General features: G+C 57.3%; 48 protein-coding genes and 3 pseudogenes (1 of these 51 only partly in view). 21 read left to right on the plus strand and 30 right to left on the minus strand.

Annotated features, from left to right (window positions below):
* Positions 1 to 487 precede the first annotated feature (487 nt).
* Both opgB and ampH read left to right on the plus strand, forming a co-directional pair.
* Positions 488 to 2,776 (plus strand): phosphatidylglycerol--membrane-oligosaccharide glycerophosphotransferase, encoded by a 2,289-nt coding sequence (gene opgB / locus PGH32_RS15050; RefSeq protein ID WP_337894637.1) that lies wholly within the window; start codon positions 488 to 490, stop codon positions 2,774 to 2,776.
* 362 nt (positions 2,777 to 3,138) lie between these two features.
* Complete coding sequence (ampH, locus tag PGH32_RS15055; RefSeq protein WP_314417848.1) at positions 3,139 to 4,269, plus strand: D-alanyl-D-alanine-carboxypeptidase/endopeptidase AmpH; 1,131 nt, start codon at positions 3,139 to 3,141, stop codon at positions 4,267 to 4,269.
* A gap of 10 nt (positions 4,270 to 4,279) precedes the next feature.
* Here ampH and PGH32_RS15060 read toward each other — a convergent pair whose 3' ends face one another.
* Positions 4,280 to 4,591 (minus strand): helix-turn-helix domain-containing protein, encoded by a 312-nt coding sequence (locus tag PGH32_RS15060; protein ID WP_314417847.1) that lies wholly within the window; start codon positions 4,589 to 4,591, stop codon positions 4,280 to 4,282.
* 121 nt (positions 4,592 to 4,712) lie between these two features.
* Here PGH32_RS15060 and PGH32_RS15065 point away from each other — a divergent pair, with 121 nt between their 5' ends.
* The 10 genes and pseudogenes from PGH32_RS15065 (at position 4,713) to PGH32_RS15110 (ending at position 14,252) form a co-directional block, all read left to right on the plus strand.
* Positions 4,713 to 4,970: a helix-turn-helix domain-containing protein gene (locus PGH32_RS15065; RefSeq protein ID WP_314417845.1), complete on the plus strand. Its 258-nt coding sequence runs from the start codon at positions 4,713 to 4,715 to the stop codon at positions 4,968 to 4,970.
* A 114-nt stretch (positions 4,971 to 5,084) separates the two neighbouring features.
* Positions 5,085 to 5,345, plus strand: coding sequence for a helix-turn-helix domain-containing protein (locus tag PGH32_RS15070; RefSeq protein ID WP_314417843.1), 261 nt, complete (start codon positions 5,085 to 5,087; stop codon positions 5,343 to 5,345).
* 173 nt (positions 5,346 to 5,518) lie between these two features.
* Positions 5,519 to 6,337 (plus strand): lipoprotein NlpA, encoded by an 819-nt coding sequence (gene nlpA, locus PGH32_RS15075; protein WP_443112788.1) that lies wholly within the window; start codon positions 5,519 to 5,521, stop codon positions 6,335 to 6,337.
* A 306-nt stretch (positions 6,338 to 6,643) separates the two neighbouring features.
* Positions 6,644 to 7,441: a winged helix-turn-helix domain-containing protein gene (locus tag PGH32_RS15080; RefSeq protein ID WP_337894446.1), complete on the plus strand. Its 798-nt coding sequence runs from the start codon at positions 6,644 to 6,646 to the stop codon at positions 7,439 to 7,441.
* Entirely contained in the window at positions 7,438 to 7,956 is a 519-nt protein-coding gene (locus PGH32_RS15085) for a FidL-like protein (protein ID WP_314417838.1), read from the plus strand. Before PGH32_RS15080 ends, PGH32_RS15085 begins: the two co-directional genes overlap by 4 nt.
* Positions 7,957 to 8,457: 501 nt before the next feature.
* Positions 8,458 to 9,825: pseudogene (locus tag PGH32_RS15090) on the plus strand (acetaldehyde dehydrogenase (acetylating)); the annotation flags it as partial.
* A 251-nt stretch (positions 9,826 to 10,076) separates the two neighbouring features.
* Positions 10,077 to 12,455: pseudogene (gene cutC, locus PGH32_RS15095) on the plus strand (choline trimethylamine-lyase); the annotation flags it as partial.
* A 59-nt stretch (positions 12,456 to 12,514) separates the two neighbouring features.
* Entirely contained in the window at positions 12,515 to 13,462 is a 948-nt protein-coding gene (cutD, locus tag PGH32_RS15100; RefSeq protein ID WP_314417836.1) for a choline TMA-lyase-activating enzyme, read from the plus strand.
* 34 nt (positions 13,463 to 13,496) lie between these two features.
* The gene (locus PGH32_RS15105) at positions 13,497 to 13,910 is read left to right on the plus strand and encodes a DMT family transporter (protein ID WP_314417834.1); all 414 of its coding nucleotides are present in this window, start codon (positions 13,497 to 13,499) and stop codon (positions 13,908 to 13,910) included.
* A gap of 12 nt (positions 13,911 to 13,922) precedes the next feature.
* The gene (locus PGH32_RS15110) at positions 13,923 to 14,252 is read left to right on the plus strand and encodes a DMT family transporter (RefSeq protein ID WP_337894447.1); all 330 of its coding nucleotides are present in this window, start codon (positions 13,923 to 13,925) and stop codon (positions 14,250 to 14,252) included.
* Between the two features lie 115 nt (positions 14,253 to 14,367).
* On the opposite strand, the gene PGH32_RS15115 is transcribed toward PGH32_RS15110, so the two are convergent.
* The 5 genes from PGH32_RS15115 to PGH32_RS15135 form a co-directional block, all read right to left on the minus strand.
* Complete coding sequence (locus PGH32_RS15115; RefSeq protein ID WP_314417830.1) at positions 14,368 to 14,925, minus strand: UPF0149 family protein; 558 nt, start codon at positions 14,923 to 14,925, stop codon at positions 14,368 to 14,370.
* Positions 14,926 to 15,077: 152 nt separating this feature from the next.
* Positions 15,078 to 15,380: a DNA-binding protein gene (locus PGH32_RS15120; RefSeq protein ID WP_337894448.1), complete on the minus strand. Its 303-nt coding sequence runs from the start codon at positions 15,378 to 15,380 to the stop codon at positions 15,078 to 15,080.
* Between the two features lie 37 nt (positions 15,381 to 15,417).
* A complete protein-coding gene (locus PGH32_RS15125; RefSeq protein WP_337894449.1) occupies positions 15,418 to 15,882 on the minus strand; it encodes a PTS sugar transporter subunit IIA in 465 nt (154 codons plus the stop codon).
* Positions 15,872 to 17,254 carry a PTS galactitol transporter subunit IIC gene (locus PGH32_RS15130; protein WP_337894450.1) on the minus strand — a complete coding sequence of 461 codons (1,383 nt, stop codon included), beginning with the start codon at positions 17,252 to 17,254 and terminating at the stop codon, positions 15,872 to 15,874. Before PGH32_RS15130 ends, PGH32_RS15125 begins: the two co-directional genes overlap by 11 nt.
* A gap of 17 nt (positions 17,255 to 17,271) precedes the next feature.
* Entirely contained in the window at positions 17,272 to 17,553 is a 282-nt protein-coding gene (locus PGH32_RS15135) for a PTS galactitol transporter subunit IIB (RefSeq protein WP_337894451.1), read from the minus strand.
* Positions 17,554 to 17,787: 234 nt separating this feature from the next.
* On the opposite strand from PGH32_RS15135, the gene PGH32_RS15140 reads away from it, so the two are divergent.
* Positions 17,788 to 19,098, plus strand: a complete 1,311-nt coding sequence (locus tag PGH32_RS15140) for an MFS transporter (protein WP_337894452.1) — start codon at positions 17,788 to 17,790, stop codon at positions 19,096 to 19,098.
* A gap of 1,260 nt (positions 19,099 to 20,358) precedes the next feature.
* On the opposite strand, the gene PGH32_RS15145 is transcribed toward PGH32_RS15140, so the two are convergent.
* The 15 genes from PGH32_RS15145 to idnD all read right to left on the minus strand — a co-directional run bounded on the left by PGH32_RS15145 (position 20,359) and on the right by idnD (position 37,981).
* The gene (locus tag PGH32_RS15145) at positions 20,359 to 22,581 is read right to left on the minus strand and encodes a TonB-dependent receptor domain-containing protein (protein WP_337894453.1); all 2,223 of its coding nucleotides are present in this window, start codon (positions 22,579 to 22,581) and stop codon (positions 20,359 to 20,361) included.
* Positions 22,578 to 24,698 (minus strand): S9 family peptidase, encoded by a 2,121-nt coding sequence (locus tag PGH32_RS15150; protein WP_337894454.1) that lies wholly within the window; start codon positions 24,696 to 24,698, stop codon positions 22,578 to 22,580. The genes PGH32_RS15145 and PGH32_RS15150 overlap by 4 nt, the downstream gene beginning before the upstream one ends.
* 18 nt (positions 24,699 to 24,716) lie before the next feature.
* Positions 24,717 to 25,517 (minus strand): energy transducer TonB family protein, encoded by an 801-nt coding sequence (locus PGH32_RS15155; RefSeq protein ID WP_337894455.1) that lies wholly within the window; start codon positions 25,515 to 25,517, stop codon positions 24,717 to 24,719.
* On the minus strand, positions 25,517 to 26,392 hold the full coding sequence (locus PGH32_RS15160) for a ChaN family lipoprotein (protein WP_337894456.1): 876 nt from the start codon (positions 26,390 to 26,392) through the stop codon (positions 25,517 to 25,519). Before PGH32_RS15160 ends, PGH32_RS15155 begins: the two co-directional genes overlap by 1 nt.
* A 203-nt stretch (positions 26,393 to 26,595) precedes the next feature.
* Complete coding sequence (locus PGH32_RS15165) at positions 26,596 to 29,196, minus strand: insulinase family protein (RefSeq protein WP_337894457.1); 2,601 nt, start codon at positions 29,194 to 29,196, stop codon at positions 26,596 to 26,598.
* 3 nt (positions 29,197 to 29,199) lie between these two features.
* A complete protein-coding gene (gene pqqE, locus PGH32_RS15170; RefSeq protein WP_337894458.1) occupies positions 29,200 to 30,348 on the minus strand; it encodes a pyrroloquinoline quinone biosynthesis protein PqqE in 1,149 nt (382 codons plus the stop codon).
* The gene (gene pqqD / locus PGH32_RS15175) at positions 30,335 to 30,616 is read right to left on the minus strand and encodes a pyrroloquinoline quinone biosynthesis peptide chaperone PqqD (protein WP_314417813.1); all 282 of its coding nucleotides are present in this window, start codon (positions 30,614 to 30,616) and stop codon (positions 30,335 to 30,337) included. Before pqqD ends, pqqE begins: the two co-directional genes overlap by 14 nt.
* A complete protein-coding gene (pqqC, locus tag PGH32_RS15180; protein ID WP_314417811.1) occupies positions 30,613 to 31,368 on the minus strand; it encodes a pyrroloquinoline-quinone synthase PqqC in 756 nt (251 codons plus the stop codon). The genes pqqD and pqqC overlap by 4 nt, the downstream gene beginning before the upstream one ends.
* Entirely contained in the window at positions 31,365 to 32,276 is a 912-nt protein-coding gene (pqqB, locus tag PGH32_RS15185; protein ID WP_337894459.1) for a pyrroloquinoline quinone biosynthesis protein PqqB, read from the minus strand. The genes pqqC and pqqB overlap by 4 nt, the downstream gene beginning before the upstream one ends.
* 84 nt (positions 32,277 to 32,360) lie before the next feature.
* Positions 32,361 to 32,432: a pyrroloquinoline quinone precursor peptide PqqA gene (gene pqqA, locus PGH32_RS15190; protein ID WP_072166356.1), complete on the minus strand. Its 72-nt coding sequence runs from the start codon at positions 32,430 to 32,432 to the stop codon at positions 32,361 to 32,363.
* Positions 32,433 to 32,609: 177 nt separating this feature from the next.
* Positions 32,610 to 33,653 (minus strand): dipeptidase, encoded by a 1,044-nt coding sequence (locus PGH32_RS15195; RefSeq protein WP_337894460.1) that lies wholly within the window; start codon positions 33,651 to 33,653, stop codon positions 32,610 to 32,612.
* A 69-nt stretch (positions 33,654 to 33,722) separates the two neighbouring features.
* On the minus strand, positions 33,723 to 34,718 hold the full coding sequence (idnR, locus tag PGH32_RS15200) for a DNA-binding transcriptional regulator IdnR (RefSeq protein ID WP_337894461.1): 996 nt from the start codon (positions 34,716 to 34,718) through the stop codon (positions 33,723 to 33,725).
* 90 nt (positions 34,719 to 34,808) lie between these two features.
* A complete protein-coding gene (locus tag PGH32_RS15205) occupies positions 34,809 to 36,128 on the minus strand; it encodes a gluconate:H+ symporter (protein WP_314417804.1) in 1,320 nt (439 codons plus the stop codon).
* A 47-nt stretch (positions 36,129 to 36,175) separates the two neighbouring features.
* Positions 36,176 to 36,940, minus strand: coding sequence for a gluconate 5-dehydrogenase (gene idnO / locus PGH32_RS15210; protein WP_314417802.1), 765 nt, complete (start codon positions 36,938 to 36,940; stop codon positions 36,176 to 36,178).
* A gap of 9 nt (positions 36,941 to 36,949) precedes the next feature.
* Positions 36,950 to 37,981 (minus strand): L-idonate 5-dehydrogenase, encoded by a 1,032-nt coding sequence (idnD, locus tag PGH32_RS15215; protein ID WP_337894462.1) that lies wholly within the window; start codon positions 37,979 to 37,981, stop codon positions 36,950 to 36,952.
* Positions 37,982 to 38,218: 237 nt separating this feature from the next.
* Between idnD and PGH32_RS15220 the strand changes: the two genes are divergently transcribed.
* Positions 38,219 to 40,228 carry an NADPH-dependent 2,4-dienoyl-CoA reductase gene (locus PGH32_RS15220; protein WP_337894463.1) on the plus strand — a complete coding sequence of 670 codons (2,010 nt, stop codon included), beginning with the start codon at positions 38,219 to 38,221 and terminating at the stop codon, positions 40,226 to 40,228.
* 93 nt (positions 40,229 to 40,321) lie between these two features.
* Here PGH32_RS15220 and PGH32_RS15225 read toward each other — a convergent pair whose 3' ends face one another.
* Positions 40,322 to 40,630: a HigA family addiction module antitoxin gene (locus PGH32_RS15225; RefSeq protein WP_314417797.1), complete on the minus strand. Its 309-nt coding sequence runs from the start codon at positions 40,628 to 40,630 to the stop codon at positions 40,322 to 40,324.
* Positions 40,630 to 40,908: pseudogene (locus tag PGH32_RS15230) on the minus strand (type II toxin-antitoxin system RelE/ParE family toxin). The gene PGH32_RS15225 and the pseudogene PGH32_RS15230 overlap by 1 nt, the downstream one beginning before the upstream one ends.
* A 187-nt stretch (positions 40,909 to 41,095) precedes the next feature.
* Here PGH32_RS15230 and PGH32_RS15235 point away from each other — a divergent pair.
* Positions 41,096 to 41,812 carry a polyphenol oxidase family protein gene (locus PGH32_RS15235; RefSeq protein ID WP_337894464.1) on the plus strand — a complete coding sequence of 239 codons (717 nt, stop codon included), beginning with the start codon at positions 41,096 to 41,098 and terminating at the stop codon, positions 41,810 to 41,812.
* A 100-nt stretch (positions 41,813 to 41,912) separates the two neighbouring features.
* Here the strand turns inward: PGH32_RS15235 and rlmG are convergent, their stop codons facing one another.
* On the minus strand, positions 41,913 to 43,040 hold the full coding sequence (gene rlmG / locus PGH32_RS15240; RefSeq protein ID WP_337894465.1) for a 23S rRNA (guanine(1835)-N(2))-methyltransferase RlmG: 1,128 nt from the start codon (positions 43,038 to 43,040) through the stop codon (positions 41,913 to 41,915).
* Positions 43,041 to 43,169: 129 nt separating this feature from the next.
* On the opposite strand from rlmG, the gene PGH32_RS15245 reads away from it, so the two are divergent.
* Positions 43,170 to 43,661 (plus strand): M48 metallopeptidase family protein, encoded by a 492-nt coding sequence (locus PGH32_RS15245; RefSeq protein ID WP_123331517.1) that lies wholly within the window; start codon positions 43,170 to 43,172, stop codon positions 43,659 to 43,661.
* A 122-nt stretch (positions 43,662 to 43,783) separates the two neighbouring features.
* Here the strand turns inward: PGH32_RS15245 and PGH32_RS15250 are convergent, their stop codons facing one another.
* From PGH32_RS15250 to PGH32_RS15270, 5 genes are all read right to left on the minus strand, one after another.
* Positions 43,784 to 45,070 carry a histidine-type phosphatase gene (locus tag PGH32_RS15250; RefSeq protein WP_337894466.1) on the minus strand — a complete coding sequence of 429 codons (1,287 nt, stop codon included), beginning with the start codon at positions 45,068 to 45,070 and terminating at the stop codon, positions 43,784 to 43,786.
* 24 nt (positions 45,071 to 45,094) lie between these two features.
* Positions 45,095 to 46,453, minus strand: a complete 1,359-nt coding sequence (locus PGH32_RS15255; RefSeq protein ID WP_337894639.1) for an MFS transporter — start codon at positions 46,451 to 46,453, stop codon at positions 45,095 to 45,097.
* Positions 46,454 to 46,560: 107 nt separating this feature from the next.
* Positions 46,561 to 47,370: an inositol monophosphatase family protein gene (locus PGH32_RS15260; RefSeq protein WP_337894467.1), complete on the minus strand. Its 810-nt coding sequence runs from the start codon at positions 47,368 to 47,370 to the stop codon at positions 46,561 to 46,563.
* Between the two features lie 123 nt (positions 47,371 to 47,493).
* A complete protein-coding gene (locus PGH32_RS15265; protein WP_314417781.1) occupies positions 47,494 to 48,474 on the minus strand; it encodes a LacI family DNA-binding transcriptional regulator in 981 nt (326 codons plus the stop codon).
* A 38-nt stretch (positions 48,475 to 48,512) separates the two neighbouring features.
* Positions 48,513 to 49,547, minus strand: coding sequence for a LacI family DNA-binding transcriptional regulator (locus PGH32_RS15270; protein ID WP_337894468.1), 1,035 nt, complete (start codon positions 49,545 to 49,547; stop codon positions 48,513 to 48,515).
* 217 nt (positions 49,548 to 49,764) lie between these two features.
* Here PGH32_RS15270 and PGH32_RS15275 point away from each other — a divergent pair, with 217 nt between their 5' ends.
* From PGH32_RS15275 to PGH32_RS15290, 4 genes are all read left to right on the plus strand, one after another.
* Entirely contained in the window at positions 49,765 to 50,793 is a 1,029-nt protein-coding gene (locus PGH32_RS15275) for an ABC transporter substrate-binding protein (RefSeq protein ID WP_314417776.1), read from the plus strand.
* A gap of 81 nt (positions 50,794 to 50,874) precedes the next feature.
* Complete coding sequence (locus tag PGH32_RS15280) at positions 50,875 to 53,097, plus strand: ABC transporter permease (protein ID WP_337894469.1); 2,223 nt, start codon at positions 50,875 to 50,877, stop codon at positions 53,095 to 53,097.
* Positions 53,094 to 54,155 (plus strand): ABC transporter ATP-binding protein, encoded by a 1,062-nt coding sequence (locus PGH32_RS15285; protein WP_314417771.1) that lies wholly within the window; start codon positions 53,094 to 53,096, stop codon positions 54,153 to 54,155. The genes PGH32_RS15280 and PGH32_RS15285 overlap by 4 nt, the downstream gene beginning before the upstream one ends.
* A 14-nt stretch (positions 54,156 to 54,169) precedes the next feature.
* Positions 54,170 to 54,973, plus strand: a complete 804-nt coding sequence (locus tag PGH32_RS15290) for an inositol monophosphatase family protein (RefSeq protein ID WP_337894471.1) — start codon at positions 54,170 to 54,172, stop codon at positions 54,971 to 54,973.
* 135 nt (positions 54,974 to 55,108) lie between these two features.
* On the opposite strand, the gene PGH32_RS15295 is transcribed toward PGH32_RS15290, so the two are convergent.
* A complete protein-coding gene (locus PGH32_RS15295; RefSeq protein WP_314417765.1) occupies positions 55,109 to 56,800 on the minus strand; it encodes a chloride channel protein in 1,692 nt (563 codons plus the stop codon).
* A gap of 174 nt (positions 56,801 to 56,974) precedes the next feature.
* Here PGH32_RS15295 and PGH32_RS15300 point away from each other — a divergent pair, with 174 nt between their 5' ends.
* Positions 56,975 to 57,671, plus strand: partial view of a Gfo/Idh/MocA family protein gene (locus PGH32_RS15300; RefSeq protein ID WP_337894472.1) — the 5' portion only. Its footprint extends 302 nt past the window's final position; only the first 697 of its 999 coding nucleotides appear in the window; the start codon lies at positions 56,975 to 56,977; its stop codon lies off the right edge, out of view.

The following is a 57,671-nucleotide window of genomic DNA, read 5'->3' on the forward strand; positions in this document are numbered from 1 at the left end:
ACACAGCAGGAGGAGGGTTATACAATATCAGGGGTGACTTCCCGCAGCAGGCAGTCCAGCCCGACGGGTGGAAATCTAAAGAGCGTTGAGAATGTGAGCCATCTCTGAAATTTGCAACTCTTGCCGACAGAGTGGAAAGATAAGCAACGTTTACTCATACGTCCGCGCCACGCCACGCTACATCGGTGCCACAGGACACGGCAAAATAGTGAAATTCGCTAATCACCTGAAAAGAGGCGCGTTTAACCCGCCTTCATCCTGTTTTTTCCTGAAGATGCTTTGCTTAACATTAGTTACGTTTCCCCCATGTGAAGTTAAACAGAAGCTAAACAGACAGGCTTGAAGGGGCCTGCTGGCCACATTTCACTGTCACCCCCAATTATTGCCAGAGATAATTCGCTGCGTTAAATTAATTCGTTAACTCTAATCATTTCATCTCGCCGCTACCTGACAGGGATTGCGTCACTTACAGGGTAAAATCGATCCAATGGTTTCAGAATGGTTATCTTTATTATTATTTATTGCTTCTGCTGCCCTTTACACCTGGAAGGCCGGGCAACATAAGCTATGGTTTTCTGCCGTACTGGCGCTGCTGGGTATCTATATCGTCCTTAATGCTTCACTTTTCGCGAGTAATTATTTTACCGGTGAAGGAATTAACGATGCGGTTATCTATACGATTACCAGTAGCCTGAGTGGCGCCGGATTACAAAAATATATCATGCCAGCCGCTGGCCTGATTTTAAGTTTATTATTGCTGTTCTTGTTTTTATCCTGGGTTTTACGTCTGCGGAAGAACCATAACTACAGCAAGCTGTACAGCCTTCTGGCACTGGTCCTGGCGGTCGCCTCCATTAAAACAACCCCGGCGTACCAGCAGGTGAGCGATCTGATAAAATCACAGATCGGCAAAGGCGACTCCGACTTTTACAGCCACTATAAGGTGCCAGGAAAAAGCCTGCGCGGCGATCGCCCTAACCTTGTCTATATTTATGCTGAAAGTCTGGAACGCACCTACTTTGACGACACGGCCTTCCCTCGCCTGGCTCCGGAGCTGAACCGCATCAAAGCGGATTCGCTTGATTTCAGCAACACGGAACAACTTCCCGGCACCGAATATACCATTGCTGGCATCGTCGCTTCACAGTGTGGCATTCCGCTGTTTGCGCCGTTTGACGGCAATGCTTCCAGCTCGCTTTCCACCTTCTATCCGCAAAACGTGTGCCTGGGTGACATACTCAAAGCCTCCGGCTATCAGAACTATTTCTATCAGGGCGCCAGCCTGAGCTTTGCCGGTAAAGACCTGTTCTTTACCTCCCACGGCTTTGATCATATTTACGGCTTTAACGAACTGAAAAGCGTGGTGAAAGATCCCAACTACAGAAACGACTGGGGCTGGTATGACGATACAGTGCTCGACATCGTGTTCGACAAATACCTGGAGCTGGCAAAGAAAAACCAGCCCTTCTCCCTCTTCGCTCTCACCGTGGATACGCATCATCCTGACGGATTCATCTCGCGCAGCTGCCAGAGAAAATCCTATCCTTTCGACGGAAAAGAGAATAAATCCTTTGCCGCCGTTGCCTGCGGCCAGGAACATATCGCCCGGCTGATTGAACGGATCCGCGCGACCCCGTACTTCAAAAACACCATTATCGTTGTCGGCTCCGATCACCTGGCGATGAATAACACCGCCTTTAAGTATCTGAACCAGCATGACCGCCGGGATCTGTTTTTTATGCTGCGCGGTGACAGCGTCAGCAGCAAAGTGATAACGGCCAAACGCAGCACGCTGGATAACGGAGCAACCGTGCTGGATGCCATGGGCGGTGACAACTTTATCGGGCTGGGACGCAGCTCGCTGTCATCCACATCACTCTCCGCCACCTATCTGAATATCAAAGAAAAAATCATTGAGTGGAAGCCGGACGTCATCAAGCTGTGGAACTTCCCGAAGGCCATTTCGGATTACAAAATAGACGGCGAAAAGAATACGTTCAGTTTCTCTGGCTCTCATTTCAAACTGCCGTTGCTGCTATCGGTAATGCCAAACAAAATCGAACCCAAGCTTGATGCCTATCTGGCCACGCCGCTTAAACAGCAGCTGGCAAAGTTTGCCCCGGACGAAAAGTTTGTCTGGGCGGATCGCTGCTACAAAATAGGCAGCGTGTGGGATGACTCGCTGACGCTGAACAACGGGCTGTGCGTGGCTAACGGCACGCTGAATGCGAAGCCACACATTGAACAGATCAAACCGGGGAGTACGCTGGGTAAAATCACCTTCACCCCGGCCAACAGCAGCAGCGAAGAGCAGTACCAGCGCAGCGTAACCCGCCTGCGCGTCGCAGATGCTGATTTGAAATATCGCTCAGACCGCATTCTGTTTAACCTGCCTGGGCTGCCACAGCAGGTGCTGAAAATCACCGGCCTGTCCTATGTAGAGCCGTGGGGGCGCTGGTCCGATGCCAATCTGCTTCCGCAAGTCACCATACAGTATCTGGAACCGCTGCCCGCGGAGTTCCAGCTGACGTTGACGGCTCGCGCCTTTGGTAATAATGCGCTGCGCCCGGTTATCGTCAAGGTCGGTGACTGGCAGCAGGAAATTTCGCTGGGAGAAAAAGATACCACGCTGACGCTGCAGGTCAGCAACCCATCCGGCGCGCGCAGCATCATCCTGATCCCTCCGGAACCCGCAGAATCAACGCTGGGCACGGTTGATGGCTTTGCAGCACGCAGGCTGGGCATCGGGCTGGTCGATTTACAGGTATCTCCGTAGTCGTAAATTAACGGCTCCCCAACCCGGGAGCCGTTATTCTTTCCTGAGCTAAAAAATACCCAAAGCCGATACCTACTTTTTATAAAGATGAAAAGAGTACCGCGCTGATGCTGGCCATATTTTCCCTGGTTTACGATTGCTATTTAAGAATCATCGTTGCTATCGGCGATCTTTATTTTACTGCGCGATCGACGCCGACCGGCCATGATTCCCGCCGATACGGGTAGTGACACTTTTATTCACATGAAGGGCTTGCAGTAAAAACCAAAAAAATTACTATGGCGTAGTAACCATTCACTCACAGGAAAGCCTTCCCGTTGAAATCTTTGCGCTACGCCCTACTGCTTTTGCCTGTACTTGCTATGCCATTGCAAAGCCAGGCGCAGAAATCACCCGACCCGCTGCTGGCCTCTGAACTGGTTAACCGCTATGCCGATAATATTTTCTACAATACCAAAGCCAGCGGTATGGCGATTGTCGCTATAGATGCCAACCAGCGCATCTTCGCCAGCCGCGGCGTTGCGCGGCCCGGAAGCAAACAGCCGCCAAACAAAGACTCGCTGATCCGCATCGCCTCGCTGAGTAAGCTGATGAGCAGCGAGCTGATGGTTAAACTGGCGGAAGAAGGGCGACTGAAGCTGGACGATCCGCTCAGTAAATATGCCCCGGCAGGTGCGCGCATTCCCACCTACAACGGACAGCCAATCCGGCTGATTAACCTTGCCACGCATACCAGCGGCCTGCCTCGTGAACAGCCCGGCGGTAAGGCGATGCGTCCGGTATTCACCTGGCCTACCAACAGCCAGCGGTGGGCGTGGCTGCGCACCGCTCAGCTGAAATCAGCGCCCGGCCAGGTCGCCTCCTATTCTAATTTAGCCTTTGACCTGCTGGGCGATGCCCTGGCAAAAGCCGGCGGCAAACCCTATCCGGCGCTGCTGCAGGAAAAAATCACCCGGCCGCTGGGAATGAAAGATACGACCTTTACGCCTTCTCCGGACCAGTGTGCGCGACTGATTATTCCGGCGAAAAGCCCGAGTCCGTGCAATAACTCCCTGGCGGCCATCGGCAGCGGCGGGGTCTACTCCACTCCGGATGATATGGGCCGGTGGATGCAGCAGTTCCTGTCATCGGATGTGCATACCCGCAGTGCGCAGGTAGATCGCCTGCAAACGATGATTTACCAGCGTAACCAGCTGACAAAAGTAGAAGGTATGGATGTTCCTGGACGCGCCGACGCGCTCGGGATGGGGTGGGTTTATATGGGGCCGCGCGAAGGCAGGCCGGGGATAATTGAAAAAACCGGCGGCGGTGGGGGCTTTATCACCTACATGGCGATGGTGCCGCAATACAGCGTAGGCGTGTTTATTGTTGTTGCCCGTTCGAATGAGACTCGCTTTACCCCAATGAGTGACGGCGTAAACAATCTGCTTACCGAGATGATTGGTAACACATCAGGCAGTGCCCAGCTGGCTGCCAGCATCATGGCAAACTGATAGCCGGTCTCTATTTGCCTGAATCCCTTTTACCGTTGGGGTTCTCATCCGCTATGGCGTCGCCGTGGGCGCGGCGGATGAGCTTCTCACGTGGCAACAAACGCCCGCGTTTATCATAGTAGCGGCTGGGCCAGATTTCCGATGGGTGCATATCCAGAGCGGCAGCAATAATAAACTCTCCCTTAGGCCACGGCTTTTTCAAGGCATTCGCCAGCGTTCCCGAGCTCAGACCCGCCTCACGCGAAAGCGCCGCCAGAGAGTTTTTACGTTTTTTTATCGCGGCAATAATATCCGCACTGTGCATATCCTGTCGTTTCATCATCGCTTCCTCTGCATATCGATAATTTCCTGCCTCACGCCCAATCTAACACTAAGCATTACTTAGTACAATTTGCATTAACAACTAAGAAAATCCCGTTAATTGTTTCGATACCGGGATTATTATGCTGGCACATCGTTTGAAAGAAGCTCGTCTGAGAAAAGGGCTATCACAGCAGAAGCTGGGGGTTTTAGCACAAATTGACGAGGCCACAGCCAGTGCTCGCATGAACCAGTACGAACGCGGTATTCACATGCCTGATTTTGAACTGGTCTGCCGACTGGCCGTTATCCTGGACGTGCCATCCTGCTACTTTTATACCGTAGAAGATGAACTTGCCAGACTGGTGCTGGCCTGGCACTTACAGCATAAATCACACTGAAGATCGCTGTGCTCGTCCTGTTGCACCTTCTGGTAAACAGGCTAAGTTCTACTTAGTACATTTTACTCGAGCGGCTAAGAGAATCCTGTTATCTGTTCAGAAGTCAGGATCGACATGCTGCCACACCGTTTAAAACAAGCGCGAACCAGGATGGGAATATCGCAGCAAAAACTGGGAATTTTAGCGGGAATTGATGAAGCCACCGCCAGTACCCGAATGAACCAGTACGAACGCGGTATTCATACGCCTGATTTTGAGTTAGTTTGCCGCCTGGCGGCAATCCTCAACGTGCCCTCATGCTATTTTTACACGCAGGAGGATGCGCTGGCCGACATTGTGCGGTGCTGGTACGAGCGCCATAACGACGTAAACTGACACTCCTTTCAGCAACATTCTCCCTGCACACGCGAAGCCTCTTCCCATCTCGTTACGCTTACATCATCTGATTATAAGTTGTGCTTTTTTATCATATAGCCGGGCAGTTGACTCAGTCGCAGAATTACGGTTATTTGACAGCCTTCTACCTCGTTGAATTCAGGGAATATATCGTGTTTAAGCCAGTCATAACTCGTTCAGTTACTACCTCTGCACTGCTGCTGGGTCTGCTGCTCAGCGGCTGCGACCAAAAGGCCGCCGACAGCCATCATATTAAGGTGGGCGTGATCAACGGTGCGGAACAGGATGTGGCAGAAGTTGCTAAAACGGTCGCCAAAGAAAAATACGGGCTGGATGTTGAACTGGTGGGCTTCAGCGGTTCCCTGCTGCCTAATGAACCTACGGCAGGCGGTGACCTGGATGCCAATGTTTTCCAGCATCGTCCCTTCCTGGAACAGGATAACAAGGCGCACGGTTATAAACTGGTTGCCGTCGGTAACACGTTTGTCTTCCCGATGGCGGGCTACTCCAAAAAAATTAAAACCGTCAGCGAGCTCAAGGATGGCGACACCATTGCGATCCCGAACGATGCCACCAACCTGGGTCGTGCGCTGCTGCTGCTGCAGAAAGAAAAGCTGATTACGCTCAAGCCCGATACCGGCCTGCTGCCTACCGCCGTGGACATCACCGCTAACCCACTGCATCTGAAAATTATGGAACTGGAGGGCGCACAGCTCCCTCGCCTGCTGGATGATGCCAAAGTGACGGTGGCTATTATCAGCACCACCTACATTCAGCAAACCGGGTTAAATCCGGTGCGTGACAGCGTGTTTATTGAGGATAAACAGTCACCTTACGTCAATATCATCGTCACGCGCGAAGAAAATAATGATGCGGAAAACGTTCGTGACTTTATTAAATCCTATCAGTCACCGGAAGTGGCAGCCGCGGCGGATAAAATCTTCAACGGTGGTGCCGTTGCCGGCTGGTAAGCCGCCTTTTTCTTCATATTCACACCGATGGCGCTGTAAGTCGTTCAGATTACTAAAACCAGATATTTGTGAAAAACTACACAGTATTTGGATAATCTTCAGCGACGCCGCATGCCGTTGATCGCGATCAATAAGGATCATACCTGCACATCGGTATGATCCTGCACGTAAACAGAATTCATAATCTGAAACCGCTTTTCCAGCCTCGTTTCCGACCATTTTCAACCACAGAGTTCCTGATTGAGACACGGGTAAGCAATTTTATCATGACATTGCTTAATGCCAGGCAACACGGATGAGCTGCCAATGCGATATAACATTAACGCCAGCCTTATTTATGACGCCGCAGACGGAACGCTTACGCTGCCGGACAGCCCGAATCCGGACACTCAACTCTCGATAACCGCCAGCACGCTGCTGTTCTTCTTTCTGCAGCATCAGGACATCATCAGCCGGGATGAGGTGCTAAAAAAGGTATGGGATGATAATGGATTGACGTCATCTAACAGCAATCTCAATCAGTATCTCAGCATGCTGCGCAAAACCTTTCGCCACTACGGGATAGAAAATATCATTCTGACGATTTCGCGGGGCAATCTGCAGCTGAATCCGGATATCGTCATTGAGCCGCTGCATGACCTTCTCCTTGAGCCAGCGCGGGCGGCAGACAGCCCTGCGCAGACTCATACTGTGGCCACCGTGGCGGAAATACCTTTGGCACAGGGCATCCGGAAAATTCACTGGAATGTGGCCAGCGCTGCGCTGCTTATTTTATCGCTGCTGATGCTTCCTCTGGCCTTAATTAACCGATTCAATCCGACTTTCATTGAGCCACTGCTCCTTTCAAACGAAGGATGTGAACTTATGGGTACGCCGGATATGATCGGATCGGTGGCGACTCTGAACTACGAAAAGAACTTCGCCAGCGTTTTAAAACGACTAAACCTGACCTGTAATCCGGGTCAGCGATACATTTTTTCCTACGGCGATAAATTACAAACCCGAGGGCTGGGGCGTGTTTTCCTCGCTCACTGTGCCATTCAAGATGATATTCCCTACGGCTACTGTGATAACTATTTTTATTACTCATGGGAACCCCAATGAAATTTTATCCAAAGCCTTTTTTTGCTTTTTCGCTACTGGTATTTAGCGCATCAGCAGCATTTACCGGCTGGCACCTGATGCCGGGGGGATCTTCAGCGCTCCTGGACTGTTCCGCACGGGTCATTATGCGCTTTGAAAATATGGAAAAAGAAAACGTTAACGGCTCGGTTCACTTCAACTTCGGCCCCAAAGGTGAAGGCTCCATGGTGGTGGAAGGCTATACCGACTCAGACCAGGGTTCCCTCTATCTGCAGCGCTATGTCAAATTTACCTACAGCGTCAGGCGCATCTCCGCAGCGGAAAATCATTACCGGGTCACCCGGTGGCAGGCCAGCGCCTCCTCCATCGACAGATCGCCTGATATTATTTTCGACTATTTTATGCGTGAAATGTCCGATAGCCGCGACGGCCTGTTTTTGAATGCGCGAAGACTGAGCAGCAAAGCCGTACTGTTCAGTTCAATCAACTCACCGTTATATATCTGCACCCTGAAACCCGGTAGTACATTCAACTAATTTCCCCCGCCTCCCCGTTTAACGCTGCTGCTGAAAAACAGCACGTTATGTATTTATCATCGCGATGCCTCTGACGCTGAAATATGCGCTACGCCACAGTTTTATGAGCGGTTGTCTTTACTCGCATTCAAATCATTAGCATCCGGCTAACAAAGTGATATCCCGCCCCAGTCGCTAAAAAATACGCGGATTTAATCGTCTACGAATTAATAAAAAAACAGTGCAGACAGATAAATACACGGGATATACGGAATAAAAATCAGACTAAAAAACTAAAAACACCAGTAATCCGAATTTAAATTTTGATTTTCGCCTCGAAGGCTATAGTGGAGCCAGGAACATTCGTTGCACATTTTTACCGCAATGTAACCGGCGCTCTTCATGCTGTGAATCGGCACGCGCTTCACCGTGCATCCCCGCGGCGGTAGTGAATTTATCGCCCGGGAGCAGCAACCTGATGCGCCCGGTTTTCTTTTTTTCAGCCTGATTAAGGATAAACTGATGATCACGATGGATAAGGATTTACTATCCCGGCAAAACGCTCGGGACCTGGTACGCAGTGCTAAGAAAGCGCAGGCGGTTCTGGCCACATTTTCACAGCAGCAGATTGATGCCATCGTAAAAAATGTTGCTCAGGCAGCGGCGGCCCAGGCCGAACCTCTGGCAAGACTGGCCTGTGAAGAAACGGGGTTCGGTAACTGGCAGGATAAAGTACTGAAGAATACTTTTGCCTCGCAGTTTCTATATGAATCGATTAAAGACATGAAAACCGTGGGCATCATCCATGAAGACCACGACAAAAAAGTGATGGATGTCGGCGTCCCTCTGGGCGTGATTTGCGCCCTGGTCCCCTCCACGAATCCCACCTCAACAATTTTCTACAAAAGCATTATTGCGCTGAAATCCGGCAACGGCATCGTCTTCTCTCCGCACCCTGGCGCGCGTGAATGCAGCTGGAAAGCGATAGAAATCGTCAAACATGCCGCTGAAGAAGCGGGCGCACCGGCAGGGATCGTCAGCGGTATCACCGAACTGACGCTGGAAGCCACCCAGGAGCTGATGCGCAGCAAAGACGTCTCCCTGATTCTCGCTACCGGTGGGGAAGGCATGGTACGCGCGGCCTATGCGTCTGGTACACCGACGATCAGCGGTGGCCCGGGTAACGGTCCGGCATTTATCGAACGCACCGCGGATGTACATCAGGCGGTAAAAGATATCATCACCAGTAAAACATTCGACAACGGGGTCATCTGCGCTTCCGAGCAGTCAATTATCGTTGAACGCTGCATCTGGGACGAGGTTCAGCGCGAGCTTAAGACTCAGGGTGCATACTTTATGAATGAAGAGGAGAGTGCAAAAATCTCCGCTCTGCTGATGCGCGCCAATAATACTATCAATCCGGAAACGGTCGGGAAAACGGCGCTGACCGTCAGCCAGATGGCGGGCTTCAGCGTGCCAACCAATACCCGCGTATTAGTCTCTCTGCAGACCGTTGTCTCAAAACAAAACCCTTTCTCACGGGAAAAACTGTGCCCGGTCCTTGGACTGTATGTGGAAGAGGACTGGAAATCTGCCTGCGATCGCGTAGTTGAACTGTTGAACAATGAAGGCCTGGGCCACACGCTGGTGCTGCATACCCAGAACCAGGAAGTTATCCGGCAGTTCAGTCTGGAAAAACCCGTACACCGCATTCTCATTAACACCCCGGCGGCCCTGGGGGCCATTGGAGCCACCACCAACCTCACTCCGGCCCTGACGCTGGGCTGCGGAGCCGTGGGTGGCGGCTCGACTTCCGATAACGTTGGGCCGATGAATCTGCTCAACATCCGCAAAGTGGGCTTCGGCGTCCGCTCTATCGAAGACTTACGTCATTCATAAACTCGCGTTATTTACGCCCGATAACACCGGGTGCCTGTCAATACACACTCTGGACCACGGTCACCGGCACGCAAGGTGACCCTGAACGCGGGCACGCTGGGTGCCCGTATTCAGACCGACTGGAATAGATTCAGGAGAGAAATATGGAACATGATACTTTAATCACTCCGGCACAAAAAAAGACCATTAAGCAGAGCTTCAGCGCCTCAACTCCGGCAGCGGTTCAGCCGACCGCTGAGCCGGTTGAAGGACTGTCTCCACGGCTGCAATACCTGCGCAAGCATTACCTTGAAGCGCGCCCGAGCGTGTCTATATATCGCGCACTGGCTTTCACCGAGGTGGTGAAAAATAATCCCGGGCTGCCGGTCATCCTGCTGCGCGCCAAGGCCTTTCGTCACGCCTGCGAAACCGCGCCCATCCTCATTCAGGACCAGGAGCTGATTGTCGGTCACCCCTGCGGTAAGCCTCGTGCCGGTGCCTTCTCGCCGGATATCGCCTGGCGCTGGGTGCGCGACGAACTGGATACCATGAGCACGCGCCCACAGGATCCGTTCGTCATCAGCGAAGAAGACAAAAAAATTATTCGTGAAGAAATCGTGCCCTTCTGGGAAGGCCGTTCTCTGGATGAAATCTGTGAAGCGCAGTATCGCGAAGCGGGCGTCTGGTCATTCAGCGGCGAAACCTTCGTCAGCGATCTCTCCTACCATCAGATTAACGGCGGCGGTGATACCTGCCCGGGCTACGACGTGCTGCTGTTTACCAAGGGGATGAACGGCATCAAAGCAGATGCCGAAGCGCATCTGGCAGCGCTGAGCATGGAAAACCCGGAGGATATCGATCGCATTTACTTCTACAAGGCGGCCATTGAAACCTGCACCGGCGTTGTTAACTACGCCCGGCGCATTGCCGCGCACGCCTCTGAACTGGCGGCAGCGGAGAAAGATCCGCAGCGTAAAGCCGAACTGCTGAATATCGCGCAGGTTAACGAAAATGTTCCGGCTAACCCACCCAAAACGCTGCAGGAAGCGCTGCAAAGCATCTGGACCGTAGAATCACTGTTTGAAGTGGAAGAAAACCAGACCGGCCTGTCCCTTGGTCGTCTCGATCAATACTGCTACCCGATGTATGAAGCCGATATCCGTGAAGGACGCCTCACCGAAGAGACGGCACTGGAGATGATGGAAGCCTTTATCATCAAATGTGCTGAACTGATGTGGATGTCCAGCGAAGCCGGTGCGAAATACTTTGCCGGTTATCAGCCTTTTATCAACCTGACGGTCGGTGGGCAGAAACGCGCTGGCGGAGATGCCTGTAACGACCTGACCTATCTGATTATGGATGCGGTGCGATTCGTTAAAGTCTATCAGCCGTCGCTGGCCTGCCGCATTCACAATCAGTCCCCGCAGAAATACATGGAAAAAATTGTCGACGTGGTGAAAGCGGGAATGGGCTTCCCGGCCTGTCACTTCGATGATTCGCATATCCGCATGATGCTGCGTAAAGGGTTTGATTTCGAAGATGCGCGCGATTATTGCCTGATGGGCTGCGTGGAACCGCAAAAATCCGGGCGCATCTATCAGTGGACTTCCACCGGCTATACCCAATGGCCAATGGCGATTGAGTTTGTCCTCAACCGGGGACGCATGGTGCTGTTTGACAGCCATCAGGGTCTGGATACCGGCGATCTACGCGAGTTGCGTACCTTTGAACAGTTCGATGCCGCCGTTAAGCAGCAGGTGGAGCATATCGTTCGCCTCTCGGCTATCGGCACCGTTATCAGCCAGCGCGTGCACCGCGATGTGGCGCCAAAACCGCTCATGTCGCTGCTGGTAGAGGGTTGCATGGAGAGCGGGAAAGACGTGGCCGCAGGCGGTGCGATGATTAACCACGGCCCAGGCCTGATCTTCTCCGGGCTGGCAACCTACGTCGACTCCATGGCGGCCATTCGTAAACTGGTTTACGAAGACAAAAAATACACGCTGGAGCAGATACGTGATGCGCTACTGGCGAACTTCGAAGGTTACGAGGCTTTACGCCGCGACTGTCTGAATGCGCCGAAATACGGCAATGATGACAACTACGTTGACCAGTACGCCACCGATATCACCGAGTGGACCGAGAAAGAGTGTCGTAAGTACGACATGCTCTACTCCACCCTCAGCCACGGTACGCTGTCGATCTCTAACAATACGCCAATTGGTGAGCTGACCAACGCCACGCCTAACGGCCGCCTCGCCTGGATGCCGCTGTCTGACGGCATCAGCCCGACTCAGGGTGCGGACAAACAGGGACCAACGGCAATCATTAAATCCGTCAGCAAAATGAACGTGGAAACCATGAACATCGGCATGGTGCACAACTTCAAGTTCCTGAAAGGCCTGCTCGATACGCCAGAAGGCCGCACTGGCTTAATTACGCTGCTTCGCACCGCCTCTATTATGGGTAACGGCCAGATGCAGTTCAGCTACGTCGATAATGAGGTACTGAAAAAAGCCCAGCAGGAGCCTGAAAAATACCGTGACCTGATTGTTCGCGTCGCCGGCTACAGCGCCTACTTCGTTGAGCTGTGCAAGGAAGTCCAGGATGAAATTATCAGCCGCACGGTAATTGAAAAATTCTGAGAATAAATCACAGGGAAGAGAAATGAACAGGGACGTTCATATTGATTCATGAGGTCGAGATGGTCACCACAAAGGAACTAACCGGGCGGATCTTCAACATCCAGAAATATTCGATTTACGATGGAGACGGTATTCGTACGCTGATTTTTTTCAAAGGCTGTAATATCCGCTGCCCATGGTGCTCAAACCCGGAAGGTCTGAACAGCAATTTTCAGGTTATGTACTCTCATGACAAGTGCATAGACTGTGGGGACTGCGTCAGCGTGTGCCCTTCCGGCACCCACTATCGGGCAAATATTAATGGTCATATGAAGCATATGATCAACAGGGAAGCCGACTGCAGCGGCTGTCGAAAATGCGCTGAAATCTGCACCCGTAATGCCATCGAAATCGTTGGCAAAGATTATACCGTCAGTGAACTGATGGATGTCATCATGCAGGACTACTTTTTCTACACCTCCTCGGGCGGAGGCGTCACTATCGGCGGTGGCGAGATGAGCCTGCAAACGGATTTCGCCGTGGCGCTATTTAGCGAATGCAAAAAGGTGATGATCAATACGGCGGTAGAAACGCAGGGAACCACGCCGCTGGAGAATTACAAAAAGCTGGCAGCCGTTACGGACACGTTTTTATTCGACCTGAAAGAGATGGACAGTGCCAACCATAAGGCGCTGTTCGGCATGGGCAACGAGCGCGTTAAGCGAAATCTGGAATGGCTGGTTGATTCAGGATCGACGGTGGTCATCCGCATTCCTTTGGTACGCGGATATAATGACTCTGAAGAATCAGTGGTCTCCGCAATTAATTACGTTAAGGATCTTTCTCGTCGAGGGAACATTCGAAGAATCGATATTCTCCCCTATCATCAGCTGGGGAAAAACAAATATCAAAAACTAGACATGATATATCCGATGAACGATGACCCAACCTTTACCCATGAAGAATTAAACCATATGGAATCCAGATTTAAAAACTTTGATTTTGATATTCGTTTAGTCAGACATTAACCCTTGTATTAAAATATCATTCAGGAGTTTACCCATGTCTTCCAGAAAAAAATGCTGGCTATGGCTGCTGCTGGTCATCGTCTCCGAAACTTCCGCCACCTCAACGTTAAAAATGTTTGATAACAGCGAAGGATTAACAAAAACGCTGCTGCTGGGACTTATCATCGTGCTCTATTGTATATGCTACTACTCTCTTTCACGGGCGGTAAGAGATATTCCCGTCGGCCTGGCCTATGCCACCTGGTCCGGGACCGGTATCTTAACGGTTTCAACCCTGGGTATGATTTTTTACGGTCAGCATCCTGATACTGCGGCAATTATTGGCATGTTAGTTATCGCCAGCGGCATCATTATTATGAATTTATTTTCCCGAATGGGCAGTGAAGACAGCGAAGAAACAACTGTTCAGCCAGCGGAACTCTCGAACAAAAGTTCGCCAACGCATTAAGAGGAAATGAAAATGGCTAATGTGGGATTTTTATGGCTGGCATTATCGATTTGCTCCGAAATCACCGGAACATCCATGATTAAAAAAACCTATGGATTCAGTAAATTTGCCCCTTCCGCCCTGGTTATTGTGGCCTATGCCGTCTGCTATTTTGCTTTAACCCGAGCCATGAGTACGATTCCTGTCGGCGTCGCTTATTCACTCTGGTGTGGTTTTGGTATTGTTGGCGTTACGCTGTGCTCGATGATTTTATATAAACAACGACCTGACCTGCCGGCCATATTTGCCATGCTGCTGATTATTTCAGGCGGGGTTATTATGAATGCGTTTTCAACGATGTAATCACAGCAATTGATACATTCAAACTTCCTGATTAAAAGCACATGAATTTAATAGAATGGCGGCGCAATGAAGTTTATTTCATCCGTTGCGCAGCCATAATAAATTCGTCGTTAAATCAGTGCAGAGGATGCTTCGTATAAAGGCTTATCGCGGCGGGGCGGATAGCTTCAACGCTGATTTCATACTCTTCAACGGTGAGTTTCTCCAGGCGTTCAACGTTTTCTTCACGGCCATGCAGCGCGATAATCAGCAGGGCAGGCTCCTGTGAGGCAGAAAGCGAAGACCAGTCGCCCAGATCGACACCTTTCATGTAGCCAAAGCACCACTCTTCTACCACGGTGTAGTCTTCGTCGTTGACGGTATTGATACCGAACAGCGGTTCGAACTGCTCCGGATAGCCGCTCAGGCGGTCGACGATGTCATTCATATGCTGGGAAAGCAGATCGTGAAAACGACGGAATTCCTCTTCAGACTCCCATTCAGGCATCTGGTCTTCACCGCCCCATATCGCCGGCAGCCATTCACCGGGTGGAACCTGTACCGGCGCGGAAACAATCGCCGTCAGCATCCCGTCCAGCTCGGAGGCATCGACCAGCGAATCTTCCGTCGAATATTTCATTAATACATCGTCCAGCCATTCCAGCTGCTCTTCCGTCAGGGGGCCCTGTTGCATAACGTTACCTCTCTCCACATAACATTTTCACCAGCCGCGCCGGTGAGTATGGGGGTATTCTGGTTGCCAGTGCAGAAAAAAGCTATCCTGACCGCAAAAAATGCCTCATGCGCGGAGAACGCAGCAGGCCGTTTTCTGTGCCGAACGTTGAGCTATTCGTGAGTTTTCTTGATAGTGGTCATTTCATATTGTCCCGTCGGATCCATCGACTCCATGGCTTTTTTTAATTCAGCCAGCGCGAACTTCAGGGCGGCAACCTCTTCTTTTAGCGCCTGCACCTCCTCCGTGGTGGTCACGGCGCCACCACGGGGAAATGCATTGAGCACATCAGACTCGTTAAAAACCCTGACCTGACGGTTATTTATCGTATCAAGCTGATATTTTAAACGGCCGCTATTGATAGCGTTATATACCGTCTTTCGGCTGACCAAAAACCGTTCAACGATATCACTCACTCTTAGTCTCGTTTCACTCACGGGCTGCTGTTCACCTTTAAATTTCGCCCTCTGTATGCATCGCCTGCGTAAAAAACCTGGCAACTTCTGCCGAAGAGAGCCGCACTAACTTTTTGACCGTCTCTTCATCGCCGAGAAACTGAAAAAGCGATTGTATCAACGTCACTTTTTCTCTGTCAGGTGCAATCGCCATCATCACAATGATTGTCGGTACAATAACCTGTTCAGGCTCGTCTGTTCGGTGGAATTCCACCATGCCATGATTAAGCGTTATTGTAAAACCAGTGCGAATGACATGTTCAAACTCCGCGTGTGGAATCGCAATACTGTGGGTTTCCATGTCAATTCCCGTGGGATATTCAGCCTCACGAAGGATAACGCTGTGGCTAAAATCGTCCTTAACAAATCCCTCATCGAACAGGGCACGGGCCATGCGTTGCAAAAGAGACTCGCGGCTTTCACCCGGCATGCTGACCAGCACCCGGTTTTCACTAAACATCATGACTGTTCTCCCCGGTCAGAGCGGCATTATTCTGTTCAAACTGGCGATCTTCCTCCATCAGCCTTTTTCTGTTCCACAGCACCAGGCAGAAGGTCACTATCGACAGCCCGGCCACACCCACCACTTTTAACCAGAATGCCTGAATAATTACCCAGGGCAGCATGGCACCGGCGTAATCGATACTGGATATACTGTTTGCCCCATTAGGCAGAGCGAAACCGGTGCTCACCGCCGTGCTGGTGACAATCGGTGCCAGGCTGGTTCCAATCAGTAGTGCGATCGTTAATGTCACTAAAGCGGTCAGCAGTGTACGAAACATGTCGCCACGGCAGACTGCCGTCACCAACACAAAGGCAAAAGGCAGCCCGGTTAATGAGGCAAACGGAAGGAACTCATTGCCTGGAACCACGGCAGCCAACAGCAGCATGACCGGGATCATCAACATGGAGACAGAAAGCGTGACCGGATGACCAACGCTGACTGCGGAGTCCAGACCGATAGCAATACGACCAAACGATCCCGCGCGGGCCTGCGCAATCTCCTGGATACGCTCGCTGATGGGATAAACACCTTCCATCAGCATCTTCGCCATGCGGGGAATAATCGTCATGACGGCGGCCATCGTGACGGCGGTTTGCAGAATATCCTTTACGCTGGCATTGGCGATAATCGCCAGGATAGCCCCGATAATCGCCCCCAGCGAAGCCGGGTCGCCCAGTATTGACAGATTTTTTTGGATAGACTCCGTATCAATACGAATATCCCGCACCTTTGGAATACGATCGACAATTTTACACACCAGCCAGGCAACGGGAACAAATGAAACTGAAAAGCCATGCGGCACGGCGATGGAAGGTAAATTAAGATGTTTTTCTACATCATCTACCGTTCTGTCGGCAATCACCATGGTGATAATACAGTTTACAGAGGCGGCGAATATGCCCCATCCCAGACTGCCGGTAATAATTGCCACTAACGACCCGGTAAAAGCGTGATGCCAGAGATTCCAGATATCAACGTTTAATACTCGGGTGGTGCGCGTATAAAGCATCAGTATATTGATTGCCACGCACACCGGGATCACCAGTGCACCGACGCGTGTTCCCATGGCGACCGCAGCCGCAGCGGGCCATCCCACATCAATCACCGTGAGCTTTAAACCGAAACGCCCGACGATGGCGTGACTGATCGGGGTCAATGCATCAATCATCAGGTTAACGGTAATGCTCAGCCCGATAAAACCAATGCCCACCATTAAGCCCGCTTTAATTGCACGGCTAAAGGGAAGGCGCAGCAGCAGACCAAAAATAATAAATATCAGGGGCATCATGACCGATGCCCCCATATTGACGATGTAATCAATTACAAACATGGCTCCGCTCCACCGTATTAGTTTGCGTTAATGAATTCTTTAATACTGGCGAAAACTTTATCTGTCCCTATTCCGGTTAATAATGGCAGCGCATTTACGACCGGAACGGAGACGGCAACGGGTGACGTTGAAACAATAAAGTCCACATCGTCTCGTGTTTTAGCCTCGGCAACGGTTCCCTGTGAAATACGAACCCGATCCTTGAGGCCTGAAGAATCCAGAAAAGCTTCAATCTTTTTCAGCGCTACGGTACTGGTCGCTACGCCTGCACCACAACAAATCATCATGTGTTTCATCATCGATCTCCCTGTATTGGTGAGTCGGATTAAAACACAGCTGAAAAACGCGATGTGTGATCTATGTGTAATTTTACACACTGAATACACAGTGTCAGTTTAACCGGCATTCCTGTCCTCTCTGAAGCCCCCCTGGCTTATTTTTCAAATGATAATAATTATCAGCAAAATCCAACTCTGTTAGACTCTGTTCGCTTTCTATCCCACTATTTTTCGTTAAGGTCCCCGGAGAGAACCATGACAGATGCTGATATGCATCCGGCTGTCCAGCCAGCTACGCAAACGATTGCGGCATACCGTAAAATCACCTGGCGACTCATTCCTTTTTTGTGCCTGTGCTATCTCGCGGCCTATCTGGACCGCATCAATATCGGCCTGGCCAAACTGCAAATGGCCAACGATCTCCAGCTCAGTGAAACCGCGTTTGGCCTGGGAGCCGGGTTATTTTTCGTCGGGTACATTCTGTTTGAAGTACCGAGCAACCTGATCCTGCAGCGCGTCGGGGCCAGCGTATGGATTGCCCGCATTATGATCAGCTGGGGGCTGCTCTCCGCCGCCACGCTGATGGTGCAAACCCCCGCGCAGTTCTACGCCCTGCGATTCTTCCTCGGCGTCGCGGAGGCCGGATTCCTGCCCGGCGTGCTCTTCTATCTGACCCGTTGGTATCCTTCCTGGCGACGCGGCCGCATTATTGCCCTGTTCATGATTGGCCTGCCGCTATCAAGCCTGATTGGCGCACCGCTGTCGGGCTGGATCATGACTCACTTTGACCAGCTGCACGGCCTGCGGGGCTGGCAGTGGATGTTCCTGCTGGAGGGATTGCCCAGCGTTTTACTCGGTCTGCTGACGCTGTGGGTGCTGCCGAACAGCGTGGCGCAGGCTGGCTGGCTCAGCCGTGAGGAAAAAGCATGCGTTCAACGGGAGCTGGATATTGATGAACGCGAGGGGCGCGAGAGTAAACATCGCCTGCGCGACGGGCTGCTGAATATCCGCGTGCTGATGCTCGGCGGCATCGATTTTTCTATTCTGCTCAGTGCCTACGCGATGGGGTTCTGGCTACCGACGTTAATTAAGCAGGCCGGAGTGACCAGTATCAGCCATATCGGTTATCTGACCGCCATACCCAGCCTGGCGGCACTGGTGGGGATGCTGCTGATTGGCTACAGTTCGGACCGCATGCGCGAGCGCCGCTGGCATATTATCGTGCCGTTTATTATCGGCGCGGGCGCGATGGCGGCCAGTACGTTTGCCGGGCACAGCGTGCTGGCCACGGTGCTGCTGTTTTCGCTGGCGCAGGCGATGATTATTGGTGCCGTGCCGGTGTTCTTTAGTCTGCCCGCGACGTTCCTGAAGGGTACTGCGGCGGCGGCAGGGTTTGCGCTGGCCTGTTCGGTGGCCAATATTGCCGGGCTGGTGAGTAATTCGATTATGGGTCTGGCGTTAGATCTGACCGGCAGCAGCAGCGGTGCGATGTGGTTTTTTGCGGTGTGTCTGCTGCTGAGTTCGCTGCTGGTGGTGGCACTGCCGGCGAAGCTGGTGAATCGTTAAGGATAGTGGGACGGAGTGAGCGCTGGCGGGTTGTGCCCCCGTTCGGGCTGGTCCTCGCGCCGCTTTGCGGTGCCTTCACTTCGTTCGTCAGCCTGACGGACCGGCTGAAACGGATGCCTGCAGAATCTGGAGCTAGCGCTGGCGGGTTGTGCCCCCGTTCGGGCTGGTCCTCGCGCCGCTTTGCGGTGCCTTCACTTCGTTCGTCAGCCTGACGGACCGGCACAGACGCGCGTCCTGCGCGGCTGTGCCTTTCGCCTGCGTCCTTGCAGGCGAATCCTGGCTTCCTCTCTCCGCTCAGCGCTGCGGATTGCCCGAACGGGGGCACAACCAGCCTGCTTTCTGACTTCCGGGTGGTCTGAGAAACCAAGCAGATCCTCACTGTTTCCGTTCAGCGCTGTAGATTGCACGACTGGGGGCACAACCAGCCTAGTTTCTGACTTCCGGGTGGCCAGAGAAACCAAGCAGATCTTCACTGTTTCCACTCAGCGCTGCGGATTGCCCGCTCGGGGAATAACTATCCCGTTTCTTACAGCAGTTTTGTCTGCCAGTTAAAAATCTCTCCATAGCAACTCAATACGACCGCTTAGATCTCATTTTGAGGTGTGATGCGACCTGGATTAGTCGATATTGCTTCAGAAAAGCTCCATCTGTTTCGGTATTCGGACCAGGTTCAGGAAACGGGTGTTTAGCATTAAAGAACTTACAAATATGCGACTCCTAAAACCATCGTTACAGCAGTTCGCAGTTCAGCAGGCAGTCAGGCAGTCAGGCAGTTAAAAGCGCACACAGAGTTTAAAGGAGGCCAGCCTCTGCGGCTGCCGGGTAATCCGCAGCGCTGAGGTGGAAGCTACGGGCCAGGAGACGCCAACAGGACGTTGGCGTCAGGCCTGGCGCGGGCAGGACGCCCGCTCCGGGCCGGTCCGGAAGGCACGAAGCTGTAACTGAAGGCATCGCGCATAGCGCGACGCGAGGACCGCCCGGCAGCCGCAGAGGCTGGCCTCCGAACACCGGACTACCCGCGAAAAACCGTCCCCATACACGACATCGATGCTGGAAGAATCGACCACAGCGCGACGCGAGGACCATCCGGCAGCCGCAGAAGCTGGCCTCCGAACATCGGACTACCCGCGAAAAACAGTCCCCATGCACGACATCGATGCTGGAAGAATCGACCACAGCGCGACGCGAGGACCATCCGGCAGCCGCAGAGGCTGGCCTCCGAACACCGGACTACCCGCGAAGAAGCTAACGCCTAACCCGTCAGAAACGGAACTCCCCACCGAACACCCATGTACGACCACGCGCAGTCGTATTCACCGACACGCCCTCGGCCGCCGTGCTCAAATCCTGGTTCATGCGGTTCAGTGCTTCCGCATAATCCCTGTTCTGCACGTTCTGCACCGTCAGGCGCAGCTGCAAATTATCGGTTACCTGATAGCTGCTGTAGAGATCGATAATCGTTGGGATCTTCGGCATGCTGTGCTTAGTCACTACGGTAGCATCTTCTGAATTCCACCAGTCAGGATCGAGGCGCTTCGACCTGCCGGTATATTTAATCAGGCTACCGATAGTCAGCTTCTCATCCAGCAGGCGCACCCCCAGATCGGCGGTAATATAGCGGCGCGGCAGATCGGCCAGATCGTCGTAAGCAAACAGATTTGAGGTACTGGCAATCGAGGTCGGCTGGTTGGTGTACTGCTCGCTGTAGGACAGATTCAGATAGGCGAGGCCCGCATCATAGTTCGCCTCCAGCTCGTAGCCCCGCGACTGCACCGGCGAGAGTGAATTAACGTAGACGTTGGCGTTAAAACCGGCCTCTGAATTATCAATATCCTTGCACAGCGAACCGTCGTAGCACAGGAAGAACGTTTCGCTGGTGATGTAGTCTTTGGTGCGGGTCTGATAAACCAGCGCCTTCAGCATCAGCTTATCTTTCTCCACCACCAGCCCTTCCAGATTCACGTTGGTCCCCAGCTGCCAGGTCTCCGCTTTTTCCGGCTTGAGGAACGGGTTCATTGACGCGCCGCCCTCGTTAGCAAAGAACACTTCCTGCACGTTTGGCGCGCGGGACGAGTGGCTGTAACTGACAAACGGCTGCAGCCACGGCGTGACCTGAGCAGAGAGCATGACCGACGGGTTGAAGGCTTTATCGTCAAGATCCAGCTCCGACTCGCCCTGCGGGAAGCATTTTTCATTATCGGCGCAGGCAGGCTTGCGGCCATTAACCTTGCTGCGGGTGTAGTTCAGGTTCAGATCGAGCTGGTAGATGTCTTTGTTGATCGTCAGTCCGGTATAGAGCGACTCGATCTTCTGTTTACCGGCCGGGGCAAACGCATTGCGATCGGTGTCATTCCACTGCTTAAACTGGCGGGTGTAATCGGTTTTCATCACCTTGCTGCCCAGCAGGAAGGTGAAATCATAATCATCCAGCGAGAAGCGGCTGGTGTTACTTAAATCTACCGCGTTGGACTTATTGGTGCTGGAAGAGCTGCGGAAATTAGAAAACGCATTCGGTACGAAGTTCTGGTTGGAACGGCTGCTGCTGAGCAACAGGTTCACACCCACCAGCTCGGAGAGCGGATTAAACTTATAGCGCAGCGAGTAGTCGTCGCTGGTGATATCACGGCGGGTGAAGGTGTTGCTGTAGTTGCGCCCGTTAAACTCAAACTTGTTGTAGCGGTCCGGGCTGAAATCCAGCTTGTACAGCTGCGACTGTGGGTTCTGCTTCATAAAGTCGGTGTCGTCACCGATAAAGTCTCTGCTGCTCTCCCCCGCGCCGTTTTTATAGGTGGCATAGGTGGTGGTGCCACTCATCCCCACCAGCGCGCCGAGCTGGCCGCCGTTACCGAACTCTTCAGTCTTGCCGGCTACCGACACCATGCCGCTGCGGCCCATACCGTTATCGCCCACTGAGAAGCGGCTCAGCACGCCCACCTGACGGCCTTCCTGCACCACATCGTCCACGCCGATAGTGCGGATGCCGGCGCTGCCCATCAGGGCGTTAACCCCCTGCGAACCGGCGCTGTTGCCGCGAGTGATATCAATCCCGGCAATAAAGTTAGGGTCGATCAGCACGGAGGCGGCACTGTTGCTGCCGCCGTGATAGTTGGTCGGTGCCATGCCGTAAAAGGTCTGCGTCACGCCATCAACCATGGTGTTAACGCGCCCCAGCCCGCTCATCCCACGAATGTTAACGCTCACCCCGCTCTGCAGCGGATCAAGCTGGGTGAAGGTGCCGGGAATACCGCGCAGGGTATTGTCCAGGCTTTGCAGCTTTTTATCGGCCGACCGCGAGCTGACCGCGCCGGGGGTGGAGAAGGTTTCGGCCGATGACCCCACATCATCGGCCTGCTTTTTATGATTGCTGTCCGACACGCTGAGCGTGGAGAAGACGGTGCTTCCCTTTTCCCCTTCGGCGGTGGCAACGGCAGGTATAACAAGGCAACTGGCTAACGCGAGGTTAGCAAAAGAGTAATATTTCAACGCGGTGCTCCTGGTGTCTGGCTATTTTTGTTATCAAGGTGAATCAAGAAACTGAATGCCTGCGCGGAGTCTTCAAGGCGGGAGTAGCGCCCTGCGTGGCCGCCGTGGCCCGCCTGCATATTGGTGGTCAGCAGGATTTTTGAGGCAGGATGGCGATTAACGGTGCGCAGGCGCGCGACGTATTTGGCGGCTTCCCAGTAGGGAACGCGCGAGTCGTACAGCCCGCTGGTCACCAGCATATTCGGATAGGCGCGAGGGCTGAGGTTATCGTAAGGGCTCCAGGCCTTGATCTGCCGGTAAGCGAGCGGATCGTTAGGATTACCCCACTCCTCATATTCCTGCTGAGTGAGCGGCAGCGTCTTGTCCAGCATGCTGTTCAGCACGTCGACAAACGGCACCTGCAGCACCACCGCCTTAAACAGATCCGGCGCCTGGTTTACCGCTGCGGCCAGCAGCAGGCCTCCGGCGCTGCCGCCCATGCCGTAAAGCCGCTCGGGGCTGCCGTAGCCCTGCTTAACCAGCCCACGGGAGGCGTCGATAAAGTCATTGAAGCTGTTCGGCTTATGCTCTTTTTTACCGTTGAGATACCAGTTAACTCCCTTCTCGCCGCCGCCGCGCACGTGAACCAGTGCGAAGACAAACCCGCGATCCAACAGGCTGACGCGCGGCGCACTGAAGGCCGCATCCAGACTGATGCCGTAGGCACCGTAGCCGTAGGTCAGCAGCGGATTTTCCCCTTTACGGAACAGATCCTTGCGATAAACCAGCGACACCGGGATCGATTCGCCGTCGCGCGCGGGCAGGTTAACAAACTCGCTGCGGTACAGGCTTAAATCAACGCCCGGCACCTGTTTCTGATGGACCAGCCGCTGCTGGCCGTCGTTGAGATCCCACTGGTAATAGCCCAGCGGCTTATCCAGCGAGGAGTAGAGGTAGTTGAAAGTGGTGGCTGCCGCATCGCCGTTGCTGCCGGGGCGCGCCATATAGCTGTTATCGGGGAAGGTCAGATCATGCCACTGCCCGTCGGCCAGGGTCAGTCTGGCAAAATGGGTCTGCCCGTCGCTGCGCCGGGCAATTACCAGCCAGCGGTCGAAGAGGAAGAAGTTCTCCAGTTCGCGGTCCGGCTGGGGTGCCACAACGGTATGCCATTTCTCCTCAGGGTAGCCGAAAGCGTAAAGGCCAAAGTTCTTATCCCAGATGTTACTGCGCGCGTAGAACTGGCCCTTGTTGTGGTCAACGTAATACTCCTGCCCTTTCACTCTGGCGCGGATGGTCTTCGGTTCGGCCTGCGGAACGCTAAGCGACAGCACCCGGGCTTCCGACGTGTCGTTGCCGCTCAGGGTGATAATCAGATATTCGCCGGAAGACGAACGTGAAATACCGGTGTAGAGACTGTCATCGTCTTCCTGGTAGACCTGACGATCCGGCGCACCGGAGCCGAGCATATGCTGCATCACCCGATACGGCGTCAGCGTCTGAGGGTGGTTCAGCACGTAAAAAATCGCGCTGCCGTCGCGGCTGAAGACCATATCGCCGGAGGTCTCTGCAAGGGTATCAGGCAGCCAGCGCTGCTGCTGCATATCCAGAATCGCAATTTGGTTCTGCCCCTCGCCGCGCGTGTCTTCGGCGATAGCGAGATAGCGGTTATCTTCGCTGACGGCATAGCGAGAGATGGCGTAATACGCATGTCCCTGGCTGCGCTGGTTCGCGTCTACCACCGGCTGCCACTCGCCGTCGCCCTGCTTACGCATCAGCAGCGGGTAATCGGCTCCCTCAGGGAAACGGCTCTGATAGGTGTAACCGTGGTTCTGCCAGGGCTGGGAGTAGTTATCCTGCGCCTGCCGTGCGCTCATCTCTTTGTAGAGCTGGCGGGTCAGCGGCTGCCACGCTTTGCCGATTGCGGCGGTGTACTGGTTTTCAGCGTTGAGGTAATCCAGCACCGCTTTATTTTTTCGCGTGGTGTCGCGCAGCCAGTGGTAATTATCCTGGCGACTGTCGTCGTGCGTCACATCGGTAAACGGTTTGCTTTGTGCAACCGGCGCAGCCGGCTGATTTTCGGCAATAGCTACGTGTGCGATCGACAGGACGCCGATCGCCAGACCCCAAAGGCGATTCATTTTTTAACAGACTCTCAATCAGTTTTTATTTTTTAAGGAAAAACTTATCGGCATGGTTACCGTATACCTTCCTGCCACCAGCAGTTCGGCGGGCGGCGGCGGCAGCGGACTGGCGCGCTCCAGCATTGCCAGCGCCTCGCGGTCGAGGGCAATGGTGCCGGAAGAGCGGTCCAGCCTGCTGCCGCTAATCTCGCCACCGGCGCTGACGGTAAAGGTCACCGTTGCCACCCCTTCCCGCTCGCGGCGGCGTGCCTCGGTCGGGAACTGCTTCACCCGGTTGAGTATGCCCATAGCCAGCCCCTCCCAGCTCAGCCGCACCCGGTCCATCTGTTCGGAATTACTCTCCACCGGCGCAGCGGTTCTGGCCGCCGGCTTCTGGGAAGGCAGCGGCGCAGCCCGGCTGTTCAGGGTAGCGTTACCCTCTACCGCCTGCTGGTTCAGCCGATTTTCTTTATGCACGTTCTGCTTTTTCACCGGCTTCGGTAGCGGTGTTTTCGGTTTTTTCAGCGCCAGTTCGCCGTCATCGGCGGTCACCGCGCGATGCGTTTCCGTCTTCTCCGGGGTCACCTGCGCGCGGGAGGCCTCAACCCGTCGCTGCTGGTTAACACCAATCGGCATATCCAGCGGCACCTTTTCGGTTTGAACTTCCGGCGCAAACTCCAGCATCACCGCAGGGGGAGAGTTAACGGTGACGTGCTGCTTTTCGAAGGTGACGATCGCCAGCAGGGCAATAATGCCGTGTGCCGCCATGCTGAGCAGCGTTCCCCGCCCCCACGGCTGCGGAACCTGCCGGGCTTCGCTGTGGAACATCGTACTCATTACTGACCCGACGCCGGGATATACCAGACATAGTCAGCCTGATCGGGCGTTACTTCGGTGCCGCTGGCCGCCAGAATCAGCACCTGCGGGCGCGGTGCGTTGAGATCCTGCAAATGCAGCGGCACGCCAAGACTTTTCGCCGCGTGGTAGCCACCGGCAATCAGCAGCGCCGGGCGCGACGCATTCATCAGCTGCTGCGCCATAAAGCGGTCGCGATTCTGCTGAACCGACAGCATCGATTTCAGCTGCTCCGGCGCCATTTTTCCGCCGTGCATGGCCATAATCACCGAAGCCAGCGTATTACGGACTTCGGGCTGAGACGCGTGCTCACCGGCCGGGAACTGCGGATCGGCATAGAATGCCTCAACCTGCGAACGGCTGAGGTTAGCGGCCAGCAGCGGAGCCTGACCGTGCAGCGCGGACATCACCACGCCGCGATAAAGCGGCCACGGCCAGCCGGTGCGCCACTGCAGCAGCTCCTGAATGCGCTGCTCGCGAATATACGGATCGGATTTCAGTCCTTTCTGCAGCTCGCTGACCGCAGCCTGCTGGTCGTTATTGATCATCTCCATCAGCACGCTGCCCTGCGGGCGCTTCTTTGCCAGCTGCTCAATCAACCACTGTTCGGCCTGGTGATGCCGCGCGTCGCTGTGCTCTTCGCCAACGATCACCATTTGCGCCGTGCTGAGCGCATCCAGCAGCGCCTGCGGCGTCAGTGTACGCGAGGTATCCAGCGCCTTAATCGTTGAGGCTGACGCAAACTCAGAAACAGACGCCGCCTGCGGCGAAGCCGTTTTAGGCTGCTGGCAGGCGGTCACTAATGAGGCAAGAGAGAGCAGCAGCACGCTAGCGGCTAATTTTGTTTTCATCATCATTGATATAACGTTGTGCCAGTCTTCTTCGCGAAGACTCCCCAGAAAAGCCACGGCGCGGCGAAAATGAGACATTATTCTTTTTGATAATGAATATCAATATTACTATCATTCTTATTACTAATTTTTAGCGTTTGCCTGCAAAAAATTAGCATCAGTGCTAGCAATGATGATTACAGGAAGGGTCTCGCGGGTGACGTCGGGGTTCAGACGGTGGCGTTTTTCCGGTTGCTCACCCGCCAGCCGTGCTGACGCTGCTGCAAAAGCTGCTGATGGTGATACTGCAGATCGGCCAGCGAGAGCTGCTCTACCGCCTCCGCCGTCAGCGCAGGGGCCGGATCCTGCTGCTGCAGCCACCGCTCGCGGCTGGCCGTCAGCGGATCGTCAGTATGGGGATTGAGTGAATCCAGCAGAACCCGACGATGTTCCGCCAGCTGCTCCGCCGTAATGGTTGAAAGTGATGTCGCCATCCGCTGTAAAAATGCCTCAATCGCCTGCCACAGCTCATCATGTCCGAGCGCTGGCGACTGCAGACAGAACAGAATCCCCGACTGCCCGGCCACCTGCCATAACCGGCAGCTGACCACGTAACCGATATTCTGCTCCACTCTGAGCTGCTGGAAAAACGCGGGCTGGAAGATCAGCGCCAGGCATCGCCACGCGGCCACGGCCTGCGGGGTCATCGCGGTTATCGGGCAGAACAGCACGACGGCGGCATCCCGGCTGTCGGTGGCAACGGTATATTCCCGCTGCGGTAGAGGCAGCGTGCGCGGTGCCTCAGCCGGCGGATTAACCGCGCCGGGGAAGCGCGAAAGCTGCATGCCGATGTGCTGATGCAGATCGCGACTGCCGCCATACAGGCTCGCCTGCCAGGGCATGGCGGGCAGCGGCGATGCGGGCAGCGAACGGCTGTCGTTCTGCCACAGCGACGGCAGGGCGGCAATCAACGCACGCGCGGCAATATCGCCCTGCTGTGCGCGCTGCTGCCGCTGATATTCCCGCTCACCCTGCGCAATCGCTGCGGCGGGCAACGCGGCCAGCCGCGCCGTCAGCGAGGAAAGCGTCCCCGTCATCAGCTCGGGAGAGCCGCTCAGCTGGATCAGCCACAGCCCCTGATAACACTTTATCGTCAGCTCACCGCCGCCGTGGGCGCAGCTCCCGGCCAGCGCCCGCAGCGCGGCCTGCATAATCTGTCCCCAGGGCAGCGGCACCGCTGCCGCCGGGCTGAGCAGCAGCACCGCCTGCCCGCCATCGGGATCGTGATGCGGCAGCGGCAGCGCAGCGGCAGGGCTTTCAGCAGCGATTAGCGGCTGCGGGTGCGGGAAGAAATTCAGCACGGGCATAACAGCGGGCAGTGCTGGCTTATCGAACCGACGCGCCGCCAGAGGCAGGCTGAATCCCTGCCCGGTGATTTGTTTATCGCCTGGACCTCGTGACTCAGTTCCCTGCTCGCCGCTGCGCAGCCGGGTCAGATTTTCCGCTACCAGCTGCGCCAGAAGCGGCTGCCAGCGCAGCGGCCACGCTTCCGGCGGCGCAAAGCCAAACGCCCGCTCGCGTAGCCGGTCCATCACCGGCAGCCGGTTAAACTCCCGCACCGCCAGCGCCGCATAGTGCTGGAGCTGCCCGTCGCTCAGCCCCGCCAGCCGCCGCAGCCAGTGATGCAACAGCCCTTCCGCCACTGCCGCGTGCTGCGGTTCGACCAGCGTCAGCTCAATGCTCAGCACCTGCTGCTCCGCGCTGATGTAGGGCCGCAGCACGCGCAGTTCGTCGCACAGCCCTTCGGCCCGCAGCGCGGCCATCAGGCTGCCTTCGGCCTCATCGCACAGCAGCTGGCGCAGCAGGGTCAGCTCCTCGCTGAAGTCCCCACTCAGCAGGAAGGAGAGCCGCAGCCGTTCGCCGTCCGGGCGCTGCAAGACATAGTCCCGCTGCACTGTCAGTTCCAGCAGCGGAATGCGAACGTTTGAAATTTGCGCGGGTAAAGCGGTCGTTGATGGCACCGTCTGGCTCCGCGGCATCGGCGGCGAATCGGTCTGAACGGGCTGTGAAGATAGCGCGGGTAACGAGGTCGCTGGCAGCGGAACAGGTCGTGATGCAGTATGCGGCAGCGGAGCCGGAGATGGCGATGATGCCGCAGTCTGTTCCGATGATATCTCCGCCAGAGCTTCATCCGCAAAACGCAGCCCGGCCCGTTCCGCCAGCCGCCACAGCTCATCAGCAGACTGCGGGCCATGGAGCCACAGCGTGGTATTCGCGCCGTGATAAGCCCGCCGGTGAAAGTGCCGCAGCGCCTCGCGCAGCGCCACCGGGTCCGTGCCGAAATGCACCTCGTCCCCGACATGGAACCGCTGCCACGGATGGGCAGCAAATGCCGCGCTCAGCGCCGCGTCCGCCAGCGTGTCCTGATGGCCGCTCAGCAGACGATACTCCGCATCAATCGCCGCCGTTTCCTGGCGGATGGCGCTTTCCGCCAGCAGCGGGGCCACCAGCATATCGGTCAGCCGCGAAAGCCCGTTCGCCAGCAGCGCAGGCGGGCACTCAAAGAAGAAGGCCGTGCTGTCAGCCAGGGTGGTGGCATTCAGCCGCCCGCCCTGCGCCTGCATCCACATCATCAGGCGCTCGTCATCCTGAAAAGCGGCGCTACCGGCAAACAGCACGTGCTCCAGCAGATGGGCCAGCCCGGGCCAGGCAGCGGGCTCGTGCAGGCTGCCAACGCCAACCTGAACCAGCGCCGAGGCGCAGCGGGCCTGCGAGTCCGTAATAATGCGGACCTGAAGACCATTGCTGAGCTGGCGCGGGTGAACCGTCATCGGTCAGACTTTGAAAATCAGCTGGGAATTAACCCGCTCGGAGTTGGCGCGGTTGCGGAACTGCAGCTGGTCAACGCGCATCGTGGTGCAGTCGGCCTGTTCGCGGGCGGCGAGGATTTTATGATGATGCTCAGACTTGCTGCACACCGGATCGGCATTGTCCGCGTTGCCGGTCAGCATAAACGCCTGGCAGCGGCAGCCGCCGAAGTCCTTCTCTTTCTCCGAGCAGGATCGGCAGGGTTCCGGCATCCAGTCGAAGCCGCGATAGCGGTTAAAGCCGAAGGAGTTAAACCAGATATCCTGCAGGCTCTGCTCCAGCACGGACGGGAACTGTACCGGCAGCTGGCGCGCACTGTGGCACGGCAGCGCGGTGCCTTCCGGCGTCACGCTCAGGAAGATCGCGCCCCAGCCGCCCATACAGCCTTTCGGACGTTCTTCGTAGTAATCCGGGGTGACGAACAGCAGGTTGGTCAGATTATCGCTGGCGGACATCTTCTCGCGATAGCGGGCAACCACCGCTTCGGCGCGTTCAATCTGATCGCGGGTCGGCAACAGCCCTTCACGGTTCAGCTGCGCCCAGCCGTAGAACTGACAGGTCGCCAGCTCCACGTCATCCGCTTCCAGCTCGATGCACAGTTCGATAATGCGGTCGATCTGGTCGATATTATGGCGATGCAGCACGAAGTTCAGCACCATCGGGTAGCAGTGCGCCTTCACCGCGCGCGCCATCTCCAGCTTCTGCTGGAAGGCCTTCTTCGATCCGGCCAGCGCGGCGTTCAGCGTCTCGTCGCTGGCCTGGAAGCTGATCTGAATATGGTCGAGGCCCGCTTCCGCGAAGGAATCGATCTTTTTCTGCGTCAGGCCAATCCCCGAGGTGATCAGGTTGGTGTAGAAACCTAAATCACGCGCCGCACGGATCAGCTCCGGAAGATCTTTGCGCACCAGCGGCTCGCCGCCGGAGAAACCGATCTGCACCGCGCCCATGGCGCGGGCCTGTTTAAAGACCTCAATCCACTGCTCGGTGGTCAGCTCTTTCTCCTGCTGGGCAAAGTCCAGCGGGTTCGAGCAGTAGGGGCACTGCAGCGGGCAGCGGTAGGTCAGTTCGGCCAGCAGCCACAGCGGCGGGTTGACCTTATTTTCAGGCTGGGTCACGTAATATTATCCACTTCTGTTCCCTCGCCTGGGCGAAGAAATCCTGTACATCGTTATCTACGCCGCCCGCTTCCGGGAAGCGATCGTTTAGTGCCTGAATGATGTCGGCCAGCGTGCGCTTACCGTCCACCAGCTCAAGGATCGCCGTGGCGCTGTCGTTCAGCTTGGCCATGCCTTCCGGGTAAAGGATCACATGGCAGTTCTGCACTTCTTCCCACTGCAGGCGGTAGCCGCGGCGGAACATCGGAATAGTTTGCGGGTTGCTCACAGCAGTTTTCCTTTATGCCAGACGGGCTGGTCGGTAACGGTATGATACGGCGGACGATCCAGGGCGTAGGCCATGGTCATGGCGTCCAGCATGGTCCACAGAATATCCAGTTTGAACTGCAGGATCTCCAGCATGCGCTGCTGTTTTTCCACGGTGTTGCAGTATTCCAGCGCCAGCTCAAGGCCGTGCTCAACGTCACGACGCGCCTGGCTCAGACGACCACGGAAGTAGCCGTAGCCCTCTTCCTCAATCCAGGTGTAGTGCTGCGGCCAGCTGTCGAGGCGCGACTGGTGGATCTGTGGCGCAAACAGCTCGGTCAGCGAGCTACAGGCGGCTTCCTGCCACACCGCACGGCGGGCAAAGTTGACGTAGGCATCGACGGCAAAGCGCACGCCCGGCAGCACCATCCGTTCGGAGAGCAGCACATCGCGATCCAGCCCGACCGCTTCACCCAGCCGCAGCCAGGCTTCGATGCCGCCGTCGCTGTCACCGTAACCGTCGTGGTCCAGAATACGCTGCACCCATTTGCGGCGGGTCTGCGCGTCCGGGCAGTTGGCCATAATCGCCGCGTCTTTCAGCGGGATATTGGTCTGGTAGTAAAAGCGGTTCGCCACCCAGCCCTGGATCTGCTCGCGCGTCGCCTCGCCGTTGTGCATGGCGATATGGTACGGGTGATGAATATGGTAATAGTCGCCGCGTGCGCGCAGCGCCTGTTCAAACTGCTCGGGGGTCATCAGTGCTGGCTGGCTCATAGGTCGATACTCATTCCGTCAAAGCTGACCTCAATGCCGCGCTGCGTCAGCGCATGGCGCTCCGCCGAGGATTCATCGAGGATCGGATTGGTGTTGTTAATATGGATCAGGATCTTGCGGCGGGCAGGCAGATTGCTGAGCAACGCCATCAGCCCCTGCTCTTCGCCCAGCGCCAGATGGCCCATATCGCGCCCGGTATTGCGCCCCACGCCGGTGTTGGCCAGTTCGTTGTCCTGCCACAGCGTGCCGTCGATCAGCAGGCAGTCGGCCTCCTTCATCAGATCCAGCAGTCCGGCATCCGGCTCGCCCAGCCCCGGCGCATACAGCAGCTTGCTGCCGGTGACCGTATTCTCAATCATCAGCGCGATGTTATGGCCGGGCAAAGGCCGCCCGCGATACGGCGAGTACGGCGGTGCATTGCTGAGAATGGGGATGGCGGTAAAGCGCAGTGCCGGGCAGACCGCGACCGAAAACGGCTCTGCGGGCTGGATGGCGTGATGCACCAGGCCACCGTTCCAGTGGGCAAGCATGGTAAAGATCGGAAAACCGGAGGTCAGATCCGCGTGTACTTCCGGCGTGCACCACACCTGGTGCGGGCAGCCCTCGCGCAGGTTCAGCAGGCCGGTGCAGTGATCGATCTGGCTGTCGGTCAGGATAATTGAGCCGATCGCCGTGCCGCGCAGTACGCCATGTTTGTTTAATTCGGGATTGGCGGCAATCTGATGGCAGATATCCGGCGAGGCATTGCACAGCACCCAGTCGGTGCCGTTATCGCTGACCGCGATTGAAGATTGGGTACGCCGCGTGGCAGGGATGCTGCCGTCGCGCACGCCCTGGCAGTTGCGGCAGTTACAGTTCCACTGCGGGAATCCACCGCCCGCCGCAGAGCCAAGCACTTTGATTTTCATGGGTAAACCGGGAAAAAGGGAAAAAATGCCCGCGGAACACAGCAGGCATTATCTGCAACCGGGATAACCCGGCGGGCAGAAATATTAACGGTTAGAAATGTACAGAGTCACTTCTAAGCCCAGACGCATATCGATGAAAGTAGGTTTAGTCCACATACTCATATCCTCTAAAAAGCGCTAAAAACTCCCTCCACCGGACGCGCCAGGTGAAAGGCATGTTGTCAAATTACAAGAACTTGGCGGCGCAAATGTTGCGCCTATGATAAATCGATATCAACCCTTAATTCTTTGTGGATAACTCAACATTGAACTATTTGGTTCAAAAACCACGATTTATTTCTGCCAGGTTTGTCGTAAAACCCGCAGCCAGTTCGCATAACACAGCTTGTTTATCAGCTCTTCATTATAGCCCGCTGCCCTGAGTGCGTTCAGCAGTCGTGGCAGGCCCGTCACGTCGCCGATCTCATCCGGCACGTTGATGCCGTCAAAGTCAGAGCCGAACGCCACTCGGTCCTCTCCCAGCTTCTCCAGCAGGTAATCCAGGTGCTGCACCATCACGCTGAGCGGGGTGTTGCCGTCGCGCTTTCCGTCGCTGCGCAGGAACGAGGTGCCGAAGTTCAGCCCAACCAGCCCGTCGCTTTCTTTAATCGCCGCCAGCTGATCGTCGGTCAGGTTACGCGGCTGCGGGCACAGCGCATGGACGTTAGAGTGGCTGGCGACCAGCGGCGCGTCGCTGAGTTCAGCGGTCTGCCAGAAGGTTTTCTCATTCATGTGCGACAGATCGATCATCAGCCGGTGCTGGTTACAGGCGCGGATCAGCCGCTTTCCGGCCTCGGTCATCCCCTCACCGGTATCCGGTGAGCCGGGAAAAGTGCCGTTAATGCCGAAGCCGAAACGGTTAGGGATGTTCCAGAACGGCCCGATGCTGCGCAGCCCGGCAGCGGCCCAGCCTTCCAGCTGGCTCAGATCCTCATCCAGCCCTTCGGCACCCTCAATATGCAGCACCATTGCCAGCACGCCCTGCGCCATGCACTGCTCGATATCGCTGACGCTGCGGCAGACGCGCGCCTGCCCCGCCGACCGCTCTGCAATCTGCTGGAGGATAGCGATCTGCTGTTCGGTGATCGCCAGCGGATTGTGGCGCAGCGCTTCCTGCTCCGCATCACGCTTGAAGAATTTCGCCACGTAATCCGCAGGCGGTACAAACACGGCAAACAAGCCCCCGGCAAAACCGCCCTGCCGCATGCGGTTCAGGTCGAGATGGCCGCCAAGGCGCTGCTGAAGAAAGGCTTCGGCCGGGCGTTCAGGATGATGCAGCCACAGGTGCAGCAGCACGTCGTTATGGCCGTCAAAAACCGGCTGGGGGATATCGCTCATTCACACTGCCTTTATCGCGCGGGTAACACCAAAGCATAACGCAGTTTTCGCCGTTGTCAGAACCGACGCTCAGATGGTTTCGCCCATAAAAATTTGATAGCTGAGGTCCACCGAGTCGGCGGTAAAGCTTTCATCGCTGATTTTTTTCAGCAGCAGCTCCGCGGCGGTGTAGCCGATCGCATAGCGCGGGGTGATCACGCTGGCCATCGTCGGGTACATTTCCCGGCTGATATCCAGCCCGTGGAAACCGGCAATGGCAATGTGGCCCGGCACCGCAATCCCCTGCCGCTGGCAGAAGAGCAGCGCGCCCAGCGCCAGGTCATCGTTGGTGCAGAACACCGCATCCAGATCGGGATACTGTTCCAGCGCGGTGGTGAGCATTGCCGCGCCCAGCTTCTGCGAGGAGATGGCTTTCGGGTTGATTCGCCGCCCCTCGCCGCCCCGCTCGCTCATTGCCTGGCAGTAGCCGCGATAGCGAAACTCATCGCGCCGGTCATCCTGCGATCCAAAGTAGATAATGCGCGTTCGGCCCTGATCGAGCAGCGTTCGCGTCATGTCGTAGCCCGCGCTGTAGTTGTTAAAGCCAACCTGCATATCGAGGCAGGCACCCTGGGTATCCATCACCTCCACAATCGGGATTTTCGCCGAGCGCAGATACTTCACCGCCCGCAGCGTATGGTCCTTCTCGCTGAGCAGAATGCCGTCGATATTGTAGGAGAGCAGGTTAATAATCTGCTCCTCTTCCGCCTGCTTATCGTAGTTATAGTTGGCGATTAACGTCTGATAGCGCCCCTCTTTGGTGGCGGCTTCAATGCCGCTGAGCAGGTCGGCGAATATCTGGTTTTTAAACGAGGGGATCAGCACGCCCAGCGTATAGCTCCTGGCATTGAGCAGCATCTCCGGCGCGCGGTTGGGAATGTAGTTAATCTCTTCGATGATCCGGGCGATTTTCGCCCGGGTTTCCGGCGCAACGCGCTCTGGCGTGCGCAGATAGCGGCTTACCGTCATCCGGGTTACGCCAGCCAGCGTGGCGATGTCCTGTAACGATATGCGGTGCGATCTCATAAGCTTCCATGGAATCAGAAAAAAGTAAAAAGGGCCAGGCAAGCCTGGCCCTTACGGGATGACGACGGAGGTAACCGGCCGCCTGACAGATTAGTGAATAATGGCGTTCAAAATCAATACGCCGGCCAGACCGAGGAAGGAAATCAGCGTTTCCATCACCGTCCAGGTTTTCAGCGTCTCGGTCACGCTGAGGTTGAAGTAGCCCTTGAACAGCCAGAAGCCCGGGTCGTTGACGTGTGAAGCGATAACGCTACCGGAACCCACCGCCAGCACCATCAGCGCCGGATCGGCGTGGGTGATGGCAATAATAGGGGTCACGATACCGGCGGTGGTGATCGCCGCCACGGTGGCCGATCCCAGCGCAATACGCAGCATCGCCGCCACGGTCCAGCACATCAGCAGCGGAGACAGCGACGAGCCTTTCATCATGTTAGCGATATAGTCGCCCACGCCGCTGTCCACCAGCACCTGCTTAAAGGCACCGCCACCGGCGATAATGAACACGATCATCGCAATTGCACCGATGGAGGAACTGCACATCTCCATCACTTCGTCCATCTTACGGCCGTTGCGCAGGCCCAGAGTGAACACCGCAATCACCACCGCGATAAACAGCGCCACCGCCGGGTTACCGACAAACTCAAAGAACTGGCGCAGCACGTTCTCTTTCGGCGTGGTCAGCTCAAATACCGCCGCCACCGCCATCAGGATCACCGGGATAACCGCCGCGAAAATACTGGTCCAGAAGCCCGGCATTTCATGGTCTTCAAAGACTTTCGGGTTATACAGCCCTTCCGGCGGTGACTTTTCAAAGTTTTTCAGGAATTTGGAGAACACCGGCCCGGCAATAATCACCGTTGGGATAGTAATGATCATGCCGTACAGCAGCGTGGTGCCGAGGTTAGCGCCAAAGATAATGGCGATAGCGGTCGGGCCAGGATGCGGCGGCAGGAAGCAGTGGGTCACCGACAGCGCGGCCACCATCGGCACGCCGACGTACAGCAGCGGCAGGCGAGCGGCGGCTACCACGGTAAACACCAGCGGCAGAAGCAGGACGAAGCCGATTTCATAGAACATCGCCAGGCCAACCACCAGGCCGGTGACCATCAGCGCCCACTGCACGCGCTGTTTACCGAAGGCGGCAATCAGCGTAGTGGCAACGCGCTGCGCGGCACCGGTATCGGAGACCAGCTTACCGAGCATGGCACCGAAGCCGAGGATCAGCGCCAGCCCACCGAGCGTGCCGCCAACCCCTTTCTGGATCGAAGCGATAACCGCCAGCGGCGTCATCCCTTCGGCCACGCCGACCACGGCAGAAACAAAAATCAGAGCGATGAAGCCGTTGACCTTAAATACGATCATCAGCACCAGAAGCAGAATGACCCCAATGGCTATTATTGTAATGGGCATAGAAATTCCTGTGTTTTAAAAAGTCCGGTGTCTTAAGGTGTAGCCGCTTACACTGCGACGCGCATCCCGCCATCAACAAAAAGCAGGTGCCCGTTCACAAAATCAGAGGCTTTTGAAGCAAGGAACACCGCAGCACCGATCAGCTCTTCCGGGTTGCCCCAGCGTGCAGCCGGTGTACGTTTACACAACCATGAGGTGAAGGCTTCATCATCCGCCAGCGCCTGGGTCATTTCGGTTTTAAAGTAGCCCGGCGCGATGCCGTTCACCTGAATATTGTGGCGCGCCAGCTCAACGCACATGCCGCGCGTCAGCATGGTCACCGCGCCTTTAGAGGCGGCATACGGCGTGATGGTGTCGCGGCCCAGCTCGCTCTGCATTGAGCCGATATTGATGATTTTGCCCTGCTGACGGGTCACCATCTGGCGTGCCACCGCCTGAGAAACCAGGAATACCGCCGTCTGGTTCACGGCGATAACGTCGTTCCAGTCCTGCTCCGGGAACTCCAGGAACGGGCGACGGCGCTGAATACCGGCGTTGTTTACCAGCACGTCGATCGGCCCGATCTCGCTCTCAATTTTTTCCACCGCCGCATTCACCGCCGCAGACTGGGTGACGTCAAACGCCACCGCGTGCGCCTTAAAGCCCTGCTGCTGCAGCGCAGCGGCGGCTTTATCCGCCCCTTCCTGCGTGGTGGCGTTGATGATCACTTCGGCACCGGCTTCGGCCAGCCCTTTCGCCATCAGAAAACCAATGCCGCGGCCGGAACCGGTGATCAGTACACGTTTGTTTGCCAGAGAGAAAAGCGTAGTCATGATTTGTCCTTAAAAAGTCAGCTGCACTTTGGCGGCTTTTTGTTTATCACCGGCAAACACCAGTGCAGCGTCGATATTCTGATAATCGTATTCACCGCTGAACAGCGGCAGCGGGTTCACCGTGCCGTTGCCCAGCCACTCCACCGCCGTATTGAACTCGGTGGTAAAGCGGAAGGAACCAACCAGTTTTATTTCTTTGGCGATCAGCATCATGATCGGGAAGCCCGGCACGTCGCCGCCCATACCTACCTGCACCAGCGTGCCTTTCGCCCGGGTCACTTCCAGGCAGCGGGTCAGCGAAGACGGATGGCCAGAGGCTTCAAACGACACGTCAAAATAGCCTTTATCCGCCAGGTAAGGCGCGAAGTCGCCGTTGGCTGCATGAATGGTGTCGGTAGCCCCCATCGCTACCGCCATCGCCAGCGAGCGCTCGCTGATGTCGGCACAGACCACTTCCGCCGCGCCTTTGGCTTTTGCCGCTGCGGCAATCAGGCAGCCGATGGGGCCCACGCCGGAGATAAAGACTTTTTTGCCCTGCAGATCGCCGCCCTGATTGGCCGCGTGAATGCACACCGCCAGCGGTTCGGCAAACACCATCACCTTGTCATCGGCCTGGTTATCGAAAGGAATGCACTGGCTGCTGTCGACCACTTTGTACTGGGTGAAGCCGCCGTCCACGTGCGGGAAGTACATGGCGCTGCCGAAGAAGCGCATGCCGGTGCACTGGTTCTCTTCCTGCGCTTCGCAGTATTTGCAGTGCCCGCAGGGTTTGGACGGGTTCACCGCCACTTTCTGATTCTCTTTCAGCGCCGGGTTATCACTTTTCACCACGTAGCCAATCACTTCATGACCGAGGATCATCGGCATTTTCACCGCAAAGTTGCCGACCTTGCCGTGCTGATAGTAGTGCAGATCGGAACCGCAAATGCCGCCGCGCGTGATGCGCACCAGCGTGCCTTCGCCCTGGTAATCCACCTGCTGGCTGACAACCTCGACCTGCTCTTTACCGTTGATCATGCAGGACTGCGTGGTAGTACTCATGAGAAACCTCTAATACGTATTCATTGAGGCGCCTATGAGAACGATTTTTTAGATGCAAAACTGTGAATCAGATCACTAAAAATCATGTTACTAAACTCATGTTACGCATAACGTGAAGCGACTACCCTTTCGGAGAAACGTTAATCAGTGGCATACATCACAAAGCGAATAACTGCACTTTCGTCGCGGTCATATGATCGCTACAGTTAACTCATCCGACCACTTCCGGGATTTAAGATGAGCGTGTCACTGTTCTCTCCGCTGGACCTGGGATTTACCCAGCTCAAAAACCGTTTTCTGATGGGTTCAATGCACACCGGGCTGGAGGAGCATCCGCAGGGTGCCGAAAGGCTGGCGGCGTTTTACGCCGAGCGCGCCCGCGCCGGAGTGGCGCTGATCGTCACCGGCGGTATCGCCCCGACGCCGGAGGGCGTGGTCAGCCCCGGCGCCTCGGTGCTCAACGACGAGTCGCAGCTTGCACACCACCGACGGGTTACCGACGCCGTGCATCAGGCCGGTGGGAAAATTGCCATGCAGATCCTGCATACCGGGCGCTACAGCTACCAGCCCGGTCTGGTTGCCCCTTCGGCGATTCAGGCCCCGATCAATCCCTTTACCCCGCGCGCGCTCAGCCACGAAGAGATCCTGGCGCTGATCGCCGCCTATGCCCGCTGCGCGCGTCTGGCCCAGCAGGCCGGGTACGACGGCGTGGAGATCATGGCATCCGAAGGCTATCTGATTAACCAGTTCCTGGTGACCCATACCAATCAGCGCGACGATGAATGGGGCGGCGATGACGTGCGCCGCCGTCGCTTTGCGCTGGATATTCTGCGCGCGGTGCGGGCGGCGGTGGGTGACGAGTTTATTATTATTTTCCGCCTGTCGATGCTGGACCTGGTCGACCAGGGCGGCACGCTGGATCAAACCATCACTCTGGCGAAGGAGGTGGAGCAGGCGGGGGCCACACTGATCAATACCGGCATCGGCTGGCACGAGGCGCGTATTCCGACAATCGCCACCGCCGTGCCGCGCGCGGCCTTTGCCTGGGTGACGCAGACGCTGAAGCAGCATCTGCGCATTCCGCTGATTACCACCAACCGCATTAACCACCCGGATGTGGCGCAGGCGCTGCTGGACGACGGCTGCGCCGATATGGTGTCGATGGCGCGCCCGTTCCTGGCCGATGCCGAATTCGTGCTGAAGGCACAGCAGGGGCGCAGCGATGAGATCAACACCTGCATCGGCTGCAATCAGGCCTGCCTGGATCAGATTTTTGCCGGCAGGCTGACCTCCTGCCTGGTCAATCCCCGCGCCTGCCACGAAACCACCCTGCAGCCGCTCCCCCTGACCGTGCGGAAAAACCTTGCGGTGGTCGGTGCCGGGCCTGCCGGGCTGGCGTTTGCGGTGAATGCCGCCGCACGCGGGCATCGGGTGACGCTGTTTGACGCGCGGCCGGAAGTCGGCGGGCAGTTTAATATCGCCCGGCAGATCCCGGGGAAAGCGGAGTTCAGCGAAACCCTGCGCTACTTCCGCCGTCAGCTGGAGATCCACGGCGTGACCCTGCGGCTGAATCAGTACGTCAGCGCGGCGCAGCTTGCGGATTTTGATGAAGTGGTGCTGGCTACCGGCATTGAACCCCGCACGCCGGCGATACCGGGGATCGATCATCCGTCGGTTCTCAGCTATCTGGACGTGATCCGCGATAAAAAACCGGTGGGGCAGCGGGTGGCGATTATCGGCGCGGGCGGCATCGGCTTTGATACCGCAGAATATCTGGTACAGCCCGCCGCCGCCGAACCGCAGACGATCGCCGGGTTCTGCGAAGAGTGGGGCATCGACCGCACGCTGACGCAGCCCGGTGGCCTGACCCGTCCGGTAGCGCCACACAGCGCCCGTCAGGTGTGGCTGCTGCAGCGCAAACCCGGGAAGCCGGGCGCGGGGCTGGCGAAAACCACCGGCTGGATCCATCGCGCCAGCCTGCAAATGCACGGCGTGCAGATGTGGGGCAGCGTTGAGTATCAGCGGATTGACGATGGCGGATTGCATATTCTGCGCGATGGTGAACCGCTGCTGCTGGCGGTGGACAATATTATTATCTGCGCCGGGCAGGAGCCAAGGCGAGAGCTGGAAGCGGATCTGCGCGCCGGGGGCAAACCGCTGCATATTATCGGCGGCGCGGATATCGCTCAGGAGCTGGATGCCCGCCGGGCGATAGCGCAGGGCACGACGCTGGGGCTGGGGATTTGAAGGATGGCGCTGATTAAAATGCGGTCAACGGCACCGTTAAAATATCCTGTTAAGTAATAATCTTGCCCGATATCATAAAACATCGGGCAGAGTTTACGACGACGCAACCAAGCTATCAGTCGGTATAAAAAGTCGAGTCAGTTTGGTCAGGTCAACCCTCTTTTGCGCTTCATGCAGGCTCCAGGCTTCCTGCAGCCTCATCCACACCTGAGGAGAACTGCCCAGCACTTCTGCCAGCTTAATGGCCATTTCAGGTGATACTGCCGCCTGGCAGGATACCAGCCGTTGGGCAGTCGACGGCGCAACGTTCAGTGCACGTGCCAGCTCCCTGATCCCCAATCCCAGCTCGTCTAATGCGTCAGCAATGATTTCCCCTGGATGCGGGGGATTGTGCATTTTCATCAATGATAATCCTCATAGTTAACGATCCAGGCATCACCGTCGATAAACTCAAACGTAATACGCCAGTTGCCCGTCACGGTTATCGTCCATTGTCCACACCTGTCACCCGTCAGCGGATGAAGATAATAGCCAGGCAGGCTTATCTCACCCACTTCTTCCGCCTGATTAATAACGGCCAGACGCTGCCGCAGTTTTCCAGCATGCTACGCATTAATTCCAGCAGTTGTTCCTTTTTCGAAGAACTGACGTAATCCCTTATGCCTGAAACTCTTAATCATGAAACGCTCCCTGTTGCGCCACAAGCAACATTATAATCGCTCTGCTCCGTAATACGCAACACCCCCGTATTCAGGCGGTCGTCATCGCGGATAAAATCCGCCTGGCCATCACCACGAAAATGATTAGCGGCGCGCCACGCGGGCGGGTAATCTGGACCCGGACTCACTGATTTTCGAGGAATATCCAATGCCATCCGGCCATCGTTCTCCCCTGCTTTCCCGCTTCGACTGGCTCGAGCACGCCTTTTTACCCGCCGGTGAACGCCCTCCGGCAGAGACGATATACAACCAGCAGCGCCACAGCGCGCGCGTGGTGGCCAGCGCCACGGCGCTGCCGGTAAAAAGCGTGGAGGCCGACGGGCTGATCGCCAGCGATAGCCGGCCGGTAGCGGTGTATACCGCCGACTGTCTGCCGATCCTGCTGGTCGACGCACGGCAACGGCAGATAGCTGCGGTGCACGGCGGGCTGAAGGGGATCCTCGGCGGCGTGCTGATCAACGCCATCCGCCAGCTGTGCCAGAACGGGAGCGCGCCGGCGGATCTGTTTATCGCCCTCGGGCCGTCGATTGGCCCCTGCTGCTATGAGTTGGGGAAGGATTTGATTGCCCGGGCTGAACAGGACGACCCGCACCACCTGTCGCCGTTAATGGCCTGGTCCGGGCTGCCGCCCATAAACCCGGCGGCGATTCGCCCACAGGCGCAGGGAACCACCGACGGCGTATGGTTTGATTTACCGCTGCTGGCAAAACGCATTGCGCTGAGGGAGGGCGTACCGGAGGAGCAGATTGAGCTTAGCGGGATCTGCACCTACTGCATGGCGGAGGAACAGGCCAGCTACCGGCGCAACACGCACCGCCAGCACGGCTACCAGCAGCGTTTTTCGTGGATCCGCGTAAAAAATTAACGCGCGGCGAAAACGATCGGGCTACGCATCGCGGCCTATCCATTCCATCTGGGGAGTGGCATAAATGCAGGGTGCGGCATAGCCGCTGCACCGCTGGCAATCAGCGCATTTTCACCGAGCGCAGGATCACAAACTTCTGGTTGGTAGCAACGGTGGTGCAGTTGCCGAACAGCTTCTTCATTTTGTGGTAGTAATCCAGATGGCGGTTGCCGACGATGCGCAGTTCGCCGCCGTACTGCAGGCAGCGGCGGGCATCGCGGAACATCTGCCAGGCAATATGGTCGGTGACCGCGTTCTGCTGATGGAACGGCGGATTGCACAGTACCGCATGCAGGCGATCCGACGGATAACCCGCCAGCACGTTGTTCACGCGAAACTCACAGCGCGCCATATCGTCCGGGCAGTTTGACTCTACGTTCAGACGGCTGGACGCCACGGCCATATACGATTCATCGATAAAGTGAACCTGCGCCAGCGGGTTCTGCCGCAGCGCCATCAGGCCAATCACCCCGTTACCGCAGCCGAGGTCAACGATTTCGCCGTCGATATCTTCCGGCAGATTCTCCATAAAGAAGCGCGCCCCGATATCCAGCCCGCCGCGGGCAAAGACGTTGGCGTGGTTGTGAATGCGGTAGTCGGTGCCGTCCAGCGGCCATGTAGCGATGACATCGCTGTCCGCCAGCGCAGGCGCGCTGAAGGTGGTGTAGATCAGGCGCGCTTTTTTCCAGGCCAGCGAGGTCGTGGTCGGTCCGAGAATTTTTTCAAACAGCTGCAAAGTGGAAGTATGAATATCCTTTGCCTTACCGGCGGCGATAATCTGCGTCTGCGGCGTCACTACTTTGCGCAGCGCACGCAGCTGCTGTTCTAAAAGCGCCAGGGTTTTCGGCACCTTAATCATCACCCGCGTCGGGGCGGCGGGCAGCGGCGCCAGGCTGTCCAGCAGCTGGACATCGCACTCGTCCAGCGCGTTGAGCGCCAGGTTCTGCCGGGTCGCCTGCTGATTCAGCCACGAGTCGCTGATACTGTAGACGCCCTCGCCCGCTACCGCGCAGGCCAGCGCACCAAAGGTGTCATTAAAAATCAGCGTCGGTCCGCCGGTCGGCTCGTCGCCGATGTGCCTCAGCAGGTATTCATCGGCCGCATCCCAGGCCTGCAACGGGCTTTCTTCGCGCATTTGAGGAAAGCGATGCAGCGTCAGCATACGGTTGCTTAGTTCGAGTTGGCTCATGGGAACACCTTAATGGTAAAATTTCCGCGTTTTATCCCTTAAAATGGGCGCACAGTAAACGTTTTTCTTAATATTACCTGTCACGCACGTCGCGTGCAGCGTAACGCTCAGCAGATTAATCAGAGAGTTATGACTACATTACGCTATCTCAACGGCTACCCCACTGAACTGATTGCCCGCGTGCAGCAGCTGTCCGATCGGGGACAGCTCTCGGACTGGATGCAGAAGAAATATCCGGGGCAGCACCGTATCCAGGATGATAAGTCGCTGTATCAGTACGTGGGCGGGCTGAAGCAGCGTTACCTGAAAAACGCCCCCGCCCTGTCGAAAGTCCTGTTTGATAATAAGCAGAATCCGGTCAAGGGCACCCTGGGAACCAATACCTTTGTATCCCGCGTGCAGGGCGGCAAGCTGAAAAGCAATAACGAGATCCGCATCGCCACGCTGTTTCGCGACGGGCCGGAAGAGTTTCTCAAAATGATTGTGGTACACGAGCTGGCGCATCTGAAAGAGAAGGATCACAACAAAGCGTTCTATCAGCTGTGCTGCCATATGGAGCCGGACTATCACCAGCTGGAGTTTGATATGCGCATCTGGCTGAACTTCCGCGATCTGAAATAGCCCCGTCGGGCCGATGTTTATTCTGATTGCGGAAAAGCTGTTTTACCGAGCCGGCCGTAAGCCTGAGGAATAATGCGAATGGATTTGCTGCAGGCCTCCCGGCCTGCAGCGAGAGCGGAACATCACGGCAGCGCGTAGGCCACCGGGGTCACCGCCCGGCGGTCGAGGTTTTTACTCAGCGCTTTCACGGCGGAACGCAGCGGGCACAGTGTACCCACTTCGGTTACGCGGCAGTCCGACTGACGCCACTCTTCACGCAGCAGCGGATGCCGGGCGTCCACGGTCTGCAAATTGCGCAGATCGTCCAGGCTCTGCCCCTGGAAGTAGACGTGCAGGAAGCGTTCTCCGCTTTGCGTATCGCGCCAGCGTTCCAGCACCAGACTGCTGCCCGGCGGGATATTGCCGCGGGTGTAGCCCGACAGCGTCCAGCTGAAATCCATCAGGGTACGTACCATCGCGATGTTGGTGTCATGCGCCACCAGCAGCAGCCAGCGCGTATCCGGCATGTCATCCGCCGGCTTCTTCACGCCCTGCTCAACGCCCTGCAGCATGGCGTTAAGCAGAATGGAGCCGCGCTTCTGCGCGGTATAAAGCACGTCGTTGCTGAGATCGTAATTGGCCGTCAACAGCGGTAAAACGGCGGTGATCTGCGCCGATGAGGTGATATTCCCCCAGGCCAGCTGAGCAACCGGCAGATTTTCATTCCAGCCGAGGCGCAGGGTCTCAACCATATTCGCCAGCACGCTCAGGCCATCAACGTAGGCTTTCCCGCTTTTACTCTGTTTGATTTGCCAGGGCTTATCGAAGAAGGCACAGGACGCGTCATCGCGGCACACCGCCTTTTTCAGCGCCTTAACCGCGGGCTGCAACGCCTGCTGACGCGCGGCCAGATCGCCTGCCGTCTCTTTGACCTTCGCCAGCTGCTCCGCCGGATCGGTATTGGTGGCCGGAAACGCTTCGGTCTGGAACAGCGGATCGTGGTCGCCCTCTACCCGGTGTACGGCAACGCCGCAGCCGGGAAACGCGCCGTCCACCAGCGCGGCGGCGGTGGCCCGCGTGCGCTGCAGCGGGCTGGCCCGCACGTACACGTCCTGCGGCTGAGGGCAGCCCGCGGTGAGTAACCCCAGCCGGCGGTAGTGCTCGCCCTGCCAGCGTCCTTTGTTCACCACCGCCGCGTAGCCGTGGCCGGTCAGTTCACCGTCGGCGGTATTCCACTGCGTCCAGGGGCGGTTTGTCGCCGCTTCAATATCCGTGCGGTTGCCGGGCGTCGGTGGCCGGATGCCGTGGCGACTGAGTTCCACCACTTTTTCCAGCTGCCAGGTGGCCTCCGCATGGGCCTGTGTGGCGCTGAACCACAGCGCACCGGCGATGAACAGGCGTGCAGCAACCTGATGTCTTTTTGCCATCATTGTGTCTTCCTTCTGTTGAGGTCATTAAGATGAAAACAGGGTGCGGCGCTCGCTGGCGTTGCGTCTTGCCACCATCACGGCAGTGACAAAGCACAACAGCGCAGAGATCAGGCCGGCTGCCACCCAGAACTGGGACAACGTGTGAAAATCGTAGAGTTTGATGCCATTTTCCATCACCGACGTTTTATCGATGATGATGCCCGTCAGGAATTCACCGAATCCGGCCCCGGCATAGCTGACGATACCAATGGTCCCCAGCGCCGCGCCGGCGGCTTTTCGGGAGGAGATATCCACCGCCAGCAGCCCGCCGAGGAAGCAGGTCAGCGCGCCGATGGTCGCCCCGAAGATCACCATCGACAGAATATCGGTGTAGTAATTACGCGGCAGCCACAGCATCAGCGCAAACCCGGCGGTATTCAGCAGGCTGATAAATCCGGCCATAATGCTGCGGTTGCGGGAGAAAAAGCGGTCGGAGAGCATGCCCGCCACGATGGTGCCAACGATCCCGGCGATGGCATTCACGCCGATAATCGCCGAGGCCTCAACCGTGCTGTAGCCTTTCCCCTGCTGCAAAAAGAAAATGCCCCAGGAATTCACGCCGTAGCGATCGATGTACATAAACGCCGAGGCCAGCGCCAGCGTCCACAGCGCCGGGTTGCGCAGCGCCATCATCTGATTGCGGAAAACCGATCCTTTAGCCTCTTCCTCCTCCTGCGGTTCGTTGCTGATGTCATGAATCGACGGGAAGCCGCTGCTCTGCGGTGAGTCGCGCATAAACAACAGCATCAGCACCACCCCCGCTGCGCCCAGCGCCGCGGTAGAGAGGTAGCCCATATGCCAGCCGTAGCCCGCGATGACCGCCGCAATCACGATGTAGGTCAGTGCCTCACCGATGTTATGCGCCGTTGACCAGATGGAGTAGAAGGTGCCGCGTTCTTTGGTGCCGTACCAGCGCGCAAGGGATACCGCACAGGGGCCGACCCCCATTGACTGCGCCCAGCCGTTAATGCCCCAGAAAATGGCCAGCATCATCGCGTTGGTGGTCATGCCCATCATCAGGTTCATCCCCGCGCTCAGCAGCAGCCCGAGGCTCATAAAGCGCACCACGTTGGCGTGGTCGGCTAAAAAACCGTTAACCAGTTTGCCGATGGCGTAGCTGAAAAACAGCGCCGAGCCGATCATACCCAGCTCCGACGGCGAAATACCTAACTCCACCAGCGCGGTTTTCGCCACGGTGAAGGAGAGCCGGCAGACGTAAAACGTTACGTAGGCCAGCGTCATCGCCAGAAACGTTTGCCAGCGCACGCTGCGAAAGCGCCGTTGGTTAAAGTCAGCGGTTGTTTTCGCCGGGCTGGCCCGGAAAAAACGGATTAATCCAGACATCATCTTGTCTCCGTAGGGCGGAAGCGGTGCTGATTGATTTTGTCTTCGTCCCTGAAGCTGTTTCCGTGTTATGTAGAGTACGCAATCAGATGCCAGACCCGAGCAGGTTAGTTTAAGGGTTGAACAACCCATTGTTTTAATTGTGGATAAAGCGTTTTACTGGCCAGCAGAACCGGGTTGCCGTGCACGATGCCGTCCGCCGCCAGATAATCGTTGGTGGTGCCGCCCGCCTCGCGCATCAGCACGATCCCCGGCAGGCCATCCCAGGGATTCATATGCGGTTCGTAATAGCCCGTCAGGCGGCCGGCGGCGGCCCAGGCGCTCATCAGCGCGCCGGAGCCGTTACGGACAAACATCCCGCCGTGCTGCAACAGCTGGTCGAGAAACGGCAGGAAATCGGCCGCCGTCACGCGGTGTGAAGTCCCGACGCCCATCACGCCACCGGCCACCGTTTCCGCCGGGTGCGGCGCGATCCTGCGGTCGTTGAGCCAGGCACCTTCCCCCTTCAGGGCATGGAAAAGCTCTTTATGATTCGGGTCATACACCACGCCAATCACCGGCTCGCCATCCATCACCAACGCCAGCGACAGGCACCAGGTGTGCAGCCCGTTAAGAAAACAACTGGTGCCGTCGATCGGGTCGACCACCCACAGCACGCGCTGATGTGCATCCGACGTGCCGCTCTCCTCCCCCAGAAAGCCGTCTTCCGGGAAGGCTTCCGCAATGTGTGATTTAACAAAGGATTCCACCTCGCGGTCGGCCAGGCTGACCACATCCTGTGCGTCGCAGCCCTTGTGCTCAACCTGCAGACTGTCGCGCTGCTGATAGAAGCCGTAAGCCAGTTTTCCCCCGGACTCAGCAAGACTGCAGGCGAAGCGGTAGCGCGCCAAAAGCGAATCATTTTCACGGGTTGCCATAACATCTCCTAAAAATGCACACGTGTGCATTTGTTAACAAAAAATAAGCCCCGCAGGGCAGAAGAGAGTGTGACGGCAGTCCGCAGATTAATCTGTGAGCTACCGCATAAAATTAATTTTTCATTACGCGCTATGGCGGATGATTAATTTCACCGGCACCGCGCGATGGCGGGAAGGCAGGTCGAACTGGGCAATTCGGGTCACCAGAAGATCCACCGCATGCTGCGCCAGCCCGTCGGTATCCTGTTGAATTGTCGTTAAATGATAGGGATCCCAGCCCGCCTGAGGAATGTCATCAAAGCCCATTACGGCGGGTAACGGATCGTGGTCGTTCAGGGTTCGCAGACCGTCGATCGCGCCTAACGCCAGCATATCCGTCGCACAGAGCAGCACCTGACAGGTGCGTAATTCCATCGCCGCCGCCTTACCCGCTGCATAGCCGCCGCCGGGGATAAACCGCGTGGCGATAGCCGAATCTGGCGCGCAGGACACCAGCGCCTGATAGCGCTCTTCGGTGCTGAAATTGCTGCGTTCTTCACCGATAAATCCAATGTTGTTCCAGCCGCGCTGGCGACAGTAATCCGCCAGCAGCCGCATCCCCTGCGCGTTATCGCTGGCGACGCGATCGCAACCCGCCAGATCGGCATTGCGGTTGATCAGGGTCACCGGGATTTTCCGTTCCAGATACTCTTCGGCCAGCGACAGCGGCGGCGCGCCGGAGGTGATAATCACCCCGGCCACGTGGTAGCTGAGCAGCTGTTTCAGCGAGGGGGCCAGCTGCTGCGGATCGTCGGCATTCATCAGCAGCGGCATAAAACCGTGCAGGGCCAGCTGATGGACCAGCGGCGACAGCAGCTTGCTGCGAAACGGATTATCGAATCCGGCAGTCACGATGCCGATAAAGTTACTGCTGCCGGTGATCATCGTGCGGGCGATGATATTGACCTGATAGCCCAGCGTTTCGGCCGCGGCGAGGACCTTTTTCCGCGTTTTTTCCGCCACGGAGGCACCCGGGGTAAACGTGCGGGAAACCGCAGAGCGTGATACCCCCGCCAGGCGGGCGACATCTTCGGCATTGACCCAGTTTTTTTTCTTCTCGTTCATGCTCACTCTGCGCGGGTTACGGTGTGCTTTACGCTATGTTAACCCCCCCGTACCGATCCGCGCCACACCACATCGGCCTGATAAACCAGGCTGTCGTGCTGCTGTTCACTCTGCGGGGTAAAGCCGCTTTCCGACCGTTCGGTCTGGATCAGCCACTGTACCGCGTCGCGGGCAAAGCGTTCCACCGGCTGAGCGAAGGTAGTCAGATTGAAGGATGACCACCCGGCCTGCACGATATTATCGAATCCTATCAGGCAGATATCCTCCGGCACGCTGACAGCAAAGCGGTGTCGGGCTTCATCCATAAAGCCGCAGGCGACCAGATCGGTAACGCAGAATACCGCGTCCGGGCGCTGCTGGCGGGTCAGCAGGCGGTGCGCCAGAATCTGGCCGCTTTCGTAGGAGGTGGAACCAAAACGCTCAACGGTGACCGCTAATCCGGCCCGCTCCGCCACCGCGACAAACGCCGCTTCGCGCTTCATCAGGCTGGGCGTTCCGGCCAGCGAATTGGCAAACGCCAGGTGCCGACAGCCCGCACGCTGAAACGCCATCACCGCCGTTTCGGCCGCCGATTGTGCATCCAGATTAATGCTCAGCGATCCGGGCAGCGACTCGTCGCGGTTAATCAGAATAATGCGCTGTCCGTGCTGGTAGCACTGGCGGGTGATGGCGCGGTCGGGCATGCCGGAAAGAATAATCGAGGCGTCGGCGCGAAAATTGATCGCCTGCTGCAGCGCCGACGACACGCTGTTGTCCGAGCGGTCGGTGTTGATCAGCATCGCCACTTTTCCCGCCTCCTGCAGAAACTGGGTCAGCCAGCGCACCAGCATCGCGCGATAGGGGGTGGCAATTTCAGACACCACCAGGCAGACAATGCCGCTGCGGTTACGTACCAGCCCGCGCGCCAGATGATTAACGTGATAGCCCAGTTCATCCGCCGCCTTCATCACCCGTGCGCGGGTCGCTTCCGACACGCTGGCCCCCGGCGTATAGGTCCGCGATACCGCGGATCGCGATACGCCCGCGCGGTCGGCCACGTCCTGCGCGCTCACCACCGCTTTCTCATGTTGCATGCTGTTCTCCATCAAAATCCCGGCTGAGATTGAGTCTGCCTCAGATTGCAAAGCTGTGCAAACGGACCGCTATCACAATTGTTATATTTTTGTGACAACGCCTGCCAATTCGGCAGCAAGGCATTTGACAGTTTATTTCTTGTTCATTATTACTTTGCACACACGTGCAAAATCAGGTGCCAGTGAAGCACCAACCCTACAAACCAAGGAGATCATCATGCGATATACCTCAATGGCCATCGCGCTATCCCTCTGTTGCACAGCTTTACCGTTTGCCGCCTCGGCGGCGGGCAATCTGAATATGGTCTGCTCGGCCGATGTGGTGGTGTGCGAGCATATGACGCGAATTTTTAGTCAGTCTCATCCGGATATCAAAGTCAGCATGGTGCGCCTGTCGGCGGGCGAGGCCTATGCGCGGCTGCGCAGCGAGGCGCGCAATCCGCGCACCGATATCTGGTGGGCGGGTACCGGCGACCCGCATATGCAGGCGGCGGACGAAGGACTGACCCAGGTGTATAAATCACCGCTGCTGCCCGAACAGCAGGACTGGGCGCAGAAGCAGGCTGAAAACTCCGGCTACCGCACGGTGGGCATCTACGCCGGCGCGCTCGGCTGGGGTTACAACACCAGGCTGCTGGCCAGTAAGAAACTGAAAGAACCCACCTGCTGGGCCGATCTGCTGGATCCGGGCTTTAAGGGTGAGATCCAGATCGCCAACCCGAACTCCTCCGGTACCGCCTACAACACCCTGGCGACGCTGGTGCAGATCATGGGCGAAGATAAAGCCTTCGACTACCTCAAAAAGCTCAACGCTAACGTCTCCCAGTACACCAAATCAGGCTCCGCGCCGGTGAAGTCTGCCGCGCGCGGAGAAACCACCGTCGGCATCGTGTTTATGCACGATGCGGTGGCAATGGAAGTGGATGGCTTCCCGATCAAGACCGTTGCGCCGTGTGAAGGCACCGGCTACGAGATCGGCTCCATGTCGATCGTCAAAGGCGCGCGCAACCTCGCCAATGCCAAAGTCTGGTACGACTGGGCGCTGAGCGCGGAAGCCCAGTCGCATATGAAAGAGGCGAAATCCTTCCAGCTGCCGTCCAACCGCAAGGCGGAGATTTCCGAATACGCCCCGCGCTTTGAGAACATCAAGCTGATCGATTACGACTTCAAAACCTACGGCGACTCGGCCAAACGCAAAGCGCTGCTCGGCCGCTGGGACAAAGAGATCGGTGCCAGCGCGCAGTAATTTCCGCAGTTTCGTGATGCTGATACGCGGTGGCTCCGGCCTGATGTCCGCTTCAGCCTGGTTTTCAGGTCGAGGTATGTCATGAATGCTAATAATCGTCGTCTGACCGGCGCGCTGATCGCTGGTGCGGCGGCCCTGCTGCTGCTGCCGTGGTACAGCCTTGAGGCCGGTTTCTTTGACGGCGGCTGGCTGATAAGCCTGTGGAGCGATACCGCGACGGCCCCGGCGCTCTGGCAGCTGGGTGAACATCCGTGGCTGGCGGCAGCCGTGGCGCTGTTCGCACTGTGCGGCGGCTGCGGCCTGCTGCCGTCGGGCGCGCGCAGCCGTTTGCTGCTGCTGTTCAGCGCGCTCGGCGTGCTGTTTTTGGTGATTGAAGGCCATGCGATTGGCTACAGCGGCTGGAGCTGGCTGTGGCTGGAAAATCGTTTTGGCGCGCTGGGATCCGGCCAGCCGGCGATGGGTGCCGGTGCGCTGCTGCTGCTGACGACCTTTCTGCTGCTGTTCTCCTTCGCGCTGGCCGAGCGCGGCGTGATGAAGGGCGATGCCTTTGTGGTGGCTTCGCTGGTGCTGCTGACGGCGCTGGTCAGCATCTTTGTACTTTATCCGGTACTGAGCATGTTTGTGGTGTCGGTACAGGGTGTGGACGGCAGCTTTCAGCCCGATGGCCTCATCAGCAATATTCAGGATCCGGCCATCTGGAGCCTCTCCTGCTTTAACGGCGGCACCTGCGGAACGGCCTGGCGCACGCTGTGGCTGGCGCTGATGACCGCAACGGGTTCGACGCTGCTGGGGCTGGCGTTTGCCCTTGCCGCCACGCGCACCCCGCTGCCGTGCAAGAAAGCGCTGCGCATGCTGACCATCCTGCCGATCATTACCCCGCCGTTTGTGATCGGCCTGGCGCTGATCCTGCTGTTTGGCCGCTCCGGCGTGGTGACCGAGCATCTGGCGGCGCTGTTTGGCATCGAACCGGGGCGCTGGCTGTATGGCCTGACCGGCATCTGGATTGCTCAGGTGCTGTCGTTCACGCCGATCGCCTTCCTGGTGCTGATTGGCGTAGTGGAAGGGGTCAGTCCCTCGCTGGAGGAGGCGTCGCAGACGCTGCGTGCCAACCGCTGGCGCACCTTCAGCCGCGTGTCGCTGCCGCTGATGGCCCCCGGGCTGGCGAACGCCTTCCTGATTAGCTTTATCGAAAGCATGGCCGACTTCGGTAACCCGATGGTGCTCGGCGGCAGCCACGGCGTGCTGTCTACCGAGATCTTCTTCTCGGTGGTCGGAGCGCAGAACGATCCGAGCCGCGCCGCGGTGCTGGCGATGATCCTGCTCTGCTTTACCCTGGCAGCGTTTATCCTGCAGCGGCTGTGGCTGGGCGGCAAGAACTTCGCCACGGTGACCGGCAAAGGCGACGGCGGCCAGCACGGCCAGCTGCCGCGCGCGCTGCGCTTCGGCGTGTACGGCATGGTGATCCCGTGGGGTCTGTTCACGCTGGTGATCTACGGCATGATCGTGGTGGGCGGCTTCGTGCAGTCCTGGGGGCTGGACAGCTCGCTGACCATCAATCATTACGTCCGCGCCTTTGGCATCAGCTTTAGCGAGGGGCATCTGCTGTGGAGCGGCGTGGCGTGGAACTCATTCTGGACCACGCTGGAGATCGCGCTGATCGCTGCCCAGCTGACGGCAATCGTCGGGCTGCTGACCGCCTGGCTGATCGTCCGACAGAAATTTGCCGGTCGCCAGACCTTTGAGTTTCTGCTGATGCTCAGCTTCGCCATTCCCGGCACGGTGATCGGCGTCAGCTATGTGATGGCCTATAACCTGCCGCCGCTGGAGATTACCGGCACCGCGTTGATTCTGGTGGCCTGTTTTGTGTTCCGTAATATGCCGGTTGGCGTTCGCGGCGGCATTGCGGCAATGAGCCAGCTGGATAAAAGCCTGGATGAAGCCTCCCTCACTCTCGGCGCTAACAGCTTCCGTACTCTGCGTAAGGTGGTGCTGCCGCTGCTGAAACCGGCGATCAGCGCCGCGCTGGTCTATGCCTTCGTGCGGGCGATCACCTCAATCAGTGCGGTGATCTTCCTCGTCAGCGCGCAGTACAACATGGCGACGTCCTATATCGTCGGGCTGGTAGAAAACGGCGAATACGGCGTGGCTATCGCCTACTCCACGGTGCTGATCGTGGTGATGCTGCTGATTATCGGCGTGTTCCAGTGGCTGGTGGGAGAACGCCGGCTGCGCCGCGTCGCCCGTCCGGTGGACGTGGCTGTACCGCCCGCTTCAACCTCTTTAACCCAGGAGAATGCCGTATGACAACCCTGAACGCCGGTTCCGTGGTGTTTGAACACGTCTCAAAACGCTTCGCCGGATTTAACGCCCTGCCCGATCTGTCGCTGACGGTGGAGCCGGGTACGCTGGTGACGCTGCTTGGCCCGTCCGGCTGCGGTAAAACCACCACCCTGCGGCTGCTGGCCGGGCTGGAGCATCCGACTTCCGGGCGCATTCTGATTGGCGGTAAAGACGTGACTCATCTGCCGGCCAACGAACGCGATGTGGCGATGGTGTTTCAGTCCTACGCGCTGTTCCCGCATATGAGCGCACTCGACAATATTATGTACGGCCTGCAGTCCTCCGGCATCAGCAAGCGCGAAGTGCAGGACCGGGCGCGCGAGGGGCTGAAGCTGGTCGGTTTAGAAAATCAGGGGCAGCGCCTGCCGTCCGAGCTGTCCGGCGGGCAGCAGCAGCGCATCGCCGTGGCGCGCGCTCTGGTGCTGGAACCGCAGGTGCTGCTGCTTGATGAACCGCTGTCGAATCTGGATGAACGCCTGCGCCGCCGCGTGCGGACCGACATCCGCGATCTGCAACAGCGGCTGGGCTTCACCGCGGTCTACGTGACTCACGATCAGGAGGAGGCGCTGGCGGTGTCCGATAAAATTATCGTGATGAAAGAGGGCAATATCGCCCAGCAGGGTGCGCCGGAAAGCCTCTATCGGTCGCCGAACTCCGTATTTATCGCCGATTTTATGGGCGAGGCCAATATTCTGCCGTGTGAGGTGGAGCAGGTGGAAGGGGAAGAGGCGCTGATCAGACTGGGCAGCCAGCGCTATCGCGTGCGCGGCAACGGAATGAAAACCGGCGCGGCCCAGCTGTCCGTCAGGCCGCAGTTTATCACCCTGCGCGACGATGGCGTCGGCGCGCTGCCGGGGGAAGTGACGCACAGCACCTGGCTGGGCGATCATATTGAGTATGAGGTGGCGACCGAGCTGGGGCCGTTGTTTATTGTCGATGCGCAGATGGAACGGCAGCTGCCGCTGACATCGCGCGTGGCGATTGATTTTAAACCGCAGGGCCTTGCCCTGATTGCTGGCTAATTTAAGGATAGATAATGAGTGAATCAGTGACCCATGATGCACTGCTGGCGCGGCTGGCGCTGGCGGAAAAGGTGGCGCGCGCCGGGGGAGAAAAGGCGCTGGCGTATTTCCATCAGCGCGACAGCCTGGTGGTGGAAACCAAACATGATTTGCAGGATGTCGTTTCAAAGGCCGACCGCGAAGTCGAGCAGATGATCGACCAGCAGATCCGCGCGCAGTACCCGGACGACGGCTTTCTGGGTGAAGAGTACGGGCTGCAGGGAGGCTCATCGGGCTATACCTGGGTGGTCGATCCGATTGACGGCACCAGCCCGTTCCTCAACGGCATGCCAAACTGGTGCGTCTCGGTGGCGGTGCTGCAGGACGGCGTGCCGGTCATCGGGGTGATTTATGCCCCCTGGTATCAGGAGTGCTACGTCGCCGCGCTGGGCCACGGGGCCACGCTGAACGGCAAGCGTTTACAGGTTGACCCTGCCCGCACGCTGCAGAACCACGTCACCGGTTTTGGTGCCAACAGCTACGTCAGCCCGGATGAGGTGGGGAAAATTCTGGCCTCGCTGCTGGATGCGGGCGGCAACTTTATCCGCATCGGGTCCGGTGCGCTGATGCTGGCCTGGGTGGCCGCAGGCCGCGTGGTGGGCTACTACGAACCCTACATGCACGCCTGGGACTGCCTGGCCGGTTACTGCCTGGTCAAAGAGGCGGGCGGCTGGTATCACCCGTTTAATACCGAAGGCGACCGCCTGCTGAAAGGCGCGCAGGTGCTGGCGGTGGCACCGGGCGCGGAAGCGGATCTGCGGCGCATCGCCGGGCTGTAGTGCCGGGCGCGGATCTGAAGCGCATTGCCAGACGGTAACGCAGGCGAAAAACCAGCAAGCAACCGGTTATATAACGAGTTGACGCAGACCAGACGCCTTACCTGCTTCCGGCGGGTAAGGCGCACACCTTTAGCCTCAAATAAAGTCCTTCGCCTTTTGGATCAGGCTGGTTTTGGTCAGCGCCCCGACGTATTTTCGCTCCCGCGGATTGTTCAGTACCGGCAGGCGCTCCAGGGTGATGCGGGCGAACGCCTCCCAGCCTTCCCGAATAGTCTGGTTTTCAAAGATGGTCGGGAAGCTGGCGTCCATCACGCAGCTCACCGGCGAGGTCAGGGTAATCTCCTTATCCAGCACCTTATGCGAGATATCGTGAATCGAGACCGCGCCGAGGAAGGTGCCTTTATGGTCGATGACATAAACAAAGCGCTCGCGCTTCAGCGAGCTTACCGCCAGCGCTTTGCCTACCGAATCCTCCGGCGTCAGCGCCGCGCCGGAGACGATAAACTGCGAGATAATGCCGTTATCAAAATCGAATTTGGCATCCGAACGGCTGAAGTGGCTGTTGACCACCGAGTAGGTGCTGCCCGACTGCAGGCGATAGGCCAGCATCGACGCCAGCACGCAGGCGATCATGGTGGGGAACAGCAGGCTGCTGTTGAGCGTCATCTCCAGCACCATCAGCATCGCCATCAGCGGCGCCTGGCTTACCGATGACAGCACCGCCCCCATGCCGACGGCGGCAAAGACTTCGGCGTTGCTGACCGGCACGCCGGCCATGATGGCCACCAGCGCCACCAGCTGCCCCATCAGCGCACCAATCAGCAGTGCCGGGGTGAACAGACCGCCCACCGCGCTGGACCCGACCGAGATCGCCGTTGCCAGCATTTTTAGCAGCAGCAGCGCCGCCAGCATCGGCAGCAGGAAGCTGCCCGCCATAATGCGCACGATCACCTCGTAGCCGTTGCCGAGGATCTGCGTGCTGCCGATCGCCAGCGCCCCCACCAGCACGCCGCCCAGCCCCAGCCGCAGCGGCAGGCTGCCGATGCGGGCGAACTGCCGCTTGCTCTGCCCAATCAGCCAGATCATCGCCCAGCCGAACAGCCCGGCCAGCAGGCCGACCCCCACCGTCAGCAGAATGCTGTCCGGCGTCAGCTCAAACTGCGCGTGGGAAAAGGGATAAATCGCCGACCGGTAGCCCAGCGACCACATGGTCAGCACCGCAACGCCGGAGGCGATAATCAGCGGGATCAGGCGCTGCATGGCCGAAATGCCGAAGGCGATTTCCGCCACGAAGATCGCCGACGCCAGCGGCGCATGATAGACCGACGACAGACCGGCGGCGGCGGCCATCGCCACCACGTCGCTGTTTTTCAGCGGCAGGGATTTGAACAGCCAGCGCCCCATCAGGCTGCCGCTCAGCGCCGACAGCTGCACCATCGGCCCTTCCCGACCAATGGAGGCACCGCTGCTGATACTGGCCAGCGAGGAGAGGCCGCGAAACAGCGAGGTCCGGGTGGGCACACTGTCCAGCCGGGCGTTGATCACATCCAGATAATCGGTGCGAATCGTTTCCTTCTGTTCTAACGCCGCGGCATAGCGCAGGAAAAATCCGGCAATCAGCCCGCCGCCGCCCACGATCAGCGGCCAGAAATACCAGGGGTAGACGTGCATGGCCTCGGTGATATCCTGCTGACCGCCGAACAGCAGCAGATCGATAAGCTCGATCAGTTGGCGAAAGCCCAGCGTGACCAGCGACGCCACCAGCCCGACCGGGATCGCCACCAGAATGCTGGTCCAGTTAAGTGCATGTTTAGTGCCAATGGACATCGTTTTACCCCGAAATTCTTTTCTCTATCGTGCGAGAGCGGCGGCGAAAAATCAAATCGTGACCGCGACGTCGGCATGACGTTTTTAGCCATTGCACCCGGGCTGCCGCATGTTAATCTGCCTTTTCCCTTTTTGGCCGCTACCGCCCGGCCTGCTTAGAGAACGGACTATACTATGATTCGCTTTGCCGTCGTTGGAACCAACTGGATCACCCGTCAGTTTGTCGATGCCGCTCATGAAACGGGTAAGTTTAAGCTGACCGCCGTCTATTCCCGCACCCTTGAACAGGCGCAGACCTTCGCCAGCGATTATCCGGTAGAGCAGCTTTTTGACTCGCTGGAAGAGATGGCCCAGTCCGATCTGATCGATGCGGTTTATATCGCCAGCCCGAACGCTCTGCACTGCCCGCAGTCCCTGCTGTTCTTACGCCAGCGCAAGCACGTGATGTGTGAAAAGCCGCTGGCGTCGAACCTGCGTGAAGTGGAAGAGATGGTGGCCTGCGCGCGTGAACATCAGGTTGTGCTGTTCGAAGCCTTCAAAACCGCCAGCCTGCCGAACTTCCAGCTGCTACAGCAGTCGCTGCCAAAGATCGGCATCCTGCGTAAGGCGCTGATTAACTACTGCCAGTACTCTTCCCGCTACCAGCGCTACCTTGACGGTGAAAACCCGAATACCTTTAATCCGCGCTGGTCCAACGGCTCGATTATGGATATTGGCTACTACTGCCTGGGTACGGCGGTCAGCCTGTGGGGCGAGCCGCAGAAGGTCACCGCCAGCGCCACGCTGCTGGAAAGCGGCGTGGACGGTGCGGGCACCGTGCTGCTGGACTACGGCAGCTTCGACGTGACCCTGCAGCATTCCAAAATCAGCC

This window comes from Erwinia sp. SLM-02 (assembly GCF_037450285.1).
In the GTDB taxonomy this organism is placed as follows: domain Bacteria; phylum Pseudomonadota; class Gammaproteobacteria; order Enterobacterales; family Enterobacteriaceae; genus Erwinia.

Excerpts from the sequence above, each read along its gene's own strand:
- PGH32_RS15290 (WP_337894471.1), top strand. The coding sequence starts at position 54,170 with ATGAGTGAATCAGTGACCCATGATGCACTGCTGGCGCGGCTGGCGCTG.
- PGH32_RS15110 (WP_337894447.1), top strand. The coding sequence starts at position 13,923 with ATGGCTAATGTGGGATTTTTATGGCTGGCATTATCGATTTGCTCCGAA.
- PGH32_RS15135 (WP_337894451.1), bottom strand. The coding sequence starts at position 17,553 with ATGATGAAACACATGATGATTTGTTGTGGTGCAGGCGTAGCGACCAGT.
- pqqB (WP_337894459.1), bottom strand. The coding sequence starts at position 32,276 with ATGAAAATCAAAGTGCTTGGCTCTGCGGCGGGCGGTGGATTCCCGCAG.
- PGH32_RS15255 (WP_337894639.1), bottom strand. The coding sequence starts at position 46,453 with ATGTCTGGATTAATCCGTTTTTTCCGGGCCAGCCCGGCGAAAACAACC.
- PGH32_RS15235 (WP_337894464.1), top strand. The coding sequence starts at position 41,096 with ATGCCATCCGGCCATCGTTCTCCCCTGCTTTCCCGCTTCGACTGGCTC.
- opgB (WP_337894637.1), top strand. The coding sequence starts at position 488 with ATGGTTTCAGAATGGTTATCTTTATTATTATTTATTGCTTCTGCTGCC.
- PGH32_RS15125 (WP_337894449.1), bottom strand. The coding sequence starts at position 15,882 with ATGATGTTTAGTGAAAACCGGGTGCTGGTCAGCATGCCGGGTGAAAGC.
- PGH32_RS15115 (WP_314417830.1), bottom strand. The coding sequence starts at position 14,925 with ATGCAACAGGGCCCCCTGACGGAAGAGCAGCTGGAATGGCTGGACGAT.
- PGH32_RS15225 (WP_314417797.1), bottom strand. The coding sequence starts at position 40,630 with ATGAAAATGCACAATCCCCCGCATCCAGGGGAAATCATTGCTGACGCA.
- PGH32_RS15260 (WP_337894467.1), bottom strand. The coding sequence starts at position 47,370 with ATGGCAACCCGTGAAAATGATTCGCTTTTGGCGCGCTACCGCTTCGCC.
- ampH (WP_314417848.1), top strand. The coding sequence starts at position 3,139 with ATGCCATTGCAAAGCCAGGCGCAGAAATCACCCGACCCGCTGCTGGCC.
- PGH32_RS15065 (WP_314417845.1), top strand. The coding sequence starts at position 4,713 with ATGCTGGCACATCGTTTGAAAGAAGCTCGTCTGAGAAAAGGGCTATCA.
- PGH32_RS15270 (WP_337894468.1), bottom strand. The coding sequence starts at position 49,547 with ATGCAACATGAGAAAGCGGTGGTGAGCGCGCAGGACGTGGCCGACCGC.
- idnR (WP_337894461.1), bottom strand. The coding sequence starts at position 34,718 with ATGAGATCGCACCGCATATCGTTACAGGACATCGCCACGCTGGCTGGC.
- PGH32_RS15165 (WP_337894457.1), bottom strand. The coding sequence starts at position 29,196 with ATGACGGTTCACCCGCGCCAGCTCAGCAATGGTCTTCAGGTCCGCATT.
- PGH32_RS15275 (WP_314417776.1), top strand. The coding sequence starts at position 49,765 with ATGCGATATACCTCAATGGCCATCGCGCTATCCCTCTGTTGCACAGCT.
- PGH32_RS15080 (WP_337894446.1), top strand. The coding sequence starts at position 6,644 with ATGCGATATAACATTAACGCCAGCCTTATTTATGACGCCGCAGACGGA.
- PGH32_RS15250 (WP_337894466.1), bottom strand. The coding sequence starts at position 45,070 with ATGATGGCAAAAAGACATCAGGTTGCTGCACGCCTGTTCATCGCCGGT.
- PGH32_RS15280 (WP_337894469.1), top strand. The coding sequence starts at position 50,875 with ATGAATGCTAATAATCGTCGTCTGACCGGCGCGCTGATCGCTGGTGCG.
- PGH32_RS15155 (WP_337894455.1), bottom strand. The coding sequence starts at position 25,517 with ATGAGTACGATGTTCCACAGCGAAGCCCGGCAGGTTCCGCAGCCGTGG.
- PGH32_RS15205 (WP_314417804.1), bottom strand. The coding sequence starts at position 36,128 with ATGCCCATTACAATAATAGCCATTGGGGTCATTCTGCTTCTGGTGCTG.
- PGH32_RS15265 (WP_314417781.1), bottom strand. The coding sequence starts at position 48,474 with ATGAACGAGAAGAAAAAAAACTGGGTCAATGCCGAAGATGTCGCCCGC.
- idnO (WP_314417802.1), bottom strand. The coding sequence starts at position 36,940 with ATGACTACGCTTTTCTCTCTGGCAAACAAACGTGTACTGATCACCGGT.
- PGH32_RS15085 (WP_314417838.1), top strand. The coding sequence starts at position 7,438 with ATGAAATTTTATCCAAAGCCTTTTTTTGCTTTTTCGCTACTGGTATTT.
- PGH32_RS15160 (WP_337894456.1), bottom strand. The coding sequence starts at position 26,392 with ATGATGATGAAAACAAAATTAGCCGCTAGCGTGCTGCTGCTCTCTCTT.
- PGH32_RS15245 (WP_123331517.1), top strand. The coding sequence starts at position 43,170 with ATGACTACATTACGCTATCTCAACGGCTACCCCACTGAACTGATTGCC.
- PGH32_RS15140 (WP_337894452.1), top strand. The coding sequence starts at position 17,788 with ATGACAGATGCTGATATGCATCCGGCTGTCCAGCCAGCTACGCAAACG.
- PGH32_RS15060 (WP_314417847.1), bottom strand. The coding sequence starts at position 4,591 with ATGATGAAACGACAGGATATGCACAGTGCGGATATTATTGCCGCGATA.
- PGH32_RS15070 (WP_314417843.1), top strand. The coding sequence starts at position 5,085 with ATGCTGCCACACCGTTTAAAACAAGCGCGAACCAGGATGGGAATATCG.
- pqqC (WP_314417811.1), bottom strand. The coding sequence starts at position 31,368 with ATGAGCCAGCCAGCACTGATGACCCCCGAGCAGTTTGAACAGGCGCTG.
- PGH32_RS15295 (WP_314417765.1), bottom strand. The coding sequence starts at position 56,800 with ATGTCCATTGGCACTAAACATGCACTTAACTGGACCAGCATTCTGGTG.
- PGH32_RS15105 (WP_314417834.1), top strand. The coding sequence starts at position 13,497 with ATGTCTTCCAGAAAAAAATGCTGGCTATGGCTGCTGCTGGTCATCGTC.
- cutD (WP_314417836.1), top strand. The coding sequence starts at position 12,515 with ATGGTCACCACAAAGGAACTAACCGGGCGGATCTTCAACATCCAGAAA.
- rlmG (WP_337894465.1), bottom strand. The coding sequence starts at position 43,040 with ATGAGCCAACTCGAACTAAGCAACCGTATGCTGACGCTGCATCGCTTT.
- PGH32_RS15130 (WP_337894450.1), bottom strand. The coding sequence starts at position 17,254 with ATGTTTGTAATTGATTACATCGTCAATATGGGGGCATCGGTCATGATG.
- PGH32_RS15195 (WP_337894460.1), bottom strand. The coding sequence starts at position 33,653 with ATGAGCGATATCCCCCAGCCGGTTTTTGACGGCCATAACGACGTGCTG.
- PGH32_RS15150 (WP_337894454.1), bottom strand. The coding sequence starts at position 24,698 with ATGAATCGCCTTTGGGGTCTGGCGATCGGCGTCCTGTCGATCGCACAC.
- PGH32_RS15285 (WP_314417771.1), top strand. The coding sequence starts at position 53,094 with ATGACAACCCTGAACGCCGGTTCCGTGGTGTTTGAACACGTCTCAAAA.
- idnD (WP_337894462.1), bottom strand. The coding sequence starts at position 37,981 with ATGAGTACTACCACGCAGTCCTGCATGATCAACGGTAAAGAGCAGGTC.
- PGH32_RS15220 (WP_337894463.1), top strand. The coding sequence starts at position 38,219 with ATGAGCGTGTCACTGTTCTCTCCGCTGGACCTGGGATTTACCCAGCTC.